Source organism: Nocardia sp. PLKS1-43, assembly GCF_059510335.1.
This window is the reverse complement of the sequence record NZ_JCAJZQ010000015.1, coordinates 1-57,267: the sequence shown is the minus strand read 5'-3', so window position 1 is coordinate 57,267 and position 57,267 is coordinate 1. Positions and strand designations below refer to the sequence as shown.

Genomic DNA, 57,267 nt, shown 5'->3' with positions numbered 1-57,267 from the left:
TCGGCTGCGCGGTCGAGGTCGACGTCAGCGAGAGCGGGCACGGTCAGCTCGTCGTGACCCCGCCGAGCTGGCGTCCCGATCTGGTGCAGCCCGCCGATCTGGTCGAGGAGGTGCTGCGGCTCGAGGGCCTGGAACAGATTCCTTCGGTACTGCCGACCGCGCCCGCGGGGCGGGGATTCACGCCCGCGCAGCGCCGCCGTCGCGCGGTCAGCCGCGCCCTGGCCTTCTCCGGCTGCGTCGAAGTGCCGGTGTCGATCTTCCTGCAGGCCGGGACGTTCGACCTGTGGGGTCTGGACGCCGAGGACGTCCGCCGGGTGACCATGCGCGTGCTCAACCCGCTGGATGCCGAACGGGCCGAACTGGCCACGACCCTGCTGCCCGGACTGCTGGAAGTGGCCGCGCGCAACATCTCTCGCGGCGAACGCGATCTGTCGATCTACGGCATCGAACAGGTGGTGCTGCCCGGACCGAAGACCCGTCCGGTCGCCGAACTGCCGGTGGATCGGCGGCCCACCGACGAGCAGATCGCCGAGCTGATCGAATCGTTGCCCGCACAGCCGGTGCATGTCGCCGCGGTGCTCACCGGACGTCGCGAACCGCGCGGTCCGTGGGGTGCGGGCCGGGCCGTGGAGGCCGCCGACGCCTTCGCGCTCGCCGACGCGGTGGCCGATGCCGCCGGAGTGCGGATCGAGCGCCGGGCCGCGGCCTACCTGCCGTTCCATCCGGGCCGCTGCGCCGAATTGGTCGTGGACGGCCGGGTCGTCGGCCACGCGGGCGAATTGCATCCCGCGGTGCTCGAGCGTGCGAGCCTGCCGCCGCGTACCTGCGCGCTGGAATTGGACCTGGACGCACTCCCGCTGCGCGAATCTCGTCCGGCCCCGAGGATTTCCCCGTTCCCGGCGGTGCTGCAGGACGTGTCGGTGAGTGTCGAGCGTTCGATCCCCGCCGCTGCCCTCGAAGCGGCGCTGCGCTCCGGTGCGGGCGATCTGCTCGAGGATATCGCCCTGTTCGACGTCTACGAGGGCGCACAGGCCGGTGTGGGCCGCAAATCGCTCACCTACGCCCTGCGCTTCCGCGCCCCTGACCGCACCCTGACCGAGGACGAGGCCAGTGCCGCCCGCGACGCGGCGGTCGAGGCGGCCGCGGCGTCGGTCGGGGCCGTGCTGCGCGCCTGATCCTCCTCGGCCGCGAGGCGCGGACCGTGGCCGCTCGAGGCGGTGCTGGTTCGGCTCGGGTGCGAGTTGTCCCACTCGGGCGGGGGTCCTGCGCGAACGTGGGGCCCCGGTCGGCGCGGGCGGCGGGACCGGCTCGCCGCCCGCGGACGTCGCACTGAACACGGGCAATTCCGTCGTGACGTGGGTCTTGTGATCCTCGCCGGTTAAGCTCGGCCGATGAGTGTGTCCCGGAATCTCCTGCGTCGCGCCGTGCCGGCCGCCGCGCTCGTGCTGCTGGCGGCCGGTTGCGGACAGCAGGCGCGGACGGCGGGTCACGCTCCGTCGCCGACGAGTGTGGTCCCGGCATCCAGTGCGGTGCCGGCTACCCGGGCCGCCGAGCAGCCGGTGAACTACGACGGCGGGAATGCCGGCCTTCCGGCGGGCGTGCCCGCGCCGCCCGCCGGGACCGATCAGCTGGTGACGGTGCTGGTGGCGGGGCCCGGTGGTACGACCGGCTCGTTGCAGGCCTGGCAGCGCTCGGGCAACGGTTGGACCAGTGCCCTTGCGCCCGTGACGGTTCGGGTCGGCACCCAGGGGGTCGGGCAGACACACGAGGGTTTGAACCGCACGCCGATCGGCACGTTCGGGCTGCCCTCGGCATTCGGGCGGCAGGCGAATCCGGGGACGCGGATGCCCTATCGGCAGATCGGCGACAGCGACTGGTGGGTCAGCGATCCGAACAGCCCGCAGTACAACACCTACCAGCACTGCGCGCCCGGCACCTGCCCGTTCGACGAGAAGGACGGAGAGAATCTGGGCCGGGCCGGCACGAGCTACGACTACGCGATCGTGATCGGCTACAACACCGCGCCGGTTCGGGCGGGCGCGGGATCGGCTTTCTTCGTCCACGTGGACGCCGGAATCCCGTCGCAGGGGTGTGTGGAGACGCCGCGCAACGCGGTGGTCGCGCTGCTGAAATGGCTCGATCCGAGCCGCCGTCCGGACATCACCATCGGCTACCGTTGATTCGTCCGCCATCGATTCGGGCAGGAGGGATATATGCGACACCCGGCGACGCCGTTCCTCAACGCCCTGACCTTCCTGCCAGTGCGGGAGATCACGGTGACGCCCGAGCGATTCGGGCTCGAGTACGAGGACCTCTACTTCACCGCCGCGGACGGCACATTGATCAACGGATGGTTCGTGCGCGCGGCGAATCCGTTGGGCCACATCCTGTTCGCCCACGGTAACGCCGGCAATATCGGCGATCGGTCACCGGTGCTGGCCCTGCTGGCGGCAGCCGGCTTCGATGTGCTCGTGTTCGACTATCGCGGATTCGGCCGCAGCGCAGGACATCCCGGCGAACGCGGGATGTATCTGGACGCCCGCGCCGCGCGTGACGCGCTGCTCGCCCGTCCCGGGGTGGATCCGAATCATGTTGTGTACCTGGGTAAATCGCTGGGCGGCGGAGTGATGACGGAATTGGCGACCCGATATCCGCCCGCCGCACTGGTTCTCATGTCCACCTTCACCAGCCTGCGCGACGCGGCGGGCGCGGTCTATCCTTATATCCCGAGACTGCTTGTGCCCGACGCCTTCCCGAGTCTGCACCGGATCCGCTCGTTGCGTGCGCCGGTGCTGATCATGCACGGCGATCAGGACGAACTGCTGCCCGTGCGAATGGGACACGAACTGTTCGCGGCCGCGCCCGAGCCCAAACGGCTGCACATCTATCCCGGAGCCGGCCACAACGATCTGATCGTGATTCCGGGCTGGGCTCAGACTGTGGCGGACTGGGTGCGTTCGGTCCTTGCCCGGCCGGCCGTGGCCGATCCGCCCCCGGTCTGATCGTTCCCCCGGATGCCGCGCTCGGTCGAAGTACGTAACCTGGGGATATGTCGTGACCGAGTGTCTGTGAGGTGGGAATCGTGACCGATCCGGTGGATGATCTGGCGGAGTTGCTCGCGGCATTGCCGGACGAGGACCTGCTCGCGGTGGTGCTCGCGGCGACCGCCGGGCGGCCCGGCCTCGCGCAGCTACATCTGGTGGCGGCCGAACTGTCCGCCGAGAGCGGTCATATGGCCTGGGATCCGGATGTGAGTTCGCCCACCGATCCCGTCGCGCCGCCGAGCGCGCCCGGTGTGCCGACCTCGTACGACCAGCGGGGTTCGGCGCCCGTCGTACCGGTGCCGCCGACCTCGGTGTCCGATATCGGCGGATATTCCGAATCCGGCGCCCCTACTTTCGAGTCGGTTCGCGATAAGGTCGAGCGACGCTTCGGCAACGCGCAGGGCATGGGCGAACTCGATCGGCAGACCCGGGCGGGCCGCAGTGTGCAGGAACAGTGGCAGGCGCGGTCGAAATCCGCGCGAGAGCGCCTGGACGAGATCCGGAAATCGTTGCACCGCAACGATCCCGGCTGATCGGGCGGGCCAGGGAACGAACTAGGGGTACCGATGGCCCAGCCGCGCGAGATCGCCGAGCGACTGCTCGACGCGCAAGTCGACTTCATTCTCGCGGAGGTGACCGGCGACCGGTTCACCGAGGTGGTCGGCCGGGATGTGGCCACGGTGCTCGAGCTGGCCGACACCATCGTCTTTCGCGACGTGGTCACCGTCGAGGATGCGAAGCGGACGTTGCGGGTGGTCGTGGACCGGATCGGCGGCGGTCCGGCGATCGGGGATTCGGTCGGGGTGTTCGCCGACGCGATCTACGACAACATCGCGCGCAACGCGGACTACACCCTCGGCGACGTGGTGGATCGCGAACCGGTGGAAGCGTTGCTGGAGAAGGTCTTCGGCATGCACCAGGCGCAGGAGCGTCTGCTCGAGCGGCTCACCGAGAGTCCGCTCGTCGCCACCGTCGCGGCCAAATTCGTCGACCGGCTCATCGATGACTTCATGGAGTCCAATCGGCAGATGGCCTCGAAGATTCCGGGCGTGGGATCGCTGGTCTCGTTCGGCACCTCGGCCGCCAAATCGGCGCGCAAGGCCGCGGAGAAGGCCACGGACGGCACGTTCATCGGTGAGATGGCCGGTAAGGGAGCGCTTTTCGCGCTCAAGCGCACCAACAACGCGATTCGCGAGATGTTGCGCAATGCGCCGGTACACAGTGCCGCGATGGAGTTCTGGGATCTGCACGCGGGCGAACCGGTCAGCGGCCTGCGCGAATATCTGAGCCAGCAGGATGTGCGCGAGCTCGCGCAGATCGTGCACCGGATCGCGCTCACCACGCGCGACAAGGAGTACTTCGGCCTGCTACTGGACGAATGCGTGGAGGTGTTCTTCACCAAATACGGCGCTCACACCCTGGCGGGTCTGCTGCCGGAGCTGGGGTTGTCCGAGGAAGACATCCGCACCGAGATCCTGCGCTACGGCCCCGGGGTGATCGAGGCGGCCAAGGAGAACGGCGTGCTGGCCGGCCTGATCCGTGCGCGCCTCGAGCCGTTCTACACCTCCGACGCGGTGCTGGGGATTCTCGGCGAGATCACCGCCTGAGTCCCGCTAGCCGGTGGCGATCGCGAACGCGTCGATCTCCACCAGCATCTCCGTCCGCGGTAGGCCGGTGAAAACCGTTGTGCGGCAAGGGAGAACGCCGCCGGGAGTGTGTTCGCGAACGAATTCGCCGTATGCCTCGTTCATGGCGGCGAAGTTCTCCTGCTCGGTGAGGTAGACCCGGAGCATCACCACATCGTCGAAGGTGGCTCCGGACGCTTCCACGATCGCCCGGACATTCCGCAGGGTGCGCGTCGTCTGGGCGGCGACATCGCCCGGATGGAGATATTCGCCGGTGGCCGGGTCGACCGGGCCCTGACCGGAGACCTGGACGAACGGGCCTTTGCGAACCCCCTGAGAGAAGGTGTGCGCCGGTGCGGGAGCCTCGGTGGTTCGGACGGCGGTTTTCTCGCTCACGGTGTGCCTTTCGGATGATCGGACGGGCGGGGATCGGTTCGCGGGGTCCAGCCGAGCTCGGCGGAGATGGCCTGGGCCGTGGCCCGGACCCGCGGCAGCAGGCCGAGCACCTGCTCGTGGTCCAGGAGCACATCCGGTACCGAGACCGAGAGCGCGGCCACGACCGCGCCGGTGCCGTCGCGAACCGGCGCCGCGACGCAGTTGACGAAACTCTCGTGTTCCTCGTGGTCCTCGGCGAACCCTTGGGCCGCAACGTGTTCCAGCTCGTCGAGATATCGCTCGGGGGTGCGGATGGTGCGGTCGGTGAACGGATGGTAGTCCAGTCGCTCGGCGATGGCCCGCCACTGCGCGCGCGGGTGGGCGGCGACCAGCACCTTGCCGACGGCGGTGCAGTGCAGCGGCGCCGGGCGGCCGACCCGTGAGTACATCCGCACGCTCTGGGTGGCGTCGAGTTTGTCGATGTAGATCGCCTCGCCGGACTCGTAGGTCGCCAGGTGCACCGTCTGCCCGGTGTCGGCATTGAGCGCTTCCAGGTGCGGGCGGCCCAGGCTGCGCACGTCACGGCGTTCGAGTGCGTGATTGGCCAGTTCGAACAGTCGTGAGCCGAGCGTGTAGCGGTGGCCGGTGTCGTGCGTGACGAAGCGGTCGGCCTCCATGGTCTGCAGCAGCCGCAGCACGGTCGATTTGTGCACCTCCAGTCTGGCCGCCAATTGGTCCAGCGTTCTGGGGTCCTCGCCGAGTTCGACCAGGATGGTCAGCGCGCGTTGCAGGCTCTGGCTCACGACGCCTCCACCTCGGCGCTCGGGGCGTACCGCAGTGCGGCCCACGCGCAAGGCGTTGCGGCGGCCCAAGTTTCGAGTGCGCTCGCAGGCGGCAGCTCGGCGACGTCGCCGGTGCCGGTGAGTGCGGCGGCCGCGCACAGGTGCCCGTAACGCAGCAGCTGCTCGTGCGGACGGCCCTGCAACAGCGCGGCCAGGTAGCCGCCGGCGAAGGCGTCGCCCGCACCGATGGCCTCGGTCACCCGCAGGCGAAGTGCCGGGGCCTCGCACCGATCGTCCCCGAGAAATCCGGTGACCGAATGTCCGCTGTTCTTCACCACCAGATGTCTCGGCTGCGGGAACATCTCGCGCAGCCGGGCGGGATCGCCGGTGCCGAAGACCTCCTGCGCCTCGTCGGCTCCCAGGAAGGCCACATCGGCGGCGCGGATCTGCCGGGCCAGCACGTCCGCCGGCTCCTCGCCGCGCCGGATCCACAGTGCCGGACGGAAATTCAGGTCGAAGCTGATCAATCGGCCATGCCTGGGCAGCGCGAGAATCGCATCGGTGAGTTCGGTCGCCGACGGGGACAGTGCGGTGGTGACGCCGGTGAAATGGATCAGCTCGCAGGGCGCGAGTACTTCGGCGGCGGCGGTCAGGTCGTCGGGGGACAGGGCGCTGGCGGCGGATCCGCTGCGATAGTACAGCATTCGGCTCGCACCCGCGGCCAGGTCGGTAGGCAGTGCCGAACCGCCGCCGCGCTCCTTGACGTACAGGCCCGTGGGTCGGGCGGGGTCGACGTGGACCGCGGAGGTGTCGACCCCCCGCTCGCTCAGATGACGAATCAGATAGCGGCCGAACCCGTCTCGGCCGACTCGGGATATCCACGCCGTGCCGATCCCCAGCTGGGTCAGAACGGTCGCGACGTTCACCTCCGCTCCGCCCGCGGAGCGCTCGAAGTCGGCGGAGTCCTCGAGCGGGCCGGGTCGCGCGACGAGTACGGCGAGTCCCTCGCCCACCGTGGCCGCCCGTATTCGGGGCGGCATAGGACGGATCACACTCATCTCCTCCGTGCGCTTGCGGGAATCGGACATCGTGTGCAGAATAACCAGTGTCAACACAATATGCAATTTGCGTTGCATATTACGCAATAGCTTGATTGTATGAATTTGATCAGAGGAGTGTCGTGGCGAACGTCGGCGCACCGCCCATCGACACCGCGATGGTCGCGGCCCTGCACGAGCGGGTTCTGGGGCCGGAACACAAATCGCTGCCGCCGTCGGCATGGGGCCGAACCGTGCGCGAATTCCTCTCCGGCACACCTCATCTCGATGATCTCCAGACGCCGGTGCTGACCATGGACCGTGGCGCGTTGGACTCGAACGCGCGGCTGATGGCCGACTGGGCCGCCTCGGCCGGAATGCGGCTCGCCCCACACGGCAAGACGACCATGTCTCCGCAGCTGTGGAGTGAGCAGCTCGCGGCCGGAGCCTGGGGTATCACGCTGGCCACCGGCTGGCAGGCGCAGGTGGCGCGGTCGTTCGGCGTGGCCCGGATCCTGCTGGCCAACGCGCTGGTCGACCCCGCCGGATTGCGCTGGCTCGCAGCCGAACTCGCCCGCGACCCGGAATTCGAATTCCACAGCTGGGTGGACAGTGTGGCAACGGTCGAGACGATGGACCGGCATCTGGCCGACGCGCCCGAGGGGGTGCGCGTGGCGGTGCTGGTCGAATTGGGCGGCCCCGGTGGACGCACCGGCGCGCGCGATGTGCGCGAAGCGCTGGCCGTCGCGGCGGCGGTGCGGCGCTCCGCGCGGCTCGAGCTCGCGGGCGTCGGCGGATACGAGGGAGCGTTCGCACACGACCGCGAGGATCGAGCCGTCGCGGCGGTGCGCGGTTATCTCGACAGCCTGGCCCGGCTGCACCGCGAACTCGCCGAACTCTACGAACGTCCGCCGATCCTCACCGCCGGGGGCAGTGCGTATCAGGATCTGGTGGTCGATCGGCTCGCCGGATCGGCCGACGAAACCGGCTCGCGTGGCCCGGCGACCACCGTGGTGCTGCGCTCGGGCGCGTACGTCATCCACGACGACGGTTTCTACGCCGGCATCTCGCCGCTGGGCGCCGAGCATGCCGAGCGCCCGCTGCGCTCGGCCATGCACGGCTGGGCGCGCACGGTCTCGCGGCCGGAGGAGGGGCTCGCACTGCTGGACGCCGGTAAACGGGACCTGCCGTTCGACGAGGGGATGCCGGTACCGCAACGGGTTTCGCGCGGCCAGGGGCAGGAGGATGTGCCCGCGGGGGCACACGTGTCGGCGCTCAACGACCAGCACGCCTTCCTGCGTCTGCCCGCCGGCGGGGCGGTACCGATCGGCAGCGTCGTGCGGCTCGGGCTCTCGCATCCGTGTACCGCCTTCGACAAGTGGCGGCTGATTCCGGTGATCGACGACGCCGCCGCGGACCGGCCGCGCGTCGTCGACCTGCTGCACACCTTCTTCTGAGGCAGCGAATATATTGGGCAGCTTGCTGTTTCGCGGAGTCGACATCGTCGACGGAACGGGTGCGCCCCGCTTCCGTGGTGATGTCGCGGTGGCGGGCGGACGCATCACCGAACTCGCGGGCCCCGGCACGCTCGTCGGGGCCGAGCGGGTCATCGACGGTGAGAACCTCGCGCTGGCACCGGGTTTCATCGATATGCACGCGCACTCCGACCTGCATCTGCTCACCGAGCCGGGACATTTCCCGAAGATCAGTCAGGGCATCACCACCGAGGTGATCGGGCAGGACGGGCTGTCCTACGCACCGGTCGACCCGACCGCCCTGGCGGTGCTGCGTCGTCAGATCGCCGGGTGGAACGGCAATCCCGCCGGCCTGAACTTCTCCTGGCGCACCGTCGGGGAGTATCTGGATCGGCTCGACGCGGGGATCACGCCCAACGCGGTCTATCTGGTTCCGCAGGGCACGCTGCGGCTGCTCGTCGTCGGCTCCGAACAACGTCCGGCGACGCCGCGGGAGATCGACCGGATGTGCGCGATCCTGGCCGAGGGACTCGCGCAGGGAGCGGCCGGGATGTCCAGCGGCCTGACCTATCCGCCCGGAATGTACGCCGACGCGGCCGAATTGGCGGCACTGTGCGAGGTCGTGGCGGCGGCGGACGGTTTCTACGCGCCGCACACCCGATCCTACGGTGCCGGAGCGCTCGACGCCTATGCCGAGATGATCGATCTGGCCCGCACGACCGGCTGCGCGGTCCACCTGACCCACGCCACGATGAATTTCGGCGTGAACGCCGGGCGCGCGGCGGAATTGCTCGCCATGATCGACGACGCGCTGGACCGGGGTTGCGATATCAGCCTGGACACCTACCCGTACCTGCCCGGGGCGACCACCTTGTCCGCGCTGTTGCCGAGCTGGGCGTCCTCGGGCGGGCCGGACGCGACGCTATCGCGCCTGACCGATCCGAATGACCGGTCGCGCATCACCGCCGATGTCACCGTGCGCGGTTCGGATGGCTGCCACGGAGTCACCGTCGACTGGGAGACCATCCAGATCAGCGGCGTCGCGAATCCCGGCCTGAGCCGGTACGTCGGCCGGACGATCGCGGATATCGCTGCGGCTGAGGGGGTTTCTCCGGTGGAGACCTTCTTCGAGCTGCTGCTGCGGGACGACCTGGCCACCACGATCCTGCAACACGTCGGGCACGAGGAGAATGTGCGCGCCATCATGCGGCACGCCCGGCACATGGGCGGCACCGACGCGTTGCTCGTCGGAGATCGGCCGCATCCGCGGGCGTGGGGCGCGTTTCCGCGATACCTCGGCCGTTACGTGCGCGAACTGGGCGTGCTGGGGTTGGAGGAGTGCGTGCATCATCTGACCGGACGCCCCGCACGGCGGCTTCGATTGCGCGAACGTGGCCTCATCCGCCCCGGGTACGCCGCGGATCTGGTGTTGTTCGATCCCGAGACGATCTGCGACACAGCGACATTCGAGGAGCCCAAGCAACCGGCGAGCGGGATCGCGCACGTGCTGGTGAACGGTGAATTCGCGATCGACGGCGGCATGCCCACCGGAACTCTCGCCGGGCGCGCGCTGCGCATGACGCCTGGCGGTACCGACGTGAAAGGCGAACGGAACAAATGATTTTCGATCCGGCGGCGGCGCCGTCGAGCACGGCCATGCGGGTGATCCGCGCCGACCGGGTGCTCACTGTCGTGCGTGCCGAGGCGATACCCGATCCGGCCGCCTTGGCCGAGGCGTTGTCGGGTGCCGGGATCCGCACGGTCGAGCTGACTTTCACGACACCGGGCGTGCTGGACGCACTGACCGCCGCATCGGCCGTGCCGGATGCGGTGGTCGGCGCGGGCACGGTGCTCACCGGCGAACAGGCCGAGCGGGCAATCGACAGCGGCGCCGCATTCCTGGTGACCCCGGGGCTGCGCCCGATCGTCGTGGAAGTGGCCGCACGACACGGTATTCCGGTCGTGATGGGCGCGTTCACCCCCAGCGAGGTGATGGCGGCGCTGGATCTGGGTGCGGCGGCGGTGAAGATCTTCCCCGCTCGTGCGCTCGGACCCGGCTATCTGAAGGATCTGCGGGGGCCTTTCCCCGATGCGGCGTTCATCCCGTCCGGCGGTGTCAACGCCGGTAACGCCGCCGAATTCCTGGCGCATGGCGCGGTGGCGGTCACGGCCGGTACCGACGTCGTCGCACCGGGCGATGTCGCCGCGGGCCGATGGTCCGAAATCGCCTCGCGGGCGGCATCTTTCGTTTCATCCATGAAGTGAGGTAAGTATGGCCGCCACCGTAGACTGGCTGCGGACCACCACACCGGGACTGCTGATACTGTGCGGTCTGGCGATCGTCGTGCTGCTCGTGGCGATCATCCGGTTCAAACTCGAGCCGTTCATCGCCCTGCTACTGACCGGCCTGGTCCTGGCGCTCGCGGCCGGACTTCCGGTCTCCAAGATCGTCGGCACGCCCCTGAAATCCTCGGATTCCCTGCTGGAGACCGGATTCGGCGGGATTCTGGGACATATTTCGGTGATCATCGGCCTGGGCACAGTGCTCGGCGCGATCCTGGAACGTTCCGGTGGCGCCGATGTACTGGCCGAGAAGTTGCAGAACCTGTTCGGGCCCAAAGGCGCTCCCGTCGCCATGGGGTTGGTCGGTCTCATTTTCGGTATCCCGGTGTTCTTCGATATCGGCATCTTCGTCCTCGCCCCGCTGATCTACGTGGCGGCCAAGCGAGGCGGTGGATCGCTGGTGCTGTACGCGATGCCGATGGTGGCCGGCCTGTCCATGACGCACGCGTTCCTTCCCCCGCATCCTGGTCCGGTGGCCCTCGGCGGGCTGATGGGGGTCAGCCTGGGCTGGCTGATCATCATGGGCCTGGTGTGCGGCCTGCCGGGATTCATCGCGGCGGGCCTGGTCTGGGGCAGTTTCATCGGCAAGCGGGTAGTGGTGGACGTTCCGGCGGAATTCCTGGTGCGGCCCGCGGGCGACGGCGCCGAACCGGAACGGGGCACGCGCAACGCCGCGGCACAAGGTGATGCACTGGCCGAAGCCGAAGCGATTCGGCGCCCGTCGGTAGCACTGATCGGAGCGATCATCGCGATTCCGCTGGTGCTGATTCTGGGCGCGACCTTCGGCAGCCAGTTGCTGAAGTCGAAGTCCGCGCTGCTCGAGGTGCTGACATTTCTCGGCAATCCGGCTGTCGCGCTGTTGATCGCGGTGCTGGTCGCGTTCTACATCCTCGGTCTGCGGCGGGGCTCGACGGTGCAGCAGCTGGGCGTGCTGACCGCCGAATCACTACGGCCCGTGGGCATGCTGCTGCTGGTCATCGGTGCGGGCGCGTTCTTCGGCGCGGTCATCTCGGCCACCGGCATCGGAAAAGTGCTCGCGCACACCATGTCCGAGGCCGGTTTGCCGGTGATCTTGCTCGCCTACATCATCAGCTGCGGTCTGCGCATCGCCCAGGGATCGGCCACCGTGGCGATCGTCACCACCGGTGGCATCGTCGGCCCGCTGGTCGCCGGGCACGGCTACTCGCAGATCTCGTTGGCGTTGATCGCCATGGCGATCGCGGCGGGTTCGATCATTCTGAGCCACGTCAACGACGGCGGCTTCTGGATGATCTCGAAATTCTTCAATCTGTCGGTGAAACAGACCCTGCAGACCTGGAGTGTGCTCGAGACCGTGTTGTCGGTGGTGAGTTTCGCGGTCGCGGCGATACTGTTCGCCCTGGTGAGCTGAACCGCGCCCGACCTACCGCTGCGCCGGTTCCGGTTCGCTGCCGATGCCGCCGAACATCTTTCGCTTCAGCGGAGGCAGCGCACCGGCCACCCGGAAGACCGTGCGGGCCATGGTGCGCGAGACGCGTCTGTCCGAGACGGACTGCTCGGCGGCTTGTAAGGAAGCGCGTACGGCGGCGAAGCCGTAGCCGATCATCTGCGCCTCGTACTCGTGCAGGGCTCGGAGCAGTGGCCGTTCACCGCGTGCCGCCGCGGTGAGCGAGCCGGTCAGCACCTGGGCGTCGCGCAGAGCGACGTTCGCCCCGATGCCTCGGAACGGGGTCATGCTGTGGATCGCGTCGCCGAGAAGTGTGACGTTGGTCGTCTCCCAGGGGCCGACGGGAACCGAGGTGCGAATCGGCAACAGGGTGACGGTCTCGGTGTCGCAGCCGGTGATCAGCTCGCGCAGCTGCGGCGACCAGTCGGCGGTGAGCCGATCTGCGAGATCCTGAAGTTCCCTGGGCGCCAAGCTTTCCAGATCGGCCGGGTAGTCGCTGCGTTTCGCGGCGTAGCTCCACAGCACATAGGGCCGGGTGTTGTCGAACAGTGCGCCGGGGAACAGTTGCGCGGCACCGTCGTTGCCGCCGATCGTTCCGGAAGCCACATCGCTGGAACCGAATTCGTGCGGTGCGACGAACATGCCACACCCCCTGGGTGGGATGATGCTGACCGGCGCCGTCTGCAGCCGGGGTGCCAGGCGGCGGCGACTCTGCTCGGTCAGCATGTATTTGCCGCAGATGGCCACGATTCCGGTATCGACGCGCTGGGCGTGCGGGAGCAGTTGAGCGCGCACGCGCGAGGTGCCGCCGTCCGCGCCGACCAGGACGTCGCCCAAGGCCGTTGTGCCATCGGCGAACCGGGCCTCGACGCGGCCGTCGGGCAGTTGGGTGTATCCGCTGATGGCCTTGCCGTAGTGCACCACGTCGTCCAGGCCGGACAGCAGGACCTGGCGCAGGGTGATGCGGCTGACCCCGAAGTTGCGATCGACGTCATCGGCCGGGTTGCCTTCGATGGTCTGGCGATCGAGTTCGAGCAGGGTACTCATCTGTTCGGTGGCGAATCCGAATCCGATCTCGGACTCGACCGCGTTGGAATGCTCGACGAACGCGCGGTAGAGATGTTCGGGCAGTAGTTCGTGCAGGGCCCGGCTGCCGCGCGGGCTGATGTGGATGCGGAAGCCTTGCAGCCGGTCGGTGCGGTGCCGGTCGCGTTCGTACACCGCGACGTCGATGCCGGCCTTGCGGAGCCCGTGCGCCAGCGCCAGGCCGCCGATCCCGCCACCGGCGACGAGCACCCGCACAGATGTATTGGCGGACATGATGTTCACTTCCATTCCTGATCGATTACCAACAGGGAGAACGGTTTTCGGAGCAGCTCAGCCCTGGCTCCAGCCGAACGGCCGGTGCCGCTTGCGGGCGGCCTGCTGCTGCTCGGCCCCGTGCCGCGCCCAGTCCTCGGTCAGCCGGGTGAGCAACCGGGTCAGCGTGACCACGTCCTCGGCGGACCATTCGGCGATCACCGCGCCGAAGACCTGCTCACCGACGTCGAGGAACTGCCGCAACTCCGCGCGGCCGGCGTCGGTGGCGATCAGCAGGACCGCCCGACGATCCGCCGGGTCCGGCTCGGTGATCACGAGTTCGGCCTCGGCCAGCGCCCGGATGTGCCGGGTGATGGAGGAGGGCAGGGCGTCCAGCCGCTCGGCGACCTCGCCCGCCCGCAGCGGGCCGTGCTCGACGGCCAACTGCAGGACGCCCAGCCGGACCGGGTCGAACATCCGTGCCTGTCCCTGCCGGTTGGCCTCGGCGAACTGGGAGACGGTGCGAACCAGGTCGGCGATCTGGGACTTATTTGCTTGCATGAAACAACACTAAATTACTTGTTCGCGTGAAGCAAATATTTTCCCGCAGACCCCGCTATGAATGGGATTGCATGATCGTGCATAATCATCACATGGCGGATACCTCGAGTGGGCCCGTACTGCGGGTCGCGGTGGCTGGTGCGAGCGGATACGCGGGCGGTGAGGTCCTGCGATTGCTGCTGGGGCATCCGGCGTACCGAAGTGGGCGCCTCGAGATCGGGGCGCTGACCGCCGGATCCAACGCGGGCACGCCGCTGGGGGAGTCGCAGCCGCATCTACTGCCCCTGGCCGATCGAGTGCTGGCCGAGACGACGCCGGAGATCCTGGCCGGGCACGACATCGTCTTCCTCGGCCTGCCGCACGGCCAGTCGGCGGCGATCGCCACCGCACTGCCCGAATCCACCGTGATCATCGACTGCGGCGCGGATTTCCGGCTCACCGACGCGGCGGTGTGGGAGAAGTACTACAAGACACCCTACGCGGGCAGCTGGCCCTACGGTCTGCCCGAACTGCCGGGCGCGCGCGAGCGGTTGCGCGGCGCGACCCGCATCGCGGTGCCGGGCTGCTACCCCACGGTGTCCACCCTGGCGCTGGCTCCGGCGGTCGCCGCCGGAATCGTCGAGCCGACGGTGAACATCGTCGCGGTCAGTGGAGCATCCGGCGCGGGCCGCAAACCCGATGTGGCGCTGCTGGGTTCGGAGGTGATGGGTTCCGTGCGCGCCTACGGCATCGCCGGCGCGCACCGGCACACCCCGGAGATCGCGCAGAATCTGAAGGCGGCGGCCGCGAGCGCCGCCGAGGGGCGCGAATTCGATTGTGCCGGAGCCGATATCTCGGTCTCGTTCACCCCGGTCCTCGCGCCGATGCCGCGCGGCATCCTGGCCACCTGCACCGCGCCCACGCGAGTGGATCTCGCGCAGGCCCGCGCGGTCTACGAGAAGGCCTACGCCGATGAGCCCTTCGTCCATCTGCTGCCCGAAGGGCAACTGCCGCAGACCGGTTCGGTGCTCGGTTCCAACGCGGTGACCTTGCAGGTCGCCGTGGACGCCGACGCCGGCCTGCTGGTCGTCATCGGCGCGATCGACAACCTGACCAAGGGCACCGCGGGCGCCGCGGTGCAATCGATGAATCTGGCGGTCGGCTACGAGGAGACCGCCGGACTCCCCACCGTAGGAGTGGCACCGTGACATCCAGCGACAAATTGGTCCGGACCCAGGGCGTGACCGCCCCGCTGGGGTTCCGTGCGGCCGGGATCGCCGCCGGGATCAAGGTGAGCGGTAAACCGGATCTGGCCCTGGTCGTCAACGAGGGACCGGAGTGCGCGGCGGCCGGGGTGTTCACCCGCAACAAGGTCAAGGCCGCGCCCGTGCTGTGGTCGCAGCAGGTGCTGACCGGCGGTCGTTTGCGCGCGGTGATCCTGAACTCCGGCGGTGCGAACGCCTGCACCGGACCGGGCGGCTTCCAGGACACTCACGCCACCGCCGAGGAATTGGCGAAGGCGTTGAGCAACTGGGGAACCGAGACCGGCGCGGGCGAGATCGCGGTCTGCTCGACGGGTTTGATCGGCGACCGGCTGCCGATGGACAAGGTGATTCCGGGTGTGACCGAGATCGTGCACGAGATGGCCGGTGGGATATCCGGCGGAACCGATGCCGCACACGCCATCATGACCACCGACACCGTGCCGAAGGAAGCCGCGTACCACCATCACGACAAGTGGAACATCGGCGGCATGGCCAAGGGCGCGGGCATGCTGGCGCCGTCGCTGGCCACCATGCTGGTGGTGCTGACCACCGACGCCGTGGCCACGCCGGAGCAGCTGGATTCGGCTCTGCGCAAGGCGACTTCGCGCACCTTCGACCGCCTCGACGTCGACGGCTCGTGCTCCACCAACGACACCGTACTGCTGCTGGCCAGCGGGGCGAGCGAGGTCACGCCCGCACAGGAAGACCTGGACGCGGCGGTTCTGGCCGTCTGTGACGATCTGGCCGCGCAGCTCATGGCCGACGCGGAGGGGGTGACCAAGCGGGTGCTGGTCACCGTGCGCGGCGCGGTGGACGAGGATCAGGCGCTGACGGGTGCCCGCGCGGTCGCCCGCGATTCGCTGGTCAAGACCGCGTTCTTCGGCTCGGATCCGAACTGGGGCCGAGTGCTGGCCGCGATCGGCATCGCGCCGATCGAGCTGGATCCCGATCGAATCTCGGTGTCGTTCAACGGGAGTCCGGTGTGCGTCGGCGGAACGGGCGCGCCGGGCGCGCGGGATGTCGATCTGTCCGGCGCGGATATCCACGTCGTGATCGACCTGGATCTGGGCGACGGCGAGGCCACCATCCGCACCACGGACCTGTCGCACGGGTACGTGGAAGAGAACTCGGCGTACAGCTCATGAACGAGACCGATCCCGTTGTGAGCCAATCGATTCCCGCCGCCCTGGCCGGACTCTCCGCACTGGACAAGGCGCATGTGCTCGCCGACGCGCTGCCCTGGCTGCAAAAATTCCGGGACACCGTCGTGGTGGTGAAATACGGCGGCAACGCGATGATCGACAAGGACCTCAAACGCGCCTTCGCCGCCGATATGGTCTTCCTACGCACGGTCGGCGTACATCCGATCGTGGTGCACGGCGGCGGACCGCAGATCAGCGCGATGTTGAAGCGCCTGGGCCTGGAGGGCGAATTCCGCGGCGGCCTGCGGGTCACCACACCCGAGGTGCTGGACGTCGCCCGCATGGTGTTGTTCGGCCAGGTCGGCCGGGAGCTGGTCGGCCTGATCAACGCGCACGGCCCGTACGGGGTCGGCATCTCCGGTGAGGACGCGCGGCTGTTCACCGCGACCCGCCGCACCCTCGAAATCGACGGTGAGACAACCGATATCGGACTGGTCGGCGATGTCACCGCGGTGAATCCCGACGCGGTGCAGGACATCGTGCGGGCGGGCCGCATCCCGGTCGTGTCGACCCTGGCCCCCGACGTGGACGGCGTGGTGCACAACGTCAACGCCGACACCGCCGCGGGAGCGCTGGCCGCCGCGGTGGGCGCGGAGAAACTGGTCGTGCTGACCGATGTCGAAGGGCTGTACACGAATTGGCCCGACCGGTCCTCGCTGACCACGCATATCGATGCCGATGCGCTGGCCGAGCTGCTGCCCTCGCTGGATTCGGGCATGGTGCCCAAGATGGAGGCCTGTCTGCGCGCGGTGCGCGGCGGTGTGCCGAGCGCGCACGTCATCGACGGGCGGGTGCCGCACGCGGTCTTGTTGGAACTGTTCACCGGGGAGGGGATCGGCACGATGATCTCCCCTTCGACCCCACCGCCGGCCGACGCGCCGCAGGAGGGCACGGAAAACCTATGAGTACTCAGGACATTCGGCAGCGCTGGTCCGCCTCGCTGATGAACAACTACGGCACGCCCGCGATCGCGCTGGTGCGTGGTTCGGGCGCGGAACTCTACGACGCCGAGGGCAAGCGCTACCTCGATTTCCTCGGCGGTATCGCGGTGAACAGCCTTGGGCACGCCCATCCGGCGATCATCGAGGCGGTGACCACGCAGTTGAACACGCTCGGGCACGTCTCGAACCTGTATGCCAGCGAACCGGTGCTCGAACTCGCCGAGCGGCTGCTGGCGCATTTCGGCGATGGTGCGGGGCGGGCGTTCTTCTGCAATTCGGGCACCGAGGCGAACGAGGCGGCGTTCAAGATCGCGCGGCTGACCGGGCGATCCAAGATCGTCGCCTGCGAGGAGGCGTTCCACGGCCGCACCATGGGCGCGCTCGCGCTGACCGGCCAGCCGTCCAAGCGCGCGCCGTTCGAACCGATGCCGCCGGGTGTGCGGCACATCCCCTACGGCGACGTGGAAGCCCTTGCCGCCGTGGTCGATTCGGACACCGCTGCGGTATTCCTGGAGCCGATGCTGGGCGAGAGCGGGGTCGTGGTGCCGCCGCCGGACTATCTGGCCGCCGCCCGCGCGATCACCGCCGAACACGGCGCGCTGCTCATCCTGGACGAGGTGCAGACCGGTATCGGCCGCACCGGCCATTTCTACGCGCACCAGGCCGCGGGTCTGGTGCCCGACGTGATCACCCTGGCCAAGGGACTGGGCGGCGGTCTGCCGATCGGCGCGGTGCTCGCGCAGGGCCGCGCGGCGGAGCTGCTCACCCCCGGTCTGCACGGAACCACCTTCGGCGGTAACCCGGTCTGCGCCGCGGCGGCGTTGGCCGTGCTGCGCACCATCGAGCGGGACGATCTGCTGCACAACGTGGAGACGGTCGGCAAGAAACTGATCGACGGCATCGACGAGCTCGGACATCCGCTGATCGACCATGTGCGCGGTGCGGGCCTGCTGATCGGCATCCAGCTGAATCGCCCGGCTGCCGCGCAGGTGGAATCGGCCGCCCGCGCGCAGGGCTATCTGGTGAATCCGGCCAAGCCCGACGTCATCCGGCTGGCGCCGCCACTGATCTTGACCGAGACTCAAGCCGGCAGCCTGCTGTCGGACCTGCCCGGCATCCTGGACACCGCCCTGGAGCAGCACACCACCCTGGAGAAGGGGGACAAGTGAGCATCCGCCACTTCCTACGCGACGACGACGTCAGCCCGGCCGAACAGGCCGAAATCCTGGCGCTGGCAGCGGAACTGAAGGCAGCGCCGTTCTCGCGGCGGCCGCTGGAGGGCCCGCGCGGGGTCGGGGTGATCTTCGAGAAGAACTCCACTCGGACCCGGTTCTCCTTCGAGATGGGCATCGCCCAGATCGGCGGGCACGCGGTGGTGGTCGACGGCCGGACCACTCAGCTGGGCCGGGAGGAGACCCTCGCGGACACCGGCCGGGTGCTCTCGCGCTACGTCGACGCGATCGTGTGGCGCACCTTCGAGCAGTCCCGGCTGGACGAGATGGCCTCCGCCGCAACGGTTCCCGTCGTGAACGCACTGTCCAACGAATTCCATCCCTGCCAGGTGCTGGCCGATCTGCTGACCCTCACCGAGCGCAAGGGCGGTCTGGCCGGTCGCACCCTGGCCTATTTCGGCGACGGCGCGAACAATATGGCGCATTCGCTGCTGCTGGGCGGCGTGACCGCGGGCCTGAACGTGACCATCGCCGCCCCTTCGGGTTTCGAGCCCGCGGCCTGGGTGCTCGAGGCCGCTCGCAAGCGCGCCGCGGAGACCGGGGCGAGCGTCGCGGTCACCGGTGACCCGGTCGCCGCGGCCACCGGCGCCGATGCCCTGGTGACCGATGCCTGGACCTCGATGGGGCAGGAGAACGACGGCCTGGACCGGGTCGGCCCGTTCCGTCCGTTCCAGGTCAACGCCGGGCTGCTGTCACATGCGGCCGCGGACGCCGTTGTGCTGCACTGTCTTCCGGCGCATCGCGGGGAGGAGATCACCGACGAGGTGATCGACGGTCCGCACAGCGTCGTATGGGACGAGGCGGAGAACCGGCTGCACGCGCAGAAGGCGCTGCTGGTGTGGTTGCTGGGCAAGAGCGAGCAGGAGCGACGATCGTGACTGGAAGACGTTCGTGAGTACCGCGGATCGAGCGGGCGTCGAGCCGAACAGATCCGGCCCGGCGACCGCTCGCACGCGTGCCGGTCGTCAGCAGCGCATCGTGGAGATCCTGTCCGGGCACGCGGTGCGCAGCCAGACCGAATTGGCCGCACTGCTGGCCGAGGATGGTATCGAGACCACCCAGGCGACGCTGTCGCGGGATCTGGACGAACTCGGCGCGGTGAAGCTGCGCGCCGCGGACGGCGGCGCGGGCGTCTATGTCGTCCCCGAGGACGGCAGTCCGGTGCGCGGGGTCACCGGCGGCACCGACCGGTTGTCGAAACTGCTCGGCGACCTGCTGGTCTCCACCGATCACAGCGGCAATATCGCGGTTCTGCGCACGCCACCGGGCGCGGCGCACTTCCTGGCGAGTGCGCTCGACCGCGCGTCGCTGCCGGAGATCGTCGGCACCATCGCCGGGGACGACACCATCGCGGTGATCGCCCGCGAGCCACTCACCGGCGCGGAACTGGCCGCGAAGATCGAGCAGTGGGCCTGAACGACCGAACCGGTTGGGCCGCTGGGTCATTCGGCTCGGTCAGTCCGGCAGCGCCTGCCCACGGGTCTCCGGGGCCAGACCGACCATGCCGATACCGATCAGGAATACGACCGCGGTCGCGCTGAGCGGGATGGCCAACGAGCCGCTCGCATGGATGCCGTATCCGATCAGGAATGTGCCCGCGGCCGCGAACCAGCGGGAGAGCGTGGTGGTGAACGCGAAGGCGGTGGCGCGCATCCGGGTCGGATACTGCTCGGGCAGCCAGATGGTGAAGATCGCGAAGTTGGCCCCGCCCAGGCCGAGCACCGGCAGGAAGACGAAGGTCAGCACGATCGAGTGTGCCGGATACGCGATCCCGTAGACCCCGACCGCGCCGACGGCCATCAGCACGAACAGCCCGGCCAGCGTCGCGCGCCGTCCGAATCGGTTCGCCGGACGCGGAATCACCACACAGCCGATGATCGTGAACGCGGCCACCGTCATCGAGGAGATCCCGGCCAGCCGCACCGTCGCGGACGAGCCGTATCCCGCGTGGTGTGCCAGGTCGGTGACGGCGGTGGGCACGTAGGTCGACCCGGCCCACAGCCCGATCACGCAGACCACCAACAGCGCGAGGTTGCCCAGGGTACGGGCCCGGTAGGGCGGGGTCAGCACGCCGACGACCGGCTGCCGGAACGACTTTCGCTCCTGTGCGGCCGAATCATGTTGCCAGCGTTCGGGTTCGGGTGTGGTACGGCGAATGACGAAGACCGCCAACGCGGGAATCCCGCCGATCAGGAACATTCCCCGCCAGCCCAGCTGCGGTCCGGCCGCGAGGTACAGCGTCGAGACGATCAGCACGCCGATGTACGCGGCCGAATGCATGAGGCCGCCGAACCGGGCGCGTACCCGCTCGGGTAGTACCTCGGCCAGAAGTGTTCCCGCCATGGCCCATTCGCCTCCGACGCCCACGGCCGCCAGGAAGCGGAAGGCATTCCACTCCCACAGTTCGGTGGCCAGGCCCGCCAGCGCGGTGAACACCCCGTACATCGCGATGGAGGCCGTCATCGCGGGCATCCGGCCGAAGCGATCGGCCAGCGGTCCCCAGATCGCCGAACAACCCCAGCCGAGCAGGAACAGCGCCGCGCTGATCTGGCCGTACCAGCCGATATTCGCGGACGTCGCGGCGATACCGGCGCGCGGCAGGAGTTCGGTCATCGTGGGCGCGAGCACCAGTCCGAAGACGGTCCAGTTGAAACCGTCCATCGCCCAGCCGCCGAACGAACCCCAGAACGCGCGGCGTTGTGCCGAGGTCAACGGGGGTGCCGAGGCGTTGCGGGAGGCGGCCGGTGCGGGATCGTCGTCGATCGTCACGGGGTAACTCGTTTCCAGGTGCTGCCGTACCGCGGCCCGCCGCGGTGATGTGATCGCTCACACGTTAACCGGATGCGGCTCGCTTCCGCAGGACTCCGGACGACCCGGTACTTCCCCGGGGCTCGACGCGTGCCCGTTTCGGCGGTCCCGTGAACGTGAAATCCGTTACCTGCGGTACCAATTGAATGCTCGGCCGGACGGCGATACTGTATGCGGACGCATGGATCACGTGCGGTTGTCGACGATGTGGAGGCCCTGACTCGTGCGCATTACGGTATTCGGGGCGGGTGGAATCGGACTATACTTCGCCGGGATGCTGGCGCGCGCCGGTCATCAGGTGACGGTGGTCGGGCGGGAGGAGACCGTCGAGGCCGCGGCGGCCGGGCCGCTGCTGGTTTCCCGTGCGGGAGAAGAGAGTTCGATACCCGATGTGCAGGTGGTCACCGAACTGCGCCCCGGCGGCGACCCGGCCGATCTGGTGATCGTCGCGGTGAAGGCGTGGCAGGTTCGCGACGTCGCCGAGGCGCTGGAACCGGTCGTCGGCCCGGGAACCACGATCTTGCCGTTGCAGAACGGCGTCGAGGCGGCGAGTGATCTGGCCGCGGTGCTGGGCGCGGAGCGGGTGCTCGGCTGTACCTGCGTGGTGATCGCCGAACGCGTCGGGCCCTGGTCCGTGCGTTGCCTGGGCGCGCACGCCGCGGTGGAAATCGGTGCGCTGACACCGGATTCGGCCGCACGGGTCGAAGCGGTGGAAGAGGCGCTGACCCCCTCGGGGATCACGGTGACCCGCACGAACGACATCGAAGCCACGCTGTGGCGCAAGCTGATGCTGATCTCCTCCTACGGCGGGGTCGGCGCGCTGGCCCGGCAGCCCGTCGGGATCGTGTCCACCGAACCCGAAACGGTCGCCCTGGTCCGCGCTGCGATGGCCGAGGTGCTCGAGGTGGCCCGCGCCCGGGGCATCGCGCTGGACGAGCACGACGTCGACCAGATGATGAAGATCTACGCGGGCTTCGGCCCGGAGACCACCGCATCGATGCAGCGTGACCTGGCCGCGGGCCGCCCGTCGGAACTGCACTACCAGAGCGGCGCGGTTGTCCGGTTCGGCCGGGCCGCGGGTATCGCCACGCCGATCCACCAGACCATCTACGCCTCCCAGCTGCCCTCGGAGACGTTCGCCCGAGAGCGCTAGCGGTATCTTTCGCTACGCGTCCGAACGGCGAGACGGGCCGCGAACCTTGGAGTTGGGTTGTACGGGGTGTAGGAACGTGGCAGCGATTACCGAGGAGGAACTGTGCGGCGTGTTATCGGTGTGGTGGTGGGGATCGTGTTGTGCCTGCTCGGGGCGCTGTGGATCGGGCAGGGCACGGGTGCCGTGCACGGCTCGCCGATGACCGGCCACTCCCAGTGGACGTATCTGGGCGTGGTTCTCATCCTCGTCGGAGTCGTGGCGATCGTCTCCGCGGCCTACCGCAACCGAACGCGCTGACCGGCTCGGATCCGCGGTGGCCCGGCGGCGTCGCGGTCGGCGGGCCAGGTCGAGCGCTAGGCGAGCGGGTACTGTCCCGGCGGAACACCGCCCCCGCCGCCGCCGTACGTCCCCGCGTTCAACAGGTCGCTGATGATCTGCACGACGGCCTGTCCCAGGGACAGCACGTCCTGACCGATCAACTCGAATAGACTCCCGATTCCCGAATACATCTGGACCGCCCTTCCGCCGTCCGGACCGCTGGTCCCTCCAGGCTCGCACACGATCCCCGCCCCCGGGGCAATCTCGTTGGGACGCATGGACATCTGACGCCGATTGTCCGTATTGCCCCGAGTGTCACCGCTCCTGTCGGCTGCTACCCGCCCGATGCGAAGCGAGGCGAAAACCGAATGCCGACGCACCCAGCCGCGAAGCGTCTCTGTCTCGCTGGGAGTCGCCCGCGAAGCGAGAGGTTCAACAACGTCAACCCAGCTTTTCGGGTGAACAACGCCGATCCCGGCATCGGTGCCCGCCGAAGCGAAGCGAGGCGATGACCAACGCGCCCAGCGGCGAAGCGTCTCTGTCGGGCTGGTAGCCGCCCGCGAAGCGATAGGTTCAGCGACACCAGCTCCAAGGTTTTCGGCGCGGGCTCGTCGTTCAGCCTTCGAAGCGCATGGCCGAAGGCCGAGTCTCGAGGGCTGAACGACGAGCCTTACAGCGCCGAAAACAGCCGGAGCGGAGCGGAGGCCAAAGACACAGCGTCTCGAGGGCTGAACGACGAGCCTTACAGCGCCGGAAACCCGCCGGAGCGAAGCGGAGGCCAAAGACACAGCCCGGTTATGAATGGGCTTGCATCGTCATGCATAATCATTTGTGCGTGGTACGGGCCGCCGGGGGGAGCGGGGTGGGCAGCGCCGCCGGCCCGGCGAGGCGGGCACACAGACTTTGATACGCACGAATTACTCGAGGAGTTACAGACATGGCCGATCGCGTCGTACTCGCCTACTCCGGCGGGCTGGACACCTCCGTCGCCATCAGCTGGATCGGCAAGGAGACCGGGGCCGAGGTCGTCGCGGTCGCGATCGACCTTGGTCAGGGCGGCGAGGATATGAACGTCGTGCGCCAGCGTGCGCTGGACTGCGGCGCCGTGGAGGCGGTCGTGGTCGACGCGCGTGACGAGTTCGCCGACGACTACTGCCTGCCGACCGTGCAGGCCAACGCCCTCTATCAGGGCCAGTACCCGCTGGTCTCGGCGATCAGCCGCCCGCTGATCGTCAAGCATCTGGTGGAGGCCGCGAAGTTCCACGGCGCCGGCACCGTCGCGCACGGCTGCACCGGTAAGGGCAACGACCAGGTCCGCTTCGAGGTCGGCATCGGCGCCCTGGCTCCCGATCTGAACGTCATCGCCCCGGTCCGCGACTACGCCTGGACCCGGGAGAAGGCCATCGCCTTCGCCGAGGAGAACCAGCTCCCGATCAATGTCACCAAGAAGTCGCCGTTCTCCATCGACCAGAACGTCTGGGGTCGTGCGGTCGAGACCGGCTTCCTCGAGGATCTGTGGAACGCCCCGACCAAGGACGTCTACGACTACACCGTCGATCCGACGATCAACTTCGAGGCGCCCGACGAACTGGTCGTCAGCTTCGACAAGGGCGTGCCGGTGGCCATCGACGGCCGCCAGGTCACCGTGCTCGAGTCGATCGTGGAGCTGAACCGGCGCGCGGGGCGTCAGGGCGTGGGCCGGTTGGACATGGTCGAGGACCGGCTGGTCGGCATCAAGAGCCGCGAGATCTACGAGGCTCCGGGCGCGATCGCGCTGATCACCGCGCATCAGGCGCTGGAGAACGTCACCCTCGAGCGCGAACTGGGCCGGTACAAGCGGCAGGTCGAGCAGCGCTGGGGCGAGCTGGCCTACGACGGCCTGTGGTACTCCCCGCTCAAGCGCGCCCTGGACGCGTTCGTGCGCGACACCCAGGAGCACGTCACCGGCGATATCCGCATGGTGCTGCACGGCGGCAATGTCGTGGTGAACGGCCGCCGCAGCGAGGAGTCGCTGTACGACTTCAACCTGGCCACCTACGACGAGGGCGATTCCTTCGACCAGTCGCTGGCCAAGGGCTTCGTGCAGATCCACGGCCTGTCCTCCAAGGTCGCCGCGCGCCGGGATCTGTTCAAGAAGTAACGACCCGGCCGGCGGGTTCATCGCCGGGTGTGTGCCGGGGCGCGGATCCGCTGTGGTGACGCAGCGGATCCACGCTGCTCGGCCGTCGGCCGCGTCCGCGGGAAGCAGGAGTAACCTGCGAGCGGCCGGGTGATGTCACCCGGCGATCGTGCGAAGCGGAGATCGCGGGTCGCGACGGTGACCGGCCGCGGACAGGTGCCGCCGCCGGACGTCGCGGCCGACAGGCGGTTGTCGCGCGAAAGGGATTGGCCGACAGGAGCATCCGATGCGTACCGACGACGACAGCTGGGATATCACCGAGAGTGTGGGCGCGACGGCCGTGGGCGTCGCGGCGATGCGTGCCAGGGAGACCGCGCGTGCCGACGCGCTGTTCCGGGATCCCTATGCCGCCAAGCTGGTCGAGGCGGTGGGGTCCGGGTGGGACAAGATCCTGCGTGGCCAGGTGGGTACTGATCCCGAGCGCAGCCGGTTGTACGGTCCGCTGAACGCCATGATGACCGCTCGCACGGTGTACATCGACGAGTACTTCGCCGCGGTGGGTGCGGCCGGGATCCGGCAGGTCGTCATTCTGGCGGCAGGGCTGGACGCGCGGGCCTATCGGCTCGAATGGCCTTCGGACACGGTGCTTTTCGAGCTGGATCAGCCGAAGGTGCTGGAGTTCAAGGCAACCGCGCTGGCCGGGGAGGAGCCCGGTGCTGATCGTCGCGAGGTGGCGATAGATCTGCGTCAGGACTGGCCGAATGCGTTGCGCGACAGCGGCTTCGATCCGGCGCTGCGCACCGCCTGGCTGGCCGAGGGGTTGCTGCGCTACCTCCCCGGTGCGGCGCAGGACCGGCTGTTCGACAATATCGCCGAACTCAGTGTCCCGGGCAGCACGATCGCCCTGAACATGGGGCAGGGGCAGCGGACGCTGAGCCCCGAGATCCGCGCCGCGCGGGAGAAGATGATGGCGCAGGCCGGGATTCGGCTCGACGTGGAGAACCTCTGGTATTCCTCGGACGACCGCACCGACCCTCGCGACTGGTTCGCCGATCACGGCTGGACGGTCAGCGCGTCCGATCCGGTCGCGGTACTGACCGAGCGCGGTCGCGAGGTGCCCGACGAGGCGCGCGAGGTTTTGCACAACCACATCCTGATGACGGCCGTGCGCGCCTGAGCGGCACGGCACAGACGACCGCGATGCGCGGGTGAGGAGACCACGACCGATGACCGATGGCGGCAGCACCAACGAAGGGGCGTTGTGGGGTGGGCGGTTCGCGTCCGGCCCCGCCGCGGCGATGGCGGCGCTGAGCAAGTCGACCCAATTCGACTGGGTGCTTGCCCCGTACGACATTCGCGCCTCGAAAGCCCATGCGCGCGTGCTGCACAAGGCCGGTCTGCTCTCCGCCGACGATCTGGCCGCCATGCTGTCCGGCCTGGATCGCCTTGCCGCGGACGTCGATTCGGGTGCGTTCACTCCCGCCGAGGCCGATGAGGACGTGCACGGCGCACTCGAACGCGGGCTCATCGACCGGGTCGGCGCCGAACTCGGCGGCCGCCTGCGCGCGGGACGTTCCCGCAACGACCAGGTCGCCACGCTGTTCCGGATGTGGCTGCGCGATGCGGTTCGCCGTGTCGCGGCCGGCGTGCTGGACGTGGTCGACGCGCTGGTCGGGCAGGCCGCCGCACATCCGGATGCGGTGATGCCCGGTAAGACCCACCTGCAGGCCGCCCAGCCGGTGCTGCTGGCTCACCATCTGCTCGCGCACGCCCACCCGCTGCTGCGTGATATCGATCGGCTGCGCGATTTCGACAAGCGCGCCGCGGTCTCTCCGTACGGTTCGGGCGCGCTGGCGGGTTCCTCGCTCGGGCTGGACCCCGAGGCGATCGCCGCCGACCTGGATTTCGATGCGGCCGCGGCCAATTCGATCGACGCCACCTCCTCGCGTGATTTCGCCGCCGAGGCAGCCTTCGTCCTGGCCATGACCGCGGTGGACCTGTCCCGGATGGCAGAGGAGATCATCCTGTGGAGCACACCGGAATTCGGCTACATCACCCTGGCCGATGCCTGGTCCACCGGATCGTCGATCATGCCGCAGAAGAAGAATCCGGACGTGTCCGAGCTGACCAGGGGTAAGGCCGGCCGGCTGATTGGCAACCTCACCGGCCTGCTCGCCACGCTCAAGGCGCAACCGCTGGCGTACAACCGGGATCTGCAGGAGGACAAGGAACCTCTGTTCGATTCGGTGGCCCAGCTGGAACTGCTGCTGCCCGCCATCGCCGGTCTGGTGTCCACGTTGACCTTCCACACGGACCGGATGGCCGAATTGGCCCCCGCCGGTTACACTCTCGCCACTGATATCGCCGAATGGCTTGTCCGCGAGGGTGTTCCGTTCCGCGTGGCGCACGAGGCGGCCGGTGCGTGCGTCCGGGCCGCCGAATCGCGCGGCGTCGGCCTGGACGAGCTCACCGATACCGAATTCGCCGCGGTGGATCCGGCTCTGACGCCGAAGGTTCGCGAGGTTCTCACCGTCGAGGGGTCCATCGCCTCCCGTAACGCCCGCGGCGGCACCGCCGGAGTCCGGGTCGCCGAGCAACTCGACGAGGTCCGCCGGTCCGCCGCCGAGGCGCGTACCTGGCTGGGTTGAGGTTCGTGTGTTGGTTCGTCCGGCGGAGCCGAAGGTTCTTCGCATCGGGTTCGATCACCGAGGCGCGCACCTGGTGGGCTGAGGGCGGGCGTGCTCCCCGGAGCGCGATGCCGGAGATCGCTTGCGGCAGGCTCGAAGGCGGGGCAGCCGGCGGCCGACGTACTGTGGCTGTGACGAAGGGAGCAGCTGTGATTGTCGAGCCGTGTGCCGGCCGGGGTGCCCGGATATGACGAATTCTGCTGTTGCCGAGCGGATTCGCGGCAATTTGACCGGTTTCACCCGGATCGTCGCCACCGGAGGGCGCGCCGCGGCCGTGGTGATCTGCGTCGTGGACGATCCCGACGAGCCGCACGTCCTGCTGATCCGGCGCGCGTATCGCGGGATGAACAGTGGTCAGTGGGCGTTTCCCGGCGGCAAGATCGAGCCGGGTGAGCGCGCGGTGGCGGCCGGGCTGCGGGAGGCCCGCGAGGAGATCGGCCTGGACCTGGCCGAATCCGATGTTCTGGGCGTGCTGGACGATTTCGTCACCGATTCCGGATTCGTCATGACCCCGTTCGTCGCCCTGGCCGCCGCACCTGCGCGCCTGCGTCTCAACCCCGATGAGGTCCATTCGGTTCATCAGGTCACGCTGGAACGCCTGGTCGGCGAGGACCTGCCGGGGTGGACGACCACCTCGGCCGGGGTGCGGCTGCTGAATATGCCGCTGCGCGAGCGGATGACGGTCCACGCCCCCACCGGCGCGATCCTCTACCAGTTCCGCGAGGTCGCCCTCCTGGGCCGGCCCACCCGCGTCCGGGATCTGCTCCAGCCCGAATTCACCCGCGAATGACGGCGCGGCGGTACGCGGCCTGCGTGAGAAAACGGGGCTGACTCAGGTTGAACTCGCTGATCGTGCCGGTTTGAAGCAACCGGCGGTGGCTCGGCTGGAGGCCGGAGGTACGATGCCGGCAATTCCTGTGCTGGAACGGATTGCCGAGGCGTTGGGGGTTCGGTTGAGTGTCGAGTTTCGGCCGTTGCGGGAAGCCGGGTAGGTTTCGGTCGTTCGTGCGGGCGCAATCTTCGTGATTCGGGCGTGGGTGGGGGTGGTGAGCGTTAACATCGGGCGGACGGGCCGGGTGGCCGGTGGGTCGATGTCGACGAGGTGATCGCCATGCCTTCCGTGGTGCTGGAGGCCGACGGGCTGGTCAAACGCTATGCGGGCGTGGAGGCGTTGCGCGGGGCCAACTTTCAGGTGCGGGCGGGCGAGGTCGTCGCGCTGATCGGGGACAACGGGGCGGGGAAATCCACGCTGGTGAAATGTCTTTCGGGTGCGGAGCAACCCGACGGCGGTCGCATCCTGCTCGACGGCGAGCCGGTGCGCATGGGCTCCCCGGTCGAGGCGCGCAAGCTGGGCGTGGAGACCGTCTACCAGGATCTGGCCGTCGCTCCGGACCTGGATCCGGCGGCGAATCTTTTTCTCGGGCGAGAGCTGTTCCGGCGCGGCATCCGCGGCCGGATCGGGATGCTCGACCGCAAGGCCATGAAAAGAGAAGCCGCCGAACACTTTCGGCGTCTGGGTGTGAGTCTTCCCCGAGACGATGTGCCGATCGGCGCATTGTCGGGAGGCCAGCGGCAGACCGTCGCGGTGGCGCGGGCGGTGATGTGGGCCAGCAAGGTGGTGTTCATGGACGAGCCGACCGCAGCGCTGGGCGTCGTGCAGCGTGAGCGGGTGCTCGAGGTCATCGGGCGGGTGCGTGATCAGGGTATCGCGGTCGTGCTGATCAGTCACAACATGCCCGAGGTGCTCTCGGTCGCCGACCGGATCGAGGTGCTGCGGCTCGGCCGCCGCGTGGCGCGCTTCGACTCCGAGGCCACTCTCGACCAGTTGGTCGGCGCGATGACCGGAGCGTTGAACACCGAGGATGCGGCATGAGCGAGCGAGCAGCGGGCGTCGTCGAGTCCGCGCCGGAAACCAGCGATCCTCCCGAACGCAGACTCTGGCAGCGCATTTCGAGTGTCAGCACGATATGGATCGGCCTGGTGCTCATCGTGCTGTACGTGGCGTTCAGCATCGCGCGGCCCGATGCCTTCCCCACCCGGTTCACCTTGCAGACCCTGCTGATCGAGACCTCGGTGCTGCTGGTGCTCTCGATCGGGATGACCTTCGTGATCATCACCGCGGGCATCGATCTCTCGGTCGGCATGGTGCTGATCTTCTCCGGAGTCATCGGTTCGAAGACGATGGAATGGCTCAGTCCCGGCCAGGACGCGAGCCATGCCGGATGGGGAATCATCGCGGCCGGATTCGTGGTCTCCCTTGCGGGAGGCGCACTCTGGGGTCTGATCAACGGAGTTCTGGTGGCGCGAGCCAAGATTCCGCCGCTCATCGTCACTCTCGGTTCCTTCGGCGCGGCTCTCGGCGCCGCCCAGCTCATCACCGGCGGCGTGGACACCCGCACAGTGCCCGAGAATCTGTGCGACTCACTGGGTTTCGGCACCCTGCTCGGCGGTGTGCCGGATCTGGTGCTGGTCGCGCTCGTGGTCACGCTGTCCGGCGCGTGGTTGCTGCACACCACCAGGTTCGGCCGCTACACCTACGCGATCGGCTCCAATGCCGAGGCCGCCCGCCGTTCGGGCATCGGAGTCACCCGGCATCTGATCCTGGTGTACCTGATGACCGGACTGCTCTCCGGTCTGGCCGGATTCATGAACCTCGCCTACTTCGGCACGACAACCATCGCCGGGCACGGCACCGACAATCTGGACGCCATCGCCGGTGTGGTCATCGGCGGCACCAGCCTGTTCGGCGGGACCGGAACGATAGTCGGCACCGTGATCGGCGTGTTCATCCCGTCGGTGCTGCGCAAGGGATTCGTCATCGCCGGAGTGCCGGTGTTCTGGCAGCCGATCGCCGTGAGCATCGTCCTGGTGGCCGCCGTCTGGTTCGACCAGTTGCGTCGCAAGGCGCGAGATCGCAAGTAACACGGAACGAACGAAGGTGAGGGCGGAGATGAGAACCGTGCGACGGGCCGCCGTACTGGCGGGTGTGATGGTGACGGCCGCGGCGGTGCTGGCCGGATGCGGCGGTAAGGTCGGCGATTCCGGCGGCGCCGACGCGAACAAGCTCGTGCTCATCCCCGGCGTGGCCAACGAACCGTTCTACATCTCGATGCAGTGCGGCGCGCAGGCCGAGGCGAAGAAACTGGGATATGCGCTGAACACCCAGGCCCCAACCCAATTCGACGCCTCGCTTCAGACGCCGATCGTCACCGGCGTCATAGCCACGAAACCGGGCGCGATCCTGATCGCCCCGACGCACGCCACGGCGATGGCCGCTCCGATCGAACAGGCGAAGAACTCCGGAATCAAGATCGTCGAGGTGGACACCGCTCTGGAGGACACCTCGGTGGCGGTCTCCTCGATCTCCTCGGACAACGTCAAGGGTGGGCGACTCGCCGCGCAGACGCTCGCGAAACTGGTGGGAGACAAGGGTTCCATGCTGGTGATCAACACCAAGGCGGGCACCTCCACGACCGATCAGCGCGCCCAGGGGTTCGCCGACGAACTGAAGAACCATCCCGGAATGAGCTCATTGGGCGTGCAGTACAACAACAACGACGCCGCCCAGGCCGCCTCGATCGTCACCGCCACGCTGGCCGCGCATCCGGATCTGGCCGGGATCTTCGCCACCAACCTGAGTTCGGCCGAGGGTGCGGCTACCGGCCTGCGCAATGCGGGCAAGCTGGGCCAGGTGAAGATCGTGGGCTTCGACGCCAGCCCACAGCAGGTGCAAGACCTGCGCGACGGCACGATCCAGGCGTTGATCGCCCAGGATCCGGCCACGATCGGGGTCGACGGCGTGGACCAGGCCGCCGCCGCGCTCGAAGGCAAACCGGTCACCCGGAACATCCGGACCGATATGGTCTCCATCACCGAGGCCGATATGGACGCGAACTCGAAGTACTTCTACAGGAGCAAGTGCTGATCCGAATGGATCTCAATCCTGTACGCGCACAGCGTATCCGGCGGCGGTGAGGGTGTCGATAACCTCGTCGCGGTGGGTGGTGCCGCGTGTCTCCAGGGTGAGTGCGACCTCGGCCTCGTCGACGGCGAGCCAGGATCCGGCGCGCGAGTGGGTGATCTCGAAGACGCTCGCGCCGGTCCCGCCGATCTCGGCCAGCAGCCGGCCGAGGCTGCCGGGACGGTCCGAAACCGTCACGCGCAGTACGAGATAACGTCCCGCCGCGGCGAGGCCGTGCCCGATCAATCGGGTCAGCAGCAACGGATCGACATTGCCGCCGGACAGGATCGCGCAGACCGGGCCCGTGATGCCCAGTTCGGCCGGCGAATAGGCCATCAGCGCCGCGACCGCTGCCGCCCCGGCGGGTTCGACGATCAGCTTGGCGCGTTCCATACACAGCAGCATCGCCCCGGAGATGGCGTCTTCGTCCACCGTGACGATCCGCGAAACACGCTCGGCCACATGGGCGAAAGGCACGTCACCGGGCCGCCCGACCGCGATGCCGTCGGCCATGGTCGACATGCCCTCCAACGCGACCGGTTTCCCGGCCGCGAGCGAAGCGGGCCAGGCCGCGGCCCGCGCCGCCTGCACGCCCACCACCCGCACGTGCGGAGCCATATGCTCGAGCGCCACGGCCACGCCCGCGAGCAGTCCGCCACCGCCGGTCGGCACGATCACCGTTTCCACTTCGGGCATCTGCTCGAACAATTCGAGTCCGACCGTGGCCTGGCCGGCCACGATATCGGGATGGTCGAACGGATGGATCGGCGTCGCGCCGGTTTGTTCGGCGAATTCCCTCGCCGCCGAAAGGGACTGGTCGACGGTCTCACCCGTCTGATGCACGGTCGCGCCGTAGGCGCGGGTGGCGGCCAGCTTCGGCAGCGAGGCGCCGATCGGCATGAACACCGTGGCGTCGATGCCCAGCGTCGAGGCCGCCCAGGCCACGCCCTGCGCGTGATTCCCCGCGCTGGCCGCGACGACTCCACGGCCGCGCTCGGCCTCGGACAGATTCGCGATCCGGTTGTACGCGCCCCGGGGTTTGAACGATCCGGTGCGCTGCAGATTCTCACATTTGAGCCGCACCTCGACGCCCGCGCGCTCGGTCAGTACCCGGGCCGCGATCAACGGCGTGCGCCGCACCGCGGGTCCCACCAGCTTCGCCGCCGCCTCGATCCGATCCAGCCCGATCCCGTCCATGGCGCCATGCTGCCAGACGAGGTGCCCGCGAGCCGCGGAACCGCATTTCACGCCGGTCCGGGGATGTGCCCGGTCGATTTCGCCGTGTCACGGCGGTTCGGGTGTGCGGATGGCTCGCCTCCGATCGGAACACGTTGCCGGACAACCTATCCGGAATCGGAACAACGAGAGACGGTGTCGCGGGAGCCGCCCCTCCCGCGTGTTCCGACATGATTGGTCACTCCGAAGGCTCCCGCCGGATATCAGTCGTGCAGACTGCCGACGGGCGGATGGGTGATCGCCAGGACGCCCGGCAACCACGGGGTGAAGCGGGCGGGTTCGGACTCGAGTGCGGTCCGCAGATCGGCCGGGTACAGCCATGTGTGATCGGCGATCTCCGCGGGATCGGGGTTCGGCGGAGCGCCGTCGAAGCGGCCCACCAGGACGTGATCCCATTCGTGCTCGACCCGGCCGGTCGCCGGATCGTCCGCCTCGTAGTGGAACACCCCGACCTCGGTCAGCTCGGCCGCGATGCCGAGCTCCTCACCGAGCCTTACCGACGCGGCGCGGGTGAGCGGCTCACCGGGTGCGGGATGCCCGCAGCAGGTGTTCGTCCACAGCAGCGGGAAGCGGGTCTTGACCGCGGCCCGCTGCTGCAACAACAGCCTCCCCGCGGCGTCGAACAGCAGCACCGAGAACGCCCGGTGCAGCTGTCCGGGCGCGGTATGCGCCTGTGCCACCGGGCACGAGCCGGTCGCCCGGCCCTGCTCGTCCACGAGCTCGACGAGCAGGGCCTCACGGTCGACCGGCGGTGCTCCGGCGCTGTCCTGTGGTGCGGCGGTCACCGCCCCACCTTATCGGCGGCAATCAACAGGTACTGGAAGCTGCCCTCCTTGTACGAGGTCAGGAACGGTTTCTCCACACCGGTCGCCAGCTCGGAACGGGTGCGCAATTCCCAGTAGGGGATGGTGGCCGCGGTGAGGTCGGTGACGGCGATCGGCACGAGATTGTTCGCCGCCAGCGCCCGGAAATACTCGCTGCGCGGATGGATCATGCAGCCGTAGTGGGCATCGATCCAGCTCACCGCCGCGGACCGCCCGCCGGTCACATCGTTGGAGCAGCCGGTGATGCACACATACCGCCCGCCCGGCTCGAGCAGCCGCGCGAATTCGCTGAACAGATCCGGCAGCTCGACGTACATATCGGTCTCGTTGGTCCAGATGCCGCGCATGGACCGCGCCTCGAAACCGGTGTCGAGCATATTGCGGAAGTGGAATTGCACGCGGTCCGAAACTCCGCGCTGCTGGGCCTGTTCGTTGGCGAATCCCACCTGGTATTCCGAGATCGTCACCCCGTCCACCCGGCAGCCGAACCGCTGATTGGCCATGATGCTGGTGCCGCCGCGGCCCGACCCGCCGTCCAGCAGCCGGTCTCCGGGCCGTACGTCGCCGAGGTTGTCGAGCAGCAGATCGGCCTGTGCGGTCTCCAGCCGGTGCAGTTCGCGCACGATGCGGTCCTGGCGGGTGTCCTCGGGACCTTCCAGAACGGACAGATCCGGATCGCCGATGCCGTAGTGGTGGTGATAGAGACCGTCCACCTCGCCCAGCTTGGTGTTCACCCGGTCGTCGTTGGGATTGTCGTTCCAATACGCCGCCACCGAACGCTGGTAGCTGGTCTGCAGTACGCCATCGGTCTGGGGGTCGAGCGTGGTCATGACGAATCAGTCCTCTCGATCGTTGGTGCTGCGGGCAGTGCTCATCGCGCCGGATACGCGGCGTCGGGTGGAATCAGGAGATGTCGTTGTACCGGCGGCTGGCGGCGTGCCAGGCGCGATTGCCGCCCATCCATGCCCACAGGCCGCCCAGGAACCGGCGCAGCGCCGGTGAGCCGTCGGCCGCGAGGATGCCCGCCTCGCGTTCGAAACGATGCATCAGCTCGTCGTGCACCTCGGCGGTCTGCAGGATCGCCTCGCGGCGGCTGCAGTGCTGTTCGGCGGCCAGCACGGTCGGCAGGTTGAACTCGCGGCCGTTGGACAGGTCCTCGCGGGCCATCGAATACAGATCGTTGACCATTTGAGCGGCCAGCGCGGCGGTGGTCACCACCCGCCGCACGCGGGGATCGGCGTATTCGGCGGCACCGAGTTCGTAGCCACCGACCGCGTCGATGGGCGCCATGCACGGTAGAAAACTGTGCGGCTGCCGGTTGGCCAGGTACTCCCACACCGGCGGCATCCGGTGCGCGGCGCGCCATCCGGCCTCGGCGGTGAGTGCGATGAACCACCCGGCGATCTCCGTGCGCAACCGTGCCACCTGAGCCGGGGTGGCGAACTGCGCGAGATGGTCGAACGAGGTGCGGAAGGCTCGCAGGATCGGATCGGACCCGAGCGCCCGTTCCAGCTGCACCTGATATTTCGCCGGCAGGTGGACCGGATCCATCACGGCGGCAGCCATTTCCAGTTTCGGGCCCAGTTCGGCCTCCGCGCTCGACGGCGTGCCGTCGGGTGCGTGGTCGTCGGCGTCCTCCTCGCAGTAGTAGTCGTCGACCGACCACTCCGAGACCGCGCATTTCGCCGCCGCCAGCAGGCGATCCGGATCGTCGCAATCCGGATGCGCCAACATGATCAGACGCCCGAAATCGGCCTTGCGGAGGTCGTCCAGGCGTCCCTCGTAGAGCCCGATCGATTGGGCCCACAACAGGATTCCCTCGTTGACGGCCTCGGCGAGGGCCGGATCGTCGCGAATCGGCGGCGGACAGTACAGCGCCGGGATGGGCGAGCGTGAACTCGTCCCGGATTCACCGGGGTCCGCGTCGTCGCGATCCGGTGCGGCGGCGGCCGGCCCCGTTTTCGAGATCCGGGACAAGACCGAATCGATTGTGCCGCCCAGTGATCCGGATAGCGGATCGTCCCGAATCGGCGGGACCGTCGAATTCGGTGGGACTGCCACCGCGCTGCCGCGGCGGGGCGGGAAGCGCGTCGATGACGTCCCGATCCCGGTCGGCCCCAATGGGATTCGCGGCGTACCGTTCGATCCCGCCGGAGTCTCGGGCAGGACTCGCGCGGCCGGGCCGGCCGCGGGTGCCGTTCCGGCAGAGGCCGATTCGCCGCCGAGACCGGAGGCCGACGTGTCGAGTGTCGAGACATCCACCAGCGGAGGGGTGAGCAGCAGTCCCGCCGTGCCGAGGCCGGCCGGGCCGAGCAGCCGTGCCGGGACGGTCCCCGCGGTCATCGCGGTCAGCTGATCCGAATGTGCCCGGGGGACCGCGGTTTCACTCCTGCCCGACCACGTCGGGGTGGCCGGGGGAGCGTTGTCCAGATTACCGAGCAGAGCCGCGATCACCGTGGCCACCTCGGAGGCGGCAGGGGGCGCCGCGGCGCGTGAGAGCACCGACATGGCAGCGCCTTTCGTCAGTCGCTCTGCCGGGCGACCAGGACGTTGTCCAGGATGCCCAGCGCGTCCGGTACGAGGACCGCCGCGGAGTAGTAACAGCTGATCAGATAGGAGATGATCGACTGGTCGTCGATGCCCTTGAACCGGACGTTCAGGCTCGGTTCGTACTCGTCGGGAATTCCGGTCTGGTGCAGGCCGACGACGCCCTGTTCCTTCTCTCCGGTGCGCATCGCCAGGATCGAGGTGGTCTGGTTCTCGCTAACCGGGATCTTGCCGCACGGATAGATCGGCACGCCGCGCCAGGACGGGATGCGGTGGCCGTTGATCTCCACCGGATCCGGGTACAGTCCGCGCTTGTTGCATTCGCGGCCGAATGCGGCGATCGCCTTCGGATGTGCCAGAAAGAGTTTCGTGCTGCGCCGCATGCTCAGCAGCTCGTCCATGTCGTCCGGGGTGGGCGCGCCGTGCTCGGTGTAGATGCGCTGTTTGAGGTCACAGTTGTTGAGCAGACCGAAATCCGGGTTGTTGACCAGGTCGTTCTCGCGGCGTTCGTACAGGGCCTCGATGGTCAACCGCAGCTGCTGCTCGATCTGGTTGTGCGGGTCGTTGAACAGGTCCGCGACGCGGCTGTGCACGCGCAGAACGCTTTGCGCCAAACTCAATTCGTATTCGCGCGGCGAGGCGTCGAAGTCCACGAACGTGCCCTGCAGCAGCGGCTCGCCCGCGTGCCCCGAGGAGATCTCGATCTCGGCCTCGCCGTGCTTGTTCTGGGCCTTGGCCGGCGCCGTGGCGATGCGGTCGAATTGTTCGCGCAGCGCCGGGATCTCCTCGGTGATCTGGTCCAATACGTTGCGCGGCAGGGACAACAGCGTGGTGTGCGTCGCCGTCCGGACCGTCACCGGCCAGATCGCGTTCGGGTCGGTGAGCATGGCGTCACCGAAGTAGTCGCCGTCGGCGAGCATGCCGAGCTTGGTCGTCTCGCCGTAATCGCCGGTGCCGAGCTTGCTGAGTTTGCCGTGCACGATCAGCAGCACCTGGTCCATCGGATTGCCGAATTCGGCCAGGACTGTGCCGGGTTCGAGATCGCGCTGCTCGAAGCGCTCCGCGAGCGTGCGCAGGATGTCCTCGTCCTCGAAGTCCCGCAGCGCCGGCAGTTCCTGAAGTTCGAGCGGGATGACGCGGGCCTGTCCGCCGTCGATGACGAACTCCACTTCGCCGTTGCCCAGGGTGTGGGTCAGACGCCGGTTGACGCGGTAGATGCCGCCGTGGACCTGCACCCACGGCAGGGCGCGGGTCAACCACCGGGAGCTGATGCCCTGCATCTGCGGTTCGGACTTGGTGGTGTGCGCGAGTTGATGAGCTGCGGTGGTGGACAGGGTTTTACGGACGTGGTTGTCAGTGTTCACCGGGAGTTCAAGGGTCATGCTGCGGTCCTCACCTCGAGATTGCCACACGACATTGGGGGCGATTTGCGTACAGGGAGATGCGGCAGGCGGCAGATGCCTGCGTAACCGAAAACTCGAGCGAATTGGGTAGCGCGACAGTGCGATCCAGCAGTTCGATGATAGGCGCGGGGCAAGCGGGACCGTGGCGGAATCACCGAAGACGGCGCGACAGCAAACGACTCGTAACAATGTAGCAACGGTGCCCTGATCGCACCAATCCGTACCTTCTCGAATCCGACACGCGGGTCGGACGTGACTTCGTCACGCGGATAACGACATTCACCCCAAACTTCGCTCCCGGCCGTGAACGCCGTGCACACTTCCGGTGATCACGCGTATTCCATCGGGGTGAGCCCGAGGTGTGACCGGAACACGCTGTGCCGCAATCGAATATATTTGAAAAGCTGCGAATGGCACCATCGCCGTTGGTTTTTCGCGTATACGCCCGTGTCGGCCACCCGCTCGTCGTCCCGCTGGGCGGGCTGCCGGCTTCCGCGGCCCCGCCGGCGTGGAGTCGTGCCCGGCCGCGATCGAGTTGCCCCGCGAACGTTCGTCGATCGACGAGCCCATGTCGGCTTCGGCGAAAACATCCGGTTCCGCGAACCGGACGACGCCGACCCCGGGGCGCGACCGATCTCGTCGTCGGCACCCGTCGGGGGCGAGCGAGGAATTCCCGGCGGGAAAGGCTTCCCCGGTCCCGTGTACCGGGAGCGAACCGGATTCCGGAAAATGCGGCACCCGCCGCATCGCGGCGGAGTCCGAAGACGGAGCTAAGCTCGACTTCGTCGGACAAGGAGCCCGTGACGGGGCGCCACGCACGAGGTGAGGGCTGGGAGCTACCGTGAAGTTGACAGGGCGATCGGTCATCGGATCGGTGCGGCGGCTGGTGGCCACCGCACAGAACGGGCTGGAGGTGATCCGGTTCGGCGGGCTGGCCCACGACGTGGAGGCCTCGCCGTACGAGGTCGCCGAGCGCAAGCGGATGTACCGGCTGCGCCACTACTTCCCCGATGACGTCCCCGCCGCCGACACGGGCCGTCCGGTCGCCCTGCTCGTCCCGCCCCTGATGGTCAGCGCCGACATCTACGACGTGAACGCCGAGGGCGGCGCGGTGGGTATCCTCAGTCGCGCCGGAATCGACTGCTGGGTCCTGGATTTCGGCTCTCCGGCCACCGAGGAGGGCGGCTGGCAGCGCGATCTGGCCGACCATGTCGTCGCGCTGAACAGCGCCATCGATACGGTGAACGAACTGACCGGACGCGGTGTCCACCTGATGGGGTATTCCCAAGGCGGCATGTTCGCCTACCAGACCGCGGCCTATCGCTACGGCAAGGGTGTGGACAGCATCGTCACCTTCGGCAGCCCGGTGGACATCGTCGCCGGACTGCCCTTCGGCCTGCCGCAGGGGCTGGTGTCCGAGGTCGCGGATTTCGTCGCCGATCACGTGCTGACCAGGCTGCCGATCACCGATTCGATGGTCCGGCTGGGTTTCCAGATGCTCGATCCGGTGAAGACCGCCAAATCCCGCCTGGACTTCCTGCGCCAGCTGCACGACCGGGAGGCATTGCTGCCCAAGGAACGTCAGCGCCGGTTCCTCGAACACGACGGCTGGGTGGGCTATTCCGGACCCGCCGCGGCGGACCTGCTCAAACAGTTCGTCGCGCACAACCGGATGATGGTGGGCGGCTTCGTGATCCGCGACCGCCCGGTTTCGCTGGCCGAGATCGAATGCCCGATTCTCGCCTTCGTCGGCGAGGTGGACGATATCGGCCAGCCGGCGGCGGTGCGCGGTATCGTGCGCGCCGCGCCGAACGCGGAGGTCTACGAGGCGTCGCTGGTGGCGGGACATTTCGGTCTGGTCGCGGGAAGTACGGCCACCGCCCGGACCTGGCCGCTGGTGCGGGACTGGGTGCGCTGGCTCGGCGGGGAGGGGGAGCGCTCCGAGGCGATCGCCCCGATGGCCGCCCACGTCGAGGCGAATCCGCAGCGTTCGGCGGCGACCCGGGTGGTGCACGCGGCGGGCACGCTGGCCGAGGCGGGCGCCGGACTGGGCAGTGCGCTGGGTTCGATCGCGAACAATACGTTGCGCGGTTCGGTGGAGTTGACCGGTGAGGCCGCTCGCGCGCTGCCGCGACTGACCCGGCTGGGGATGATCCAGCCGCACACCCGAATCTCCTTGGGGCGCTTGCTGACCGAGCAGGCGCGTCGCGCGCCGCTGCGGGATCTGTTCCTTTTCGACGATCGCGTGCACACCAACGAGGCGGTCGGCGCCCGGATCGACAACGTGGTGCGCGGGCTGATCTCGGCGGGTGTGCGCCCGGCTAGCCGGGTCGGCGTGCTGATGGAAACCAGGCCGAGCGCGCTGGCGGCGGTGGCCGCGCTCTCGCGGCTGGGCGCGGTGGCGGTACTGCTCGCGCCCGGCAGTGAGATCGCGCGTGCGGTGGAGTTGACCGGCGCGAACACGATCATCGCCGATCCGGAGAACCTGCGCGATGCGGCCGCGGCGGCCGGGCGCGTTCTGGTGCTCGGCGGCGGTGACGCCCGCGCGCTGTCGATGCCACCGGACGCGGACGTGATCGACCTGGAGCAGATCGACCCGGCCGCGGTGAGTCTGCCCGGTTGGTATCGCCCGGACCCCGGATTGGCGCGCGAACTGGCCTTCGTCCTGGTCACCGGCACCGGCGCGAAACTGGATCTGAAGTACATCACCAATCATCGCTGGGCGCTGTCCGCGTTCGGCACCGCGACCGCGGCGGATCTGGACCGCCGCGATACGGTGTACTGCCTTGCGCCGATGCATCATTCGTCAGGCCTGCTGGTCAGCCTGGGCGGCGCGGTGGCGGGCGGCAGCCGGGTCGCGCTGGCTCGTTCGCTGGATCCGGCCCGGTTCACCGAGGAGGTGCACCGCTACGGAGTCACCGTCGTCACCTACACCTGGACGATGCTGCGCGACATCCTCGACGCGGACACCTTCCCGAGCGGTCATCCGCATCCGATCCGGCTGTTCATCGGCTCCGGCATGCCCGCCGGTCTGTGGCGGCGCACAGTCGAAAGATTTGCTCCCGCAAGGGTTCTGGAGTTCTACGCCTCGATCGAGGGCGATGTGGTGCTGGCCAATGTGGCCGGGACCAAACTCGGTTGCAAGGGCCGCCCGGTGCCGGGCACCGCGCGGGTCGAGCTGATTTCCTACGATTCGGCGACGGGCCGGATCCGCACCGACGCACAGGGTTTCGCGCGCCGCACCGCGGACAACGAGGTGGGTCTGCTGATCGGCAAGGCCTCCGAGGCAGTGGACATCTCCCAGGGCGGCCTGCGCGGGGTGTTCGCGCCGGGCGATGCCTGGATGCCGACGGAGAACCTGTTCCGCCGCGACAGCGACGGCGACTACTGGCTGATGGATCGCCGCGACACCGTCATCCAGACCGCACGCGGCCCGGTCTACACCCAGCCGATCGTGGATGCGCTCAACGACATCAGTGCCGTGGATATGGAGGTCGCGTTCGGGTACACCGCCGCACCGGGGCGCACGCTGGCAGTGGCCGCGGTGAGTGTGCGCGAGGGATACCGCCTGGACGCGAAGGACGTCACCGAGGCGCTGCGTTCGCTGGATCCGGCCCGTCGCCCCGATCTGGTCTATCTGGTGGACGAGATTCCCCGCAGTTCGACCTACCGTCCGTCGACCCGCGCGGTCGAGGCGGCGTTCGAACTACGGTCCGGCCCCACCGTCTGGTACCGCGCCCCGGGCGGCGAAAACTACGAGCCGCTCAGCGACGCCGTCCTGGCCACGCTCACCGCCTGACCGGCGAGCCGCGGGAGCACCACCGACCGGAATGAGGTCGTCATCCTCGGCCCGGCTGCCGATGCCGTCATCGCGGGCCGTGGGCTGCCCGGTAGGTTGTCGGTCATGCCGGAGGAAACCTTGGACCCCACTCTGCTGAGCCTGCTGGCCTGCCCGCAGGACAAGGGACCGCTGTTGCTGGTCCGCACCGAGGACGGTGCCAGCGTGCTCTACAACCCGCGGCTGCGCCGGGCCTACCCGATCGATGACGGAATTCCGGTGTTGCTGGCGGACGAGGCCCGCGAGGTCGGCGACGCCGAGCACGAGGCGTTCACCGCCCAGGGCTGAACGGCCGCCGGAACTCAGGCGCCGGCGAGCGGCAGCTCCAGATCGCCGGTGAGATAGCGCTGCAGCGACGGTCCGACCAGGCGTGCGAGTTCGTCGGCGCTCATCGCGACGATCGGCTCGATACCGACGATCTTGCGGGCCATGAGTATCCCGCCCATCTGCGCCACCGCCAGCGCCACCCGCGTGTACCCGGAGCCGGGTGGCGAATCCACCCGGTCGCGAACGTCGCGCAGAATGACCTCGAGTACGAAGCTGCGAACCAGCGCCGCGTCACCGCCACCGAGGATGGCGCGGAACGCGGCGACCGCGGAGGCGCCGATGGGGGAGTCCCAGACCCCGACCACGGTACGCACGATCGTCTCCCCGAGTGCGTCGACCGGCGCGGCCGCGATGTGCGCCCGGATGACGTCCGCATCGACCGGCAAATTCACCACGGCCGTGAGCAATTGCTGTTTGGTGCCGAAATAGTGATGCACCAACGCGGGATCCACGCCCGCGGTACCGGCGATGGAACGGATCGAAGCCTTGTCGAATCCGACCTCCGCGAACCGCTTGCGGGCGGCATCGAGGATGGCCTCGCGAGTTCCGGACTGCCCCGGACGCCGCCCGCTGCGGCCCGGTGCGGTGGTCTCGTCCGGTTCGCTCACGCCGTGCGCCTGCGTAGTGTCGCAGCCCCCAAAGCCAGTGCGACAACGGCGAATACGGCCACGACGGCCAGATCGCGCCACATCTGCCCGGTCACCCCGGTGTACCGCGACACCTGTTGCAGAGCGTCGACCGCATAGCTGAGCGGCAGCACATCGCTGATCAGCTCGAGCCAGCGCGGCAGCTGGCCGCGCGGCACCAGCAATCCGCACAGGAAGAACTGCGGTCCGACGATGAGCGGCATGAACTGCACGGCCTGAAACTCGGTGCGCGCGAACGCACTTGCCAGCAGCCCGAGTGCCACGCCAAGCACCGCGTCGAGCACCGCGATCAACAGGACCAGCCAGACACTGCCCGCCGAATGCATGCCCAGCAGCCAGAACGCCACCAGACAGGCGAGCGCCGCCTGCACCGTGGCCGCCAAGGAGAAGGCTGAGCCGTATCCGGCCAGTAGATCCAGCTTCGACAAGGGAGTGGTCATCAGGCGTTCCAGTGTGCCGGAGGTTCTTTCGCGCTGCATGGCGATCGCGGTGATCAGGAACATCACGATGAACGGCAGGATACCGAGCATGCTGATGCCGACCCGGTCGAACAGGGTGGGCACGCCCGGCATCGAGGGCATGTCGTGGTACACGAAATACAGCAGCGCCAGCAGCAGCGTCGGCACCAGCACCAGCATGGCCACCGTGCGCCGATCTGCCCTCAGCTGCCGCAGGATTCGCCCGGTCGTGGCGGTGTAACAGCTCAAAGGCGTTGTCATGATGGGTCTCCCATTCTGATCAGCGCGAGAAATGCGCTCTCCAAGCTGGTTTCGCCGGTTTCGGCACGCAGTTCGTCGGGGCTGAGCTGAGCCAGCAGGTGCCCGTCGCGCATCAGCAGCAGCCGATCGCAGTGTTCGGCCTCGTCCATCACATGACTGGAGACCACCAGCGTGCGGCCCTGTTCGGCGAGGGCGTGGAACTGCTGCCACAGGTCCACGCGCAGCACCGGATCCAGGCCGACGGTCGGCTCGTCCAGCACCAGCAGCTCCGGATCGGCGACCAGCGCGCAGGCCAGCGAGGCGCGGGTGCGCTGGCCGCCGGAGAGCTGATTGCCGCGGTGCCGGGTGTGTTCACCGAGTCCGACCGCGGTGATGGCCGCGGCGACGTCGTCGCGGGACCGACCGTACAGCGCGGCGAAGTAGCCGACGTTGTCCAGGACGGTGAGATCGTCGTAGATGCTGGGCGCCTGCGTCACATATCCCACTCGTGACCGCAGCCCGGGCGTTCCGGCCGCCGCACCCAGGACGCGCACGCTGCCCGCCGCTACCAGCTGAGTGCCGACGATGCTGCGCATGAGCGTGGTCTTCCCGCAGCCGGACGGACCCAGCAGGCCGGTGATGCAACCGCGCGGCACGGTCAGCGAAATATCGTGCAGCACTTCGCGTTCGCCGCGACGCACCCGCAGGTGCTCCACCTCTATCGCGGGGGACGGATCGGATGCCGTCATGGTCGACCCCTTAAATTTCACCGAGTGTTGAATTCATTATGTGTTGAATTCTGCGCTCCTCCGGCTCGTGGCGCAACCCCGTACCGCCGCGGTCGGGCGTGTCGCCTTTACTCTCGGGGCGTGACCAGCGAAATACCCGACGCGACGGCCGAGGACGGGATGCAGGGCGGTCAGCTGCGCGCCTCGACTCTGGAGTTGTTCTTCGACCTCGTCTTCGTCTTCACGATCACCCAGCTGACCCACGCGTTCGGTGAGAATCCGGGCTGGCCCGCGCTGGGCCGGGTCACGCTGATGTTCGGCGTGATCTGGTGGATGTACAGCGGATACGTCTTCCTGACCAACGAGGTCGCGCCGACCAGTACCGTGCGACGCACCTGGCTGCTGGTCGGAATGTTCGGCTTCTTCGTTGTGGCGCTTGCGATTCCGTCCGCCTTCGGCGGTTCCGGCGTGGCCTTCGGCGCCGCGTACTTCCTGGTCAACTCGGTGCATACCGCGCTGTTCTACGCCAACGGGGGCAGTACCGTGACGCGCGCGGTCATCCATCTGGCACCGCTGAATCTCGTCTCGGCCGGCCTGGTGCTGGCGGGCGGTCTCGTGCACGGCTGGCCGCGATACCTACTGTGGTGCGCGGCGCTGGCCGGGCAGATCGTGACGCCGTATCTGACCGACACCGGGGGATTCGTCGTCCGTTCGGCGCACTTCGCCGAACGGCACGGGCTGGTGGTCATCATCGCGATCGGTGAATCGGTTGTCGCGATCGGCGCGGCGCTGGCCGGCGAGGAGATCACCGTCGGCCTGATCCTCACCGTCGCGCTCGGACTGGCGCTGGCCTATGTGCTGTGGTGGGCGTACTTCGGCCTGGACGACGAGCGGGGCGAGGCGGCGTTGGGCGCGGTTCCGGGACCGCGGCGGGCCCGGTACGCGCTGCTGGCCTACGGCTACTCGCTGTTCCCGCTGTTGATCGGCATCATCGTGGCCGCGGCGGGCATCCGGCTGTGCATCGTGCACGGTGACCGGGCGGTGTCCTGGGCGGCGGCGGTGGCGCTGTCCGGAGGCGTGGCCCTGTATTTCCTCGGCCAGTTCTGTTTCCGTCTGGTGCTCGGCCTGCCGTGGCCGTGGAGCCGGCTGATCGCCGCGCCCGTGACGCTCGCGACCGCGCCGCTCGGGGTCCTCTGGGTGGCGTGGGGCCAGCTGGCGGTACTGCTGGTGGTCGCGTTCGGATTCGTGATCACCGACGACTACCTCAGCCTGCGCAGCGGCGCGACCAGCGCGTACCTCACCCCGGCCGGTGCGGTGCTGCGCGTGATGCGCCGGCGGCCGTGACTCGACGGGCTTCCCCGCACGGCGGCGGTTGGTTACGCTCGCACGCGAGGGATGCTCCTGCCTGATGGGCGGTTCGGTTACCGAGCGGTGATCTGTTCGGTCGAAACCTTCTGCGGCAGAAAGGTAGTCCCATCATGACCAAGGTGCGCCCCGATCCCGCGCTCGCTGTCGAACGAGCCACCGACGCGACCCGCGCCGCGCAACTCGATTTCATCGCCGGGCTGCCGTTCGACGATCGGCGCGATATCGACGACTCGTCGCGCGGATTCGTCGGCACACTCGATCCGCCGACAATCCAACGCCGCGACGGCGGCACGCTGTTCGATCTGAACGGCTACGGATTCGTCACCGACGCGGCCGCGCCGTCGACGGTGAACCCGAGTCTGTGGCGACATGCCCTGGTCAACAAGCCGCACGGCCTGTTCCAGGTCATGGCGGGGGTGTATCAGGTGCGCGGGTTGGACGTGTCCAATATGACGATCATCGAAGGCGACACCGGCATCATCGTGATCGACCCGCTGACGTACATGGAAACCGCGAAGGCCGGACTGGATCTGTACTTCCGGCATCGTCCGACGCGGCCGGTCCGGGCCGTGATCTACACGCACAGCCATGCCGACCACTACGGCGGCGTCCGGGCCGTCATCGACGAGGCCGACGTGCGGGCCGGGCTGACGCAGGTGATCGCGCCCGCGGGCTTCCTGAAGGAGGCGGTCGCCGAGAACGTCTACGCCGGTAACGCGATGGCCCGCCGAAGCATCTACATGTACGGCTCGGTCCTGGCCCGCGGCCCGCAGGGCCAGGTGAACGCCGGGCTCGCCAACGGGCTGCCGCACGGCGGAACCTCCTCGCTGATCGCCCCGACCGACACCGTGTCCACCACCGGCGACAGCCGCGTCGTCGACGGCGTCGAGATGGTGTTCCAGATGGCCCCCGGCACCGAGGCGCCCGCGGAGTTCCTCATCCACTTCCCGGCGAAAAGGTTGATGTGCGCGGCCGAGGACGCCACCCACACGATGCACAATCTCTACACCCTGCGCGGCGCACAGGTCCGCGACGCGGCGACCTGGTGGAAGGTGCTCGACGAGACGATCGAGATGTTCGGCGCGGACACCGATGTGGTGATCGCGCAGCACCAGTGGCCGCGCTGGGGCAACGCCGACGTCGTGCGATTCCTCGAACAGCAGCGCGACCTGTACAAATATCTGCACGACCAGTCGCTGCGACTGGCCAACCAGGGCTACACCATGTCCGAGATCGCCGAGCGCATCGAACTGCCGCCGGGCCTGGCCGGGCAATGGCACTGCCGCGGGTACTACGGTTCGGCCAAGCACAACGCCAAGGCCGTCTACCAGCGGTATCTGGGCTGGTACGACAGTCACCCGGCGCATCTGGACCCACTCCCGCCCGAGACGTCCGCCCCGAAGTACGTCGAGTACATGGGTGGTGCCGACGCGATCGTGGCCCGTGCCCGCACCGCTTACGAGGAGGGTGAATACCGTTGGGTGGCAGAGGTTCTCACCCATGTGGTGTTCGCCGACCCGCGTAACACCACCGCCCGCGACCTGCAGGCCGATGCGCTCGAACAGCTCGGCTACCAGGCCGAGAACGGCACCTGGCGCAACGAATACCTCATGGGCGCAAAGGAATTGCGGGAAGGCGTACACGATCTCGGCTCGGTGCAACTGGCCGGGCCCGATGTGCTCGCGGCGATGTCGCTGGACATGCTGCTGGACTATCTGGGCATCCGTCTCGACGGCCCCGCCGCCTGGTTGCGCACCGCCGCGTTCAACTGGACGTTCGCCGATTTCGACGGCGTCGAGAAACAGTTCGCGGTCCGGCTCAGCAACGGCGCCCTGGTCTACACGGCCGAGAAGACCCTGCCCGATCCGGACGCCGGGGTGTACTGGGATCGCGAGGCGTTCCAGAAGATCATCCTCGGCACGACGACGCTGGATCGGGAGATCGCCTCCGGCGGGGTGCGGGTCGACGGGGATGCCGCCGCGCTGTCCGATCTGTTCGAACTGTTCGACACGTTTCCGTTCTGGTTCCCCATCCTCACGCCGTGAACGAGGCCCCGCGCGGCGTTCCCCGGGGCCGCCACGCGGGGCGTTCACCCCGTTCCAGTAGCTGTGACGTGCATCACTATCGGTGGTGTCACGGGTGGGTGCGCTGATCTGTCCCATGGACGACAGCGAATCGCGACCCATCGGAGGGCATCATGAACACCACTGCGAATCACGAGATCGTCGTGCTGGGCGGCGGCTACACCGGTCTGCTCGCCACCGTCCGGCTCGCTCACCGGACCCGCCGCGCGCAGGTGCGGATCACGCTGGTCAACCCGTCGGACCGCTTCGTCGAACGGCTTCGCATGCATCAGGTCGCCGCCGGCCAGCAGTTGGCCGATCGGCGCATCACCGAACTGCTCGACGGGAGCGGGGTGCGTTTCCATCGGGCGACCGCGACCGGGATCGATCCCGCCGCCCGGCAGGTCACGTTGTCCGACGGGGCGAGGCTGCGGTACGACACCCTGGTCTACGCCCTCGGCAGCGCCACCGACACCGGACGGGTGCCGGGCGTCGCCGATCATGCCTGGACGTTGAACGATCCCGTTCGGGCACACCATTTCTCGGCACGTCTCGCCGAACTGGCCCGCGCCCGCGGCTCGGTCACGGTGGTCGGGGGCGGCCTCACCGGAGTCGAGGCCGCGACCGAGATCGCCGAGAGTCATCCGGCGCTGACGGTCACGCTGCTCGCCGCCGCCGAACCCGGTTCGATGATGGGTCCGGGAGCCCGCGCCCATCTCGACCGCGCCTTCGATCGTCTCGGCATCGTGCGCCGGACCGGCGTGCAGGTGGACAAGGTGCTGCCGGATGCGATCCGGTTGAGCACCGGTGAGCTGATCGGCTCAGACCTGACGCTGTGGACCGCGGGCGTGCGCGTGCCGCCGCTCGCCGCCGAGGCCGGAATAGACACGGACGCAACGGGTTCGGTGATCACCGACGCGACGTTGCGCTCGGTGTCGCATCCGGAGATCTATGCGGTCGGCGATGCCGCCGCCGTGCGGCAGCCGTTCGGCCGGCTGCACGGTACCTGTCAGAGCGGGATGCCGACCGCCGCGTACGTCGCCGATGCCATCGCGCGCGGGCTGCGCGGCCGCAAGGTCCGGCCGTTCCGGTTCGGGTACGTCCATCAGCCGGTGAGCCTGGGGCGCCGCGATGCGGTCATCCAGTTCACCAACGCCGACGACACACCCAAGCGCTGGTATCTGACCGGCCGAGCCGCGGTTCGCTACAAGGAGGCGGTGAGCGCCAGCCCGTGGCCGGTGTTCGGTGTCAGCCGACGGATGACGGTGCCGGTGCAGTTCTCCCGCGGTGGTCGCCGCACCCGGGAGCGGGTATGACCTCGCGGCCCGAAAGTCCGGCGTCGGCCGCACGCGATCCGGTAGGCATGATCCCCATGCGGGACAACACACCTGCGGAACTCGAGTCCGCCGATCCGTTCGCCGAACATCGGCGGCTGCTGTTCGCCACCGCCTACCGGATGCTCGGCACCGTCACCGACACCGAGGACGTTCTGCAGGATGCCTGGATCAGCTGGCACGGCGCGGACCGCTCCTCGGTGCGCAACCCCAGGGCGTATCTCGTGCGGACGGTGGTCAACCTGGCGCTCAATCGCCTCACCTCCGCCCGCGCGACCCGTGAAACCTACGTGGGCCCTTGGCTTCCCGAACCACTGCTCACCGAACCGAGCGCCGCCGAGGAGACCGAGATGGCCGCCGATGTCTCGACCGCGATGCTGGTCGTGCTGGAGACGTTGAGCCCGGTCGAACGCGCGGTCTTCGTCCTGCGCGAGGTGTTCGGTTTCTCCCACGCCGAAATCGCCGGATTCATCGAACGACCCGAGGCGACCGTCCGGCAGATCGCGCATCGAGCCCGCGCGCACGTGCAGGCGCGGCGTCCGCGCTGCGACAGCGATGCCGCCGGCCGGCGGGAGATCACCGAGAAGTTCTTGGCCGCGTCCCACGGTGGCGACGTCAACGCGCTGATGGAGTTGCTCGCCCCGGAGGTCACCCTCTGGAACGACGGCGGCGGCAAGATCACCGCGGCGCGTCGCCCGCTGTACGGGCCGGACCACGTCGCGCGCTGGCTGCTCGGCGTGATGGCCAAACCGGTGTCCGCCGGTATGCGGATGACACCGGCGGTGATCAACGGTGAACTCGGACTGCTGGTGCTGGCCGGCGAGGTTCCGGTGGGCGCGCTCACCTACGACCTTCTCGACGGTCGCATGCTGAACATGCGTTTCCAGGTGAACCCGGACAAGCTCCGCGGCCTGCACGCACGGGCGGAGTCGTAGCGGCGCAACAGTTTCCGCGAGCTGTTGCCACGGTCGTCGATCGAGGGACCAAAGTCCTCGATCCGTGCGGGAGGCCGATATTCGGATGCGCGCCGGGTTAATTTCGATCTCCTCCGTCCGGAGGCGGGTCGGGAATCGCATTGTCATAGGGAGCACACGAATGAACGCCGAATCGAGCCGCGGGACGCGTCGTACCGGAGCCCGCCGATCGCTCGCGCGCCGAATCGCCTTGACGCCCTGGGTATTCGCCGTCGTCATCGGCGGCGGCTCGCTGGTCGGCCTGCCGGTCGCCACAGCAGCACCCGCCTTCGTCTCCTGCCCGGCCCAGGACTACCAGAACTCCAGTGGCAACTGCGTCCCCCGCCCCCAGTCGGACGCCAACGGCGCACCCACGGGCGCGACCGCACAGTGCCGCGACGGCGAATACAGCTTCAGTCAGCATCGTCGCGGCACCTGCTCCGGTCACGGCGGCGTCGCGCGCTGGCTGTGACGCGAACAACGTGATCCGGGCCCGGGCGCGTTCCGCGTGAACCGCCCGGCCGATCGCCCCCGATGTGCCAACGCGAACGACGAGGTCGTTCGCAGGCGGGTTCTACCAGCGGATTCGCTCCGGGCCTAGCTATGAGGGGCACCCCTGGCGGCGGGATCGCGCTGCCCGAACTGGTGCGTTCGGTCCGGGGGCGCATCCTCGCCGGCGGCGAGGATCTGGACAATCGGGTGTTGTGTGTGCGAAGGAACTTGCTGTTCATCCGGTGTCGGCCGCCCGGCGACTGCTCGGCTCGACGTTGTGGTCCGGGCAGGTCGGCGTGCGGATCGTGGAGGTGGAGGCGTACGGCGGCGACCCGGCGGGGCCGTGGCCGGACCCGGCGGCACATTCCGGGCGAGGGCGCACCCCGCGCAGTTCGGTGATGTTCGGTCCGCCCGGGGTGCTGTACGTCTACTTCAGTTACGGCATGCACACCTGCGTGAATGTGACCTGCGGGCCCGACGGCGCCGCCAGCGGTGTGCTGCTGCGCGCGGGTGAGGTGGTCGCCGGGCACGAGATCGCCCGCGCCCGGCGACCCGCCGCTCGCACCGAGGCCGACCTGGCCAAAGGGCCGGGAAATTTCGGCAGTGCCCTCGGGATCACCCTGGACGACTACGGCACCGCGCTGTTCGACCCGGACTCGCCCATCCGGCTGGAGCTGATCGCCCGGCCGGTGGAGCCGAGAAAGGTCGGCGTCGGCCCCCGCGTCGGTGTACGCCTCGAGGCCGACCGGCCGTGGCGGTTCTGGCTGACCGACTCGCCCGCCGTATCCACCTACCGTCGCAGTCCCCGCGCACCCCAGGAGACCTCGGCCTGAGTTCGGGTCGAAATCCGGCCGGTGCCTATGCGATCGGTACCCGGTCGGCCGAACGGGCCCGGCTCGCCGAGATCCGCTCGGCCGCCGCGAGTACCGCTGCGCAGGCGGCGTCGGTGCGGGAATCGCCGATTCCGATGGCCCACTGGACGTTTGCCTCGGACCGGTACTCGAGATAGGCGATGTGCGGATTCGGTTCGACCCGATCGACGGTCTGCTGCGTCAGGGAAAGCACCTCGATCGGCAGGCCCGCCTTGGTGGCCATCGCCGCCAACAGCGTCGCCGGATCGTTCGTTCCGGCGGTGCGCTCGATGGCCCGGCCGTCCACCACGAGTGCCAAGCGCACGGTGCCGTCCGCGAGAGCGCGCTCCGACAAGCGAATTCGTTCCGATCGGGGTGAGTACACGGAGGTGAGCAACTCGTGCAGCATCGTCGCGGTCACCTCGTTCCCGGTCTCGTCGGTGAGCCGCTGGACGTGCCGGGCGAAGTCGATCTGGAGGCGGCGAGGCAGCGCGATGCCGTATTCGGTGTCGAGCAGATAGGCGACGCCGCCCTTGCCGGATTGCGAGTTCACCCGGATCACCGCATCGTAGGAGCGGCCGACGTCGGCCGGATCGATCGGCAGATACGGTACCTCCCAGGGCATCTCGCGCTCGGGCCGGCCCGCCAGCGCGGCTCGTTCGCGATGGGCCGTCAGCCCTTTCTTGATGGCGTCCTGATGGGTTCCCGAGAACGCGGTGTACACCAGATCGCCGACGTAGGGGTGCCGTTCGGGCACGGGCATCCGGGTGCAGTACTCCACCGTGCGCCGGATCCGGTCGATATCGGAGAAGTCGATCATCGGATCGACGCCCTGCGCGTGCAGATTCAGTGCCAGCGTTGCGATGTCGACATTACCGGTGCGCTCGCCGTTGCCGAAGATGCAGCCCTCCACCCGCTGCGCACCGGCCAGCACGGCCAATTCCGCGCAGGCGATGCCGGTGCCGCGGTCGTTGTGCGGATGCACCGACAGGATCACCCCGTCGCGCCGGGCCAGGTTGCGGTGCATGTATTCGATCTGATCGGCGTACACGTTCGGCGTGGCAACCTCCACGGTCGCCGGCAGATTCAGGATCACCGGGCGTTGCGGCGTGGCATCCCACAGCATCGTCATCGAATCGCACACCTGGAGAGCGAAATCCGGCTCGGTGAGGATGAAAACCTCGGGTGAGAACTCGAATCGGACGTTCGCCCGGTCCCCGGCCAGCTCCAGAATGTCCCGCCCGCCCGCGGTGATCAGTTCGGCAACCTCGGCGCGACTGCGGCTGAGCACCTGTTCGCGCCAGATCGGCGCGGTGGCGGTGTACATGTGGATCACCACATCGTTGGCGATGCCCTCGACCGACTCGACGGTTCGTTCGATGAGATCGCGCCGGGCCGGGGTGAATACGACGATGGTGACGTCCTCGGGCGCGAGGTCCGGGTCGTCGCGGATCAGGCGCACGAAATCGAAGTCGGTCTGCGAGGCACTCGGATAGCCGACCTCGATCTCCTTGTAGCCCATCGCGACCATGAGTTCGAAGAGTGCGCGTTTGCGCTGGGGATCCATCGGCTCGGCGAGGGCCTGATTGCCGTCGCGCAGGTCGACCGGCACCCACAGCGGGGCCTCGGTGATCCGCGCGGACGGCCACCGGCGATCGGTGAGCGGTACCGAAACCCGTTCGTACACATTGCGATAGCGGTGCGAGGGCATGACGGATGAGCACTGGCGATTCCAGTGGGATGACATGGGTTCGAAAGCTTTCGCGTCGGAGGGGTGACCGGCGCAGCCCTGCAACCCGCGGGCAGGGTGCCGGTCGATCAGACCCCGCCGCGGCGAAGGAGCGCAAGCATGTCCCGGTATCCCATGTGGCATACACTAGACAGAAATAACTCCTCAGACAAGTAGAGAGGTGGACGGATCTTGGTGCACGTGCAGCGGCATCCGCTGGCCGCCCAGGCGGCGGAATTACTCCTGGGCCGGATCCGTGCCGGCGAGTGGCGACTCGGCCACAAACTTCCGGGCGAGACGACCCTCGCCGCCCAACTGGGCGTGGGGCGTTCGACCCTGCGGGAGGCGATCCGGGAGCTCGCGGGTAAAGGCGTGCTCGAAAGCCGCCAGGGCGCAGGCGTTTTCGTCACGGCGCTGGATGTCACCGAGGATTGGGACACGGTCCTGCGCCGGACCGACATCGTCACCGTGATCGAGGCGCGCATCGCCATCGAGGCCGAGGGGGCGGCGTTGGCCGCGCAGCGCCGAACTCCCGCCGATCTGCGTGCCATGTGGCGGGCGCTGGCCGCGCGGGCCGAGCGGCACGATTCGGTGCAGGATCTGGTCGATGCCGATACCGCCTTCCATCGCGCCGTCGTACTGGCCGCCCACAACGACGTGCTCACCGGGATGTTCGACGCGTTCGTTCCGCGCTCGCGGCACGCGATGATCGATATGTTGCGCATCCGTCCGTTGCAAGACGAGGGGGCCGACCATCACGCGCACGAATTCCTGCTCGATGCCATCCGCTCGCGGGACACCGCTGCGGCCGCGACCACGAGCCGGGTCCACCTCACCTCCCTGAAGGACGCCTTCGCATGAAGCATTCCGGCCGCCGATGAATTTTCCGGGACCGCCTCGTCCTATCGAGCAAGCGCGCTCGACAGCAGACCCGGCAACCCGAAGGACAGCACAATGACCGCCATCGCCCATCCCGCCTCGACCGCCCCGACTTCCGGCAAGGTCCGCAACCGCATTCTGTGGACCCTGCGAATCGTGCTCGGACTCTTCTTCATCATCGCCTCCGGCCTGCCCAAACTGCTGGGCGAGGCGACGGCCGTGCACGTGTTCCAGCAGATCGGGTGGGGCGACTGGTTCCGCTACCTCACCGGCGTCGTGGAAGTCTCCGGCGGCATCGGCCTGATGGTCCCGCGCCTGACCCGCGCCGCGGCGGCCGGCCTGACCATCACCATGATCTGCGCCGCGGCCACGCAGATATTCCTCATGCACACCCCGGCCACCGCGGCGATCTTTCCTCTGGCGCTGGCCGTGATCTTCGGCTGGCTCGCCACCCAGCGCCGCTGATCCCCATCGCCGAACCCGCCGCCGACTCGCCGAGTCGGCGGCGGGTTCCGTGTGCGTCCCCCGCTCGTCCGGCGAGCCCGTCGTTCATCGGTCGCCGACTTGCCGCGGAACGATGACATCGGCACGCGGTCCGAGCGCCGGCGATTCGGCTCCGGTAGCGGGGAGGCCGACGTGGATGGCGTCATCGGCGCGACCAGGTCGACAGTGCGGACTCGGCTGTGAGCAGGGTTGTCTCTGTCGGCCCGTCACGGCTTCCCGGGACGGCGAACTCCGCGACCCTCACGTGCGCCGTGTCACTGTTCATCACGGGTCAGCGGTACACCGACTGCCGGTCGGGGCCATTCGTCGGTGTCGTACCGCAGACGCACGGGTCGGTGCCGCCCTGCCGAGATCGCCCCGTATCCGAGGTCACAGCACGCTCGACCCTGGTGAGCAGGCTGCCGGCGTGACTACTCGAGGGCCGGTGGCGAAGAGATCACGCGCGAGATGTTCGGAATGCACTGGTCGGCGCGCGGCGTGTCACCCGACGGTGTCGGCGCCGAGAGCATCCAGCGCCGACCGGTCGTCGCCGCGAATCGGGATCGCGCCTCGCCGGTGTGCGCCCGGACTGGTCCCGTAGCGACGTTTGAAGGCCGCGCCGAGGCTGAACGCTGTGCCGTAACCGACTTGGCGGGCAATGGATTCCACGGTGGCGTCGGTGCCGCGCAGCAGGTCCGCGGCGCGGGCGAGCCGCCATTCGGTGAGGTAGGCGATGGGCGGTTCGCCGACCAGATCGGTGAACCTGCGCGCGAGCGCAGCGCGTGAGACGCCCACGGCGGCGGCCAGATCGGCGACCGTCCAATCGGTCGCGGGATTGTGCTCGAGTAGCCGCAGCGCCTGCCCGACCATGGGGTCGGCATAGGCGTGATACCAACGCGGCGCCTGTTCCCGCGCGAACCAGGCGCGCAGTGCGGCGATCGTGAGCAGATCCAGTAGCCGGTCGAGCAGCGCCGCCTGTCCGGGTGCGTCACGGCCGGACTCGTCCACGAGCAGACCGAGCAGACGCGCGTCGACCTCGTCGCCGTCGAGCACGGCCAGCGGCGGCAGGGCGCGCAGCAGCCGCTCGCTGACGGTCCCGGCGACCTCGTACGTTCCGGTCAGCAGCGCGGTCTCGCCGCCGGGATTCGTGCCCCAACTACGGACGCCCAGATCCCATGTCTCGCAGAGCAATTCGCCGTCGGGAGTGGTCGTCGTCTGCCCGGGGTGCACGATCGCCTGCGGCGGCGTTCCCGGATCGTCGGCGACGGTATAGGCGTCGGGTCCGCGCAGAATCGCCACCGCCCCGGACCCGAGCCGGGTGGGTTCGGTGTCGTCCGGAATGATCCACGCCGAACCGCGCGTCACCACGACCACCGTGAGCGGGGCGTGATCGGCGATCCGCAGCGACCACGGCGGGTCGAGCAGCGAACGCATGACGAAGGCGCCGCGTGCGCGCGGACCATCGAGCAGATCGGCAAGGGCGTCCATCCTCCGACAATCGCCGACCGAGCGGTGGCGATCAACCCGCTGCCGCGCCGTTCGCCGTTTTTTCGTTCGACCGGAGGCCGGTCCCGGCGCACACTCGGTGGCGACCTGTCTGCGGGCGAGCCGTGGACGTGCGGAAAGATGGGATGACGTGAGCGGAAGCGGCGACATCATCGATGAACTGACCTGGCGTGGACTGATCGCACAGTCCACCGATCTGGATGCCCTGCGGGCCGAGATCGCGAAGGGGCCGATCACTCTCTATGCGGGCTTCGACCCGACCGCGGCCAGTCTGCACGCGGGCCATCTGGTTCCCTTGCTGACGCTCGCGCGTTTCCAGCGCGCCGGAAATCGGCCGGTCGTCCTGGCCGGCGGCGCGACCGGCCTGATCGGCGATCCACGCGATGTCGGCGAGCGGGTGATGAACTCGACCGACACCGTCGCCGAATGGGCGGATCGGATTCGCGGTCAGCTCGAGCGTTTCGTCGACCTGGACGACTCGCCGACCGGTGCGGTCGTCGCGAACAACATGGAGTGGACCGGGCCGCTGTCGGCCGTGGACTTCCTGCGCGATGTCGGCAAGCACTTCTCGGTCAACGTCATGCTCGCCCGCGAGACGGTCAAGCGCCGCCTCGACGGCGACGGCATGTCGTACACCGAATTCAGCTATATGTTGTTGCAGGCCAACGACTTTCTGCAGTTGCGCCGGAACTACGGGTGCACGCTGCAGGTCGGCGGGTCGGATCAGTGGGGCAACATCATCGCGGGGGTGGAGCTGAACCGGCGCGTCGACGGCGCTCAGGTGCACGCGATGACCACACCGCTGGTGACCTCCGCGGACGGCAAGAAGTTCGGCAAGTCCACCGGCGGCGGCAGTCTGTGGCTCGATCCCGAGATGACCAGCCCGTACGCCTGGTACCAGTACTTCGTGAACACCGGCGACGCCGACGTCATCCGGTACCTGCGCTGGTTCACCTTCCTCGATCGCGAGGAACTGGCCGCACTGGAACTCGCCACACAGGAGCGTCCGCACGCCCGCGAGGCACAGCGACGCCTGGCCGCGGCGATGACCACCCTGGTGCACGGGGCGGCGAACACCGCCGCGGTCCAGCTCGCCAGCCAAGCCCTGTTCGGTCGCGGTGAGCTGAGCGATTTGGATTCCTCGACGCTGTCGGCGGCACTGACCGAGGCCGCCGGGGAGAATCCCGTCGCCGCTGCCGCGGACGGGGCCACGATCGTCGATCTGCTCGTGGATTCGGGTCTGTCCGAGAGTCGTGGGGCCGCGCGCCGGGCGGTCAACGACAACGGGGTCTCGGTGAACAACACCCGGATCAGCGATCCGGAGTGGTCCCCCGCCGAGTCCGACTACCTGCATGGACAGTGGTTGGTGCTGCGTCGCGGCAAGAAGAATTTCGCCGGAGTTCGCCGGGCCGCCCGTTGACCGTCGGCATGACCTGAGTCACAATCGTGTGACTCGGGTCGTCCGGGGCGTTTTCTCAGGCGTCCTGACCTGCGTAAACGGTTGCTGTCTTGGGGATTTGACGTTCTGTTACCCGCCACGTAACTTATTGCGAGTCAGAGCGACACGGACTCCGACCCGGGCCCCAGAGGCCAGGGAAACGAGGTAGGACGAGGAGCGCCTGACGCCATGCGCAACCGATCTCGTGCCGGAGCTTGACTCTGGGGTGTCGAGTGGTTAGGCTGGAAAACCTGCCTCCAGAGAAGGTCGAGTAAATCGGCCGGATCTTCA

General features: G+C 68.4%; 53 protein-coding genes (1 of these 53 only partly in view). 36 read left to right on the top strand and 17 right to left on the bottom strand.

Going from position 1 to position 57,267, the window contains the following annotated elements; all coding sequences use genetic code 11:
- From pheT to AC5WS7_RS34870, 5 genes are all read left to right on the top strand, one after another.
- Positions 1-1,175 carry the final stretch of a phenylalanine--tRNA ligase subunit beta gene (gene pheT / locus AC5WS7_RS34890; protein WP_495958902.1) on the top strand. It extends 1,327 nt beyond the left edge of the window, so only the last 1,175 of its 2,502 coding nucleotides appear in the window; its start codon lies off the left edge, out of view; it ends in the stop codon at positions 1,173-1,175.
- 216 nt (positions 1,176-1,391) lie between these two features.
- The gene (locus tag AC5WS7_RS34885) at positions 1,392-2,180 is read left to right on the top strand and encodes a L,D-transpeptidase family protein (protein ID WP_495958901.1); all 789 of its coding nucleotides are present in this window, start codon (positions 1,392-1,394) and stop codon (positions 2,178-2,180) included.
- A gap of 33 nt (positions 2,181-2,213) precedes the next feature.
- Positions 2,214-3,002, top strand: coding sequence for an alpha/beta hydrolase (locus tag AC5WS7_RS34880; RefSeq protein ID WP_495958900.1), 789 nt, complete (start codon positions 2,214-2,216; stop codon positions 3,000-3,002).
- A gap of 80 nt (positions 3,003-3,082) precedes the next feature.
- Positions 3,083-3,577: a hypothetical protein gene (locus AC5WS7_RS34875; RefSeq protein ID WP_495958899.1), complete on the top strand. Its 495-nt coding sequence runs from the start codon at positions 3,083-3,085 to the stop codon at positions 3,575-3,577.
- A 33-nt stretch (positions 3,578-3,610) separates the two neighbouring features.
- Positions 3,611-4,651: a hypothetical protein gene (locus AC5WS7_RS34870; protein ID WP_495958898.1), complete on the top strand. Its 1,041-nt coding sequence runs from the start codon at positions 3,611-3,613 to the stop codon at positions 4,649-4,651.
- 6 nt (positions 4,652-4,657) lie between these two features.
- Here AC5WS7_RS34870 and AC5WS7_RS34865 read toward each other — a convergent pair whose 3' ends face one another.
- From AC5WS7_RS34865 to AC5WS7_RS34855, 3 genes are read right to left on the bottom strand one after another with little or no spacing between them, the layout of a single operon-like run.
- Positions 4,658-5,065, bottom strand: a complete 408-nt coding sequence (locus AC5WS7_RS34865) for a RidA family protein (protein ID WP_495958897.1) — start codon at positions 5,063-5,065, stop codon at positions 4,658-4,660.
- A complete protein-coding gene (locus AC5WS7_RS34860; RefSeq protein WP_495958896.1) occupies positions 5,062-5,847 on the bottom strand; it encodes an IclR family transcriptional regulator in 786 nt (261 codons plus the stop codon). The genes AC5WS7_RS34865 and AC5WS7_RS34860 overlap by 4 nt, the downstream gene beginning before the upstream one ends.
- Entirely contained in the window at positions 5,844-6,914 is a 1,071-nt protein-coding gene (locus AC5WS7_RS34855; protein WP_495958895.1) for a sugar kinase, read from the bottom strand. The genes AC5WS7_RS34860 and AC5WS7_RS34855 overlap by 4 nt, the downstream gene beginning before the upstream one ends.
- A 128-nt stretch (positions 6,915-7,042) precedes the next feature.
- Between AC5WS7_RS34855 and AC5WS7_RS34850 the strand changes: the two genes are divergently transcribed.
- The 4 genes from AC5WS7_RS34850 to AC5WS7_RS34835 are packed head-to-tail and all read left to right on the top strand — an operon-like array spanning position 7,043 to position 12,071.
- Positions 7,043-8,320 carry a type III PLP-dependent enzyme domain-containing protein gene (locus AC5WS7_RS34850; RefSeq protein ID WP_495959023.1) on the top strand — a complete coding sequence of 426 codons (1,278 nt, stop codon included), beginning with the start codon at positions 7,043-7,045 and terminating at the stop codon, positions 8,318-8,320.
- Positions 8,321-8,333: 13 nt separating this feature from the next.
- Entirely contained in the window at positions 8,334-9,959 is a 1,626-nt protein-coding gene (locus AC5WS7_RS34845) for an N-acyl-D-amino-acid deacylase family protein (protein ID WP_495958894.1), read from the top strand.
- Complete coding sequence (locus AC5WS7_RS34840; protein WP_495958893.1) at positions 9,956-10,603, top strand: bifunctional 4-hydroxy-2-oxoglutarate aldolase/2-dehydro-3-deoxy-phosphogluconate aldolase; 648 nt, start codon at positions 9,956-9,958, stop codon at positions 10,601-10,603. Before AC5WS7_RS34845 ends, AC5WS7_RS34840 begins: the two co-directional genes overlap by 4 nt.
- Positions 10,604-10,610: 7 nt before the next feature.
- Positions 10,611-12,071: a GntP family permease gene (locus tag AC5WS7_RS34835; protein ID WP_495958892.1), complete on the top strand. Its 1,461-nt coding sequence runs from the start codon at positions 10,611-10,613 to the stop codon at positions 12,069-12,071.
- A gap of 12 nt (positions 12,072-12,083) precedes the next feature.
- Here the strand turns inward: AC5WS7_RS34835 and AC5WS7_RS34830 are convergent, their stop codons facing one another.
- Positions 12,084-13,427: an FAD-dependent oxidoreductase gene (locus AC5WS7_RS34830; protein ID WP_495958891.1), complete on the bottom strand. Its 1,344-nt coding sequence runs from the start codon at positions 13,425-13,427 to the stop codon at positions 12,084-12,086.
- A 57-nt stretch (positions 13,428-13,484) separates the two neighbouring features.
- Complete coding sequence (locus AC5WS7_RS34825) at positions 13,485-13,967, bottom strand: MarR family winged helix-turn-helix transcriptional regulator (RefSeq protein ID WP_495958890.1); 483 nt, start codon at positions 13,965-13,967, stop codon at positions 13,485-13,487.
- Between the two features lie 92 nt (positions 13,968-14,059).
- Between AC5WS7_RS34825 and argC the strand changes: the two genes are divergently transcribed.
- The 6 genes from argC to AC5WS7_RS34795 are packed head-to-tail and all read left to right on the top strand — an operon-like array spanning position 14,060 to position 20,002.
- Entirely contained in the window at positions 14,060-15,154 is a 1,095-nt protein-coding gene (argC, locus tag AC5WS7_RS34820) for an N-acetyl-gamma-glutamyl-phosphate reductase (RefSeq protein WP_495958889.1), read from the top strand.
- On the top strand, positions 15,151-16,356 hold the full coding sequence (argJ, locus tag AC5WS7_RS34815) for a bifunctional glutamate N-acetyltransferase/amino-acid acetyltransferase ArgJ (RefSeq protein ID WP_495958888.1): 1,206 nt from the start codon (positions 15,151-15,153) through the stop codon (positions 16,354-16,356). The genes argC and argJ overlap by 4 nt, the downstream gene beginning before the upstream one ends.
- The gene (gene argB / locus AC5WS7_RS34810) at positions 16,353-17,318 is read left to right on the top strand and encodes an acetylglutamate kinase (RefSeq protein ID WP_495958887.1); all 966 of its coding nucleotides are present in this window, start codon (positions 16,353-16,355) and stop codon (positions 17,316-17,318) included. Before argJ ends, argB begins: the two co-directional genes overlap by 4 nt.
- Positions 17,315-18,523, top strand: coding sequence for an acetylornithine transaminase (locus AC5WS7_RS34805; protein WP_495958886.1), 1,209 nt, complete (start codon positions 17,315-17,317; stop codon positions 18,521-18,523). The genes argB and AC5WS7_RS34805 overlap by 4 nt, the downstream gene beginning before the upstream one ends.
- A complete protein-coding gene (gene argF / locus AC5WS7_RS34800; protein WP_495958885.1) occupies positions 18,520-19,464 on the top strand; it encodes an ornithine carbamoyltransferase in 945 nt (314 codons plus the stop codon). Before AC5WS7_RS34805 ends, argF begins: the two co-directional genes overlap by 4 nt.
- A 13-nt stretch (positions 19,465-19,477) precedes the next feature.
- Positions 19,478-20,002, top strand: coding sequence for an arginine repressor (locus tag AC5WS7_RS34795; RefSeq protein WP_495958884.1), 525 nt, complete (start codon positions 19,478-19,480; stop codon positions 20,000-20,002).
- A gap of 39 nt (positions 20,003-20,041) precedes the next feature.
- On the opposite strand, the gene AC5WS7_RS34790 is transcribed toward AC5WS7_RS34795, so the two are convergent.
- Positions 20,042-21,355: an MFS transporter gene (locus tag AC5WS7_RS34790; protein WP_495958883.1), complete on the bottom strand. Its 1,314-nt coding sequence runs from the start codon at positions 21,353-21,355 to the stop codon at positions 20,042-20,044.
- A 262-nt stretch (positions 21,356-21,617) separates the two neighbouring features.
- Here AC5WS7_RS34790 and AC5WS7_RS34785 point away from each other — a divergent pair, with 262 nt between their 5' ends.
- Positions 21,618-22,547: a ketopantoate reductase family protein gene (locus AC5WS7_RS34785; RefSeq protein WP_495958882.1), complete on the top strand. Its 930-nt coding sequence runs from the start codon at positions 21,618-21,620 to the stop codon at positions 22,545-22,547.
- 102 nt (positions 22,548-22,649) lie between these two features.
- The gene (locus AC5WS7_RS34780; RefSeq protein WP_495958881.1) at positions 22,650-22,844 is read left to right on the top strand and encodes a hypothetical protein; all 195 of its coding nucleotides are present in this window, start codon (positions 22,650-22,652) and stop codon (positions 22,842-22,844) included.
- A gap of 56 nt (positions 22,845-22,900) precedes the next feature.
- Here AC5WS7_RS34780 and AC5WS7_RS34775 read toward each other — a convergent pair whose 3' ends face one another.
- Positions 22,901-23,056 (bottom strand): hypothetical protein, encoded by a 156-nt coding sequence (locus AC5WS7_RS34775; RefSeq protein ID WP_495958880.1) that lies wholly within the window; start codon positions 23,054-23,056, stop codon positions 22,901-22,903.
- Between the two features lie 746 nt (positions 23,057-23,802).
- Here AC5WS7_RS34775 and AC5WS7_RS34770 point away from each other — a divergent pair.
- The 8 genes from AC5WS7_RS34770 (at position 23,803) to AC5WS7_RS34735 (ending at position 31,596) form a co-directional block, all read left to right on the top strand.
- Complete coding sequence (locus AC5WS7_RS34770; RefSeq protein ID WP_495958879.1) at positions 23,803-25,005, top strand: argininosuccinate synthase; 1,203 nt, start codon at positions 23,803-23,805, stop codon at positions 25,003-25,005.
- 265 nt (positions 25,006-25,270) lie between these two features.
- Entirely contained in the window at positions 25,271-26,161 is an 891-nt protein-coding gene (locus tag AC5WS7_RS34765) for a class I SAM-dependent methyltransferase (protein WP_495958878.1), read from the top strand.
- A gap of 49 nt (positions 26,162-26,210) precedes the next feature.
- Positions 26,211-27,632 (top strand): argininosuccinate lyase, encoded by a 1,422-nt coding sequence (gene argH, locus AC5WS7_RS34760; RefSeq protein ID WP_495958877.1) that lies wholly within the window; start codon positions 26,211-26,213, stop codon positions 27,630-27,632.
- Between the two features lie 226 nt (positions 27,633-27,858).
- Positions 27,859-28,461 (top strand): NUDIX hydrolase, encoded by a 603-nt coding sequence (locus AC5WS7_RS34755; RefSeq protein ID WP_495958876.1) that lies wholly within the window; start codon positions 27,859-27,861, stop codon positions 28,459-28,461.
- The gene (locus AC5WS7_RS34750; RefSeq protein WP_495959022.1) at positions 28,430-28,663 is read left to right on the top strand and encodes a helix-turn-helix domain-containing protein; all 234 of its coding nucleotides are present in this window, start codon (positions 28,430-28,432) and stop codon (positions 28,661-28,663) included. Before AC5WS7_RS34755 ends, AC5WS7_RS34750 begins: the two co-directional genes overlap by 32 nt.
- A gap of 119 nt (positions 28,664-28,782) precedes the next feature.
- The gene (locus tag AC5WS7_RS34745; RefSeq protein ID WP_495958875.1) at positions 28,783-29,544 is read left to right on the top strand and encodes an ATP-binding cassette domain-containing protein; all 762 of its coding nucleotides are present in this window, start codon (positions 28,783-28,785) and stop codon (positions 29,542-29,544) included.
- Entirely contained in the window at positions 29,541-30,593 is a 1,053-nt protein-coding gene (locus AC5WS7_RS34740; protein WP_495958874.1) for an ABC transporter permease, read from the top strand. Before AC5WS7_RS34745 ends, AC5WS7_RS34740 begins: the two co-directional genes overlap by 4 nt.
- Before the next feature lie 28 nt (positions 30,594-30,621).
- Positions 30,622-31,596: an ABC transporter substrate-binding protein gene (locus tag AC5WS7_RS34735; protein WP_495958873.1), complete on the top strand. Its 975-nt coding sequence runs from the start codon at positions 30,622-30,624 to the stop codon at positions 31,594-31,596.
- A gap of 12 nt (positions 31,597-31,608) precedes the next feature.
- On the opposite strand, the gene ilvA is transcribed toward AC5WS7_RS34735, so the two are convergent.
- From ilvA to AC5WS7_RS34710, 5 genes are all read right to left on the bottom strand, one after another.
- Entirely contained in the window at positions 31,609-32,829 is a 1,221-nt protein-coding gene (gene ilvA, locus AC5WS7_RS34730; protein ID WP_495958872.1) for a threonine ammonia-lyase, read from the bottom strand.
- A gap of 242 nt (positions 32,830-33,071) precedes the next feature.
- Positions 33,072-33,653, bottom strand: a complete 582-nt coding sequence (idi, locus tag AC5WS7_RS34725) for an isopentenyl-diphosphate Delta-isomerase (protein WP_495958871.1) — start codon at positions 33,651-33,653, stop codon at positions 33,072-33,074.
- Positions 33,650-34,522: a geranyl diphosphate 2-C-methyltransferase gene (locus AC5WS7_RS34720; protein WP_495958870.1), complete on the bottom strand. Its 873-nt coding sequence runs from the start codon at positions 34,520-34,522 to the stop codon at positions 33,650-33,652. Before AC5WS7_RS34720 ends, idi begins: the two co-directional genes overlap by 4 nt.
- A 73-nt stretch (positions 34,523-34,595) precedes the next feature.
- Positions 34,596-36,200, bottom strand: coding sequence for a family 2 encapsulin nanocompartment cargo protein terpene cyclase (locus AC5WS7_RS34715; RefSeq protein ID WP_495958869.1), 1,605 nt, complete (start codon positions 36,198-36,200; stop codon positions 34,596-34,598).
- Between the two features lie 14 nt (positions 36,201-36,214).
- Positions 36,215-37,621 (bottom strand): family 2B encapsulin nanocompartment shell protein, encoded by a 1,407-nt coding sequence (locus tag AC5WS7_RS34710; protein WP_495958868.1) that lies wholly within the window; start codon positions 37,619-37,621, stop codon positions 36,215-36,217.
- Between the two features lie 862 nt (positions 37,622-38,483).
- Here AC5WS7_RS34710 and AC5WS7_RS34705 point away from each other — a divergent pair.
- Together AC5WS7_RS34705 and AC5WS7_RS34700 are read left to right on the top strand one after the other, a co-directional pair.
- Complete coding sequence (locus tag AC5WS7_RS34705) at positions 38,484-41,441, top strand: AMP-binding protein (RefSeq protein ID WP_495958867.1); 2,958 nt, start codon at positions 38,484-38,486, stop codon at positions 41,439-41,441.
- A gap of 105 nt (positions 41,442-41,546) precedes the next feature.
- A complete protein-coding gene (locus tag AC5WS7_RS34700) occupies positions 41,547-41,768 on the top strand; it encodes a Trm112 family protein (RefSeq protein WP_495958866.1) in 222 nt (73 codons plus the stop codon).
- A 14-nt stretch (positions 41,769-41,782) separates the two neighbouring features.
- Here the strand turns inward: AC5WS7_RS34700 and AC5WS7_RS34695 are convergent, their stop codons facing one another.
- From AC5WS7_RS34695 to AC5WS7_RS34685, 3 genes are read right to left on the bottom strand one after another with little or no spacing between them, the layout of a single operon-like run.
- On the bottom strand, positions 41,783-42,415 hold the full coding sequence (locus AC5WS7_RS34695) for a TetR/AcrR family transcriptional regulator (RefSeq protein ID WP_495958865.1): 633 nt from the start codon (positions 42,413-42,415) through the stop codon (positions 41,783-41,785).
- Complete coding sequence (locus AC5WS7_RS34690) at positions 42,412-43,173, bottom strand: ABC transporter permease (RefSeq protein WP_495958864.1); 762 nt, start codon at positions 43,171-43,173, stop codon at positions 42,412-42,414. The genes AC5WS7_RS34695 and AC5WS7_RS34690 overlap by 4 nt, the downstream gene beginning before the upstream one ends.
- Positions 43,170-43,901 carry an ABC transporter ATP-binding protein gene (locus AC5WS7_RS34685; protein ID WP_495958863.1) on the bottom strand — a complete coding sequence of 244 codons (732 nt, stop codon included), beginning with the start codon at positions 43,899-43,901 and terminating at the stop codon, positions 43,170-43,172. Before AC5WS7_RS34685 ends, AC5WS7_RS34690 begins: the two co-directional genes overlap by 4 nt.
- A gap of 120 nt (positions 43,902-44,021) precedes the next feature.
- On the opposite strand from AC5WS7_RS34685, the gene AC5WS7_RS34680 reads away from it, so the two are divergent.
- The 6 genes from AC5WS7_RS34680 (at position 44,022) to AC5WS7_RS34655 (ending at position 50,923) form a co-directional block, all read left to right on the top strand.
- Positions 44,022-45,224: a low temperature requirement protein A gene (locus AC5WS7_RS34680; protein WP_495958862.1), complete on the top strand. Its 1,203-nt coding sequence runs from the start codon at positions 44,022-44,024 to the stop codon at positions 45,222-45,224.
- A gap of 134 nt (positions 45,225-45,358) precedes the next feature.
- Positions 45,359-47,293: an alkyl/aryl-sulfatase gene (locus AC5WS7_RS34675; RefSeq protein ID WP_495958861.1), complete on the top strand. Its 1,935-nt coding sequence runs from the start codon at positions 45,359-45,361 to the stop codon at positions 47,291-47,293.
- Between the two features lie 152 nt (positions 47,294-47,445).
- Positions 47,446-48,627 (top strand): NAD(P)/FAD-dependent oxidoreductase, encoded by a 1,182-nt coding sequence (locus tag AC5WS7_RS34670; RefSeq protein ID WP_495958860.1) that lies wholly within the window; start codon positions 47,446-47,448, stop codon positions 48,625-48,627.
- A gap of 56 nt (positions 48,628-48,683) precedes the next feature.
- On the top strand, positions 48,684-49,580 hold the full coding sequence (locus AC5WS7_RS34665) for an RNA polymerase sigma-70 factor (protein WP_495959021.1): 897 nt from the start codon (positions 48,684-48,686) through the stop codon (positions 49,578-49,580).
- A gap of 160 nt (positions 49,581-49,740) precedes the next feature.
- On the top strand, positions 49,741-50,070 hold the full coding sequence (locus AC5WS7_RS34660; protein WP_495958859.1) for a DUF3761 domain-containing protein: 330 nt from the start codon (positions 49,741-49,743) through the stop codon (positions 50,068-50,070).
- Positions 50,071-50,302: 232 nt separating this feature from the next.
- Positions 50,303-50,923, top strand: a complete 621-nt coding sequence (locus AC5WS7_RS34655) for a DNA-3-methyladenine glycosylase (RefSeq protein ID WP_495958858.1) — start codon at positions 50,303-50,305, stop codon at positions 50,921-50,923.
- Positions 50,924-50,948: 25 nt separating this feature from the next.
- Here AC5WS7_RS34655 and AC5WS7_RS34650 read toward each other — a convergent pair whose 3' ends face one another.
- The gene (locus tag AC5WS7_RS34650; protein ID WP_495958857.1) at positions 50,949-52,652 is read right to left on the bottom strand and encodes a 2-isopropylmalate synthase; all 1,704 of its coding nucleotides are present in this window, start codon (positions 52,650-52,652) and stop codon (positions 50,949-50,951) included.
- Between the two features lie 207 nt (positions 52,653-52,859).
- Here AC5WS7_RS34650 and AC5WS7_RS34645 point away from each other — a divergent pair, with 207 nt between their 5' ends.
- Positions 52,860-53,531, top strand: a complete 672-nt coding sequence (locus tag AC5WS7_RS34645; protein ID WP_495959020.1) for a FadR/GntR family transcriptional regulator — start codon at positions 52,860-52,862, stop codon at positions 53,529-53,531.
- Positions 53,532-53,624: 93 nt separating this feature from the next.
- On the top strand, positions 53,625-54,014 hold the full coding sequence (locus tag AC5WS7_RS34640; protein ID WP_495958856.1) for a DoxX family protein: 390 nt from the start codon (positions 53,625-53,627) through the stop codon (positions 54,012-54,014).
- Between the two features lie 519 nt (positions 54,015-54,533).
- Here the strand turns inward: AC5WS7_RS34640 and AC5WS7_RS34635 are convergent.
- Entirely contained in the window at positions 54,534-55,520 is a 987-nt protein-coding gene (locus AC5WS7_RS34635) for an AraC family transcriptional regulator (RefSeq protein ID WP_495958855.1), read from the bottom strand.
- A 148-nt stretch (positions 55,521-55,668) separates the two neighbouring features.
- Between AC5WS7_RS34635 and tyrS the strand changes: the two genes are divergently transcribed.
- Positions 55,669-56,958, top strand: coding sequence for a tyrosine--tRNA ligase (gene tyrS, locus AC5WS7_RS34630; protein WP_495958854.1), 1,290 nt, complete (start codon positions 55,669-55,671; stop codon positions 56,956-56,958).
- The last annotated feature ends 309 nt before the right edge of the window (positions 56,959-57,267 follow it).

What these genes read in the sequence shown, in the direction of transcription:
- AC5WS7_RS34885 (WP_495958901.1), top strand. Translation starts at nt 1,392, where the DNA reads ATGAGTGTGTCCCGGAATCTCCTGCGTCGCGCCGTGCCGGCCGCCGCG.
- AC5WS7_RS34880 (WP_495958900.1), top strand. Translation starts at nt 2,214, where the DNA reads ATGCGACACCCGGCGACGCCGTTCCTCAACGCCCTGACCTTCCTGCCA.
- AC5WS7_RS34870 (WP_495958898.1), top strand. Translation starts at nt 3,611, where the DNA reads ATGGCCCAGCCGCGCGAGATCGCCGAGCGACTGCTCGACGCGCAAGTC.
- AC5WS7_RS34855 (WP_495958895.1), bottom strand. Translation starts at nt 6,914, where the DNA reads ATGTCCGATTCCCGCAAGCGCACGGAGGAGATGAGTGTGATCCGTCCT.
- AC5WS7_RS34850 (WP_495959023.1), top strand. Translation starts at nt 7,043, where the DNA reads ATGGTCGCGGCCCTGCACGAGCGGGTTCTGGGGCCGGAACACAAATCG.
- AC5WS7_RS34840 (WP_495958893.1), top strand. Translation starts at nt 9,956, where the DNA reads ATGATTTTCGATCCGGCGGCGGCGCCGTCGAGCACGGCCATGCGGGTG.
- AC5WS7_RS34835 (WP_495958892.1), top strand. Translation starts at nt 10,611, where the DNA reads ATGGCCGCCACCGTAGACTGGCTGCGGACCACCACACCGGGACTGCTG.
- AC5WS7_RS34830 (WP_495958891.1), bottom strand. Translation starts at nt 13,427, where the DNA reads ATGTCCGCCAATACATCTGTGCGGGTGCTCGTCGCCGGTGGCGGGATC.
- AC5WS7_RS34825 (WP_495958890.1), bottom strand. Translation starts at nt 13,967, where the DNA reads ATGCAAGCAAATAAGTCCCAGATCGCCGACCTGGTTCGCACCGTCTCC.
- argC (WP_495958889.1), top strand. Translation starts at nt 14,060, where the DNA reads ATGGCGGATACCTCGAGTGGGCCCGTACTGCGGGTCGCGGTGGCTGGT.
- argB (WP_495958887.1), top strand. Translation starts at nt 16,353, where the DNA reads ATGAACGAGACCGATCCCGTTGTGAGCCAATCGATTCCCGCCGCCCTG.
- AC5WS7_RS34805 (WP_495958886.1), top strand. Translation starts at nt 17,315, where the DNA reads ATGAGTACTCAGGACATTCGGCAGCGCTGGTCCGCCTCGCTGATGAAC.
- AC5WS7_RS34775 (WP_495958880.1), bottom strand. Translation starts at nt 23,056, where the DNA reads ATGTATTCGGGAATCGGGAGTCTATTCGAGTTGATCGGTCAGGACGTG.
- AC5WS7_RS34770 (WP_495958879.1), top strand. Translation starts at nt 23,803, where the DNA reads ATGGCCGATCGCGTCGTACTCGCCTACTCCGGCGGGCTGGACACCTCC.
- AC5WS7_RS34765 (WP_495958878.1), top strand. Translation starts at nt 25,271, where the DNA reads ATGCGTACCGACGACGACAGCTGGGATATCACCGAGAGTGTGGGCGCG.
- argH (WP_495958877.1), top strand. Translation starts at nt 26,211, where the DNA reads ATGACCGATGGCGGCAGCACCAACGAAGGGGCGTTGTGGGGTGGGCGG.
- AC5WS7_RS34755 (WP_495958876.1), top strand. Translation starts at nt 27,859, where the DNA reads ATGACGAATTCTGCTGTTGCCGAGCGGATTCGCGGCAATTTGACCGGT.
- AC5WS7_RS34745 (WP_495958875.1), top strand. Translation starts at nt 28,783, where the DNA reads ATGCCTTCCGTGGTGCTGGAGGCCGACGGGCTGGTCAAACGCTATGCG.
- AC5WS7_RS34740 (WP_495958874.1), top strand. Translation starts at nt 29,541, where the DNA reads ATGAGCGAGCGAGCAGCGGGCGTCGTCGAGTCCGCGCCGGAAACCAGC.
- AC5WS7_RS34735 (WP_495958873.1), top strand. Translation starts at nt 30,622, where the DNA reads ATGAGAACCGTGCGACGGGCCGCCGTACTGGCGGGTGTGATGGTGACG.
- ilvA (WP_495958872.1), bottom strand. Translation starts at nt 32,829, where the DNA reads ATGGACGGGATCGGGCTGGATCGGATCGAGGCGGCGGCGAAGCTGGTG.
- AC5WS7_RS34720 (WP_495958870.1), bottom strand. Translation starts at nt 34,522, where the DNA reads ATGACCACGCTCGACCCCCAGACCGATGGCGTACTGCAGACCAGCTAC.
- AC5WS7_RS34715 (WP_495958869.1), bottom strand. Translation starts at nt 36,200, where the DNA reads ATGTCGGTGCTCTCACGCGCCGCGGCGCCCCCTGCCGCCTCCGAGGTG.
- AC5WS7_RS34710 (WP_495958868.1), bottom strand. Translation starts at nt 37,621, where the DNA reads ATGACCCTTGAACTCCCGGTGAACACTGACAACCACGTCCGTAAAACC.
- AC5WS7_RS34700 (WP_495958866.1), top strand. Translation starts at nt 41,547, where the DNA reads ATGCCGGAGGAAACCTTGGACCCCACTCTGCTGAGCCTGCTGGCCTGC.
- AC5WS7_RS34690 (WP_495958864.1), bottom strand. Translation starts at nt 43,173, where the DNA reads ATGACAACGCCTTTGAGCTGTTACACCGCCACGACCGGGCGAATCCTG.
- AC5WS7_RS34685 (WP_495958863.1), bottom strand. Translation starts at nt 43,901, where the DNA reads ATGACGGCATCCGATCCGTCCCCCGCGATAGAGGTGGAGCACCTGCGG.
- AC5WS7_RS34675 (WP_495958861.1), top strand. Translation starts at nt 45,359, where the DNA reads ATGACCAAGGTGCGCCCCGATCCCGCGCTCGCTGTCGAACGAGCCACC.
- AC5WS7_RS34670 (WP_495958860.1), top strand. Translation starts at nt 47,446, where the DNA reads ATGAACACCACTGCGAATCACGAGATCGTCGTGCTGGGCGGCGGCTAC.
- AC5WS7_RS34665 (WP_495959021.1), top strand. Translation starts at nt 48,684, where the DNA reads ATGCGGGACAACACACCTGCGGAACTCGAGTCCGCCGATCCGTTCGCC.
- AC5WS7_RS34660 (WP_495958859.1), top strand. Translation starts at nt 49,741, where the DNA reads ATGAACGCCGAATCGAGCCGCGGGACGCGTCGTACCGGAGCCCGCCGA.
- AC5WS7_RS34650 (WP_495958857.1), bottom strand. Translation starts at nt 52,652, where the DNA reads ATGCCCTCGCACCGCTATCGCAATGTGTACGAACGGGTTTCGGTACCG.
- AC5WS7_RS34640 (WP_495958856.1), top strand. Translation starts at nt 53,625, where the DNA reads ATGACCGCCATCGCCCATCCCGCCTCGACCGCCCCGACTTCCGGCAAG.
- AC5WS7_RS34635 (WP_495958855.1), bottom strand. Translation starts at nt 55,520, where the DNA reads ATGGACGCCCTTGCCGATCTGCTCGATGGTCCGCGCGCACGCGGCGCC.